We start from the raw sequence: 56230 nt of genomic DNA, 5'->3' as shown, positions 1-56230 counted from the left end.
AATAGCAAGCTGGCGTTATTGATGCCGTCGGAATAGTTCATGAAGCCCAACGCCATGAGCTCGCTGATCGTGGTGCCGGCGAAGTCCGCCGGGACCACCAGGCATAGCGGCTCCTGATGCCAAGGCTCGAAATTGAGATCGGGATGTTTGGTGATGTCAGTGACGATGCCTACGTCGAAACGCCCGGCGAGTACCGCGTCGACGATCTCGCCGTTGAAGGCAAAATCATACGTCACCGTCAGCCCCGGGTGCATCTGCTGATAGCCCAGAATGAACGGGTAGAACATCAGCCCCACGCTGCCCGGCGATGCCACGCGGCACTCTCCGGTGTCCGGCGAATCGTTGTCCAGCGAGTGACGAAACTGTTCATGCTCCGCAAACAGCTTGACGGAATAGTCATACGCACGTCGGCCCGCCTCGGTCAGCGTGAAACGACGCCCGTGCCGCTGCAGCAGAGACTTGTCCAGGTAGCGTTCCAGCTTGCGTATATGCTGACTGACCCCGGGCTGGGTCATTTCCAGCTTGCGTGCGGTATGCGTGAAGCTACCCGTTTCGACAAGCGTGATGAAAGTTCGGAAATATTGCGCGTTGAACATGAAGTGAGGGTCCACCGGCTGGCGTTTCGGGGCGGCTGCTCAGGGTACCAAAGCCATGACACGATCAACGAAGGTTAGCGTGGCAATAACCGTGGCTCCGGAGTTTTTGATAATGTCATCATAGCAAATTATGCACCGCCGCACACCGCTGCGTGACCGAGGATCGCGTGTTAGCATCGCATCCTGAATCAGCATCTGGACAGCGCCACGCACGGACCTCACGCATGACGCGTCAATGGCCGGCCGCCCGCCCCTCATGCTGAGATTTTCCTTCGGCCTCGGGCCGCCACCAGGATGCGTTAATGCCCCAGAAGCTTTCCACCATCATTTCTCCCGAAGGGAGCCTGGAAGTCCTTTCGCAGCAAGAGGTCAACCGCCTGCGGGGCACCTCCGCCAACGGCCTGCACGATCTGTTGAAACGCTGCTCGCTAGCCGTGCTCAATTGCGGAAACCCCACCGATGACAGCCGCGCGCTCATGCAGGCGCACCACGACTTCGAAATCGAAGTATTGCAGCAAGATCGTGGCATCCGCCTCAAACTCGACAACGCCCCGCACAGCGCCTTCGTCGATGGACAAATGATCCGCGGGATTCGCGAGCATCTTTCCGCCGTGCTGCGCGACATCGTCTATGTTCACAACGAAATCCAGCACACCCCCAAATTCGATCTCCAACGCGGCGAAGGCATCACCAATGCCGTTTTTCATATCCTGCGTAACGCCGGCACGCTGAAAGCGTCACGCGAACCCAGCCTCGTAGTGTGCTGGGGTGGGCATTCCATCACCCGCGAGGAGTACGATTACAGCAAGGACGTGGGTTATCACCTCGGGCTGCGCGATCTCGACATCTGCACGGGATGCGGCCCCGGTGCCATGAAAGGTCCCATGAAGGGCGCTAATGTCGCGCATGCCAAACAGCGCCGTCATGATGGTCGTTACCTGGGCATTTCCGAGCCTGGCATCATCGCCGCGGAATCGCCCAACCCCATCGTCAACGAGCTGGTCATCATGCCGGACATCGAGAAGCGTCTCGAGGCCTTCGTACGCGCCGGGCACGGCATCGTGATCTTTCCCGGCGGCGTGGGAACTGCCGAGGAAATCCTTTATTTGCTGGGCATTCTGCTGCATCCGGACAACGCCGATATCCCCTTCCCGATCGTCTTTACCGGCCCCAGCGACAGTGCCGATTACTTCAAGCGTATCGACGAATTCCTGGCCTTCACCCTGGGTGAGAAAGCCCGTGACCGTTATCGGATCATCATCGACAATCCCGCTGAGGTCGGGCGTGCCATGCGTCGAGGCGTGGACGATGTAGCCGCATTTCGACGCAGCCAGAACGACGCCTTCTATTTCAATTGGCGGCTCAATGTCGACACCGGATTTCAACTGCCTTTCGAGCCCACCCACGACAGCATGGCCGAGCTCGCCTTGCATCGCGAACAGCCGGTGCATGAACTCGCGGCAAACCTGCGGCGCGCTTTTTCGGGCATCGTCGCCGGCAACGTCAAGGAAGAAGGCATACGTGCCATCGAAGAGCACGGCCCCTTTCGTTTGCATGCCGAACCGGACTTGATGTCACGCCTCGATGCACTTTTGACGTCGTTCGTGGCCCAGGAGCGCATGAAACTCCCCGGCAGTGAATACGTCCCCTGTTATACGCTGGGCTGAGTCCGACACCAACGACGCCGCATGGCAACGATAGCGTCAGTCTCTATATATGTCGCTTATGAGGTTGATCGATTCACGCAATTGTTAAAATGCTAACAGAGTTCTAGACTATTCGGTGTTCGCGGGCCCCAGCGGTGGCCCGCGTTTTCTTTTATTTACCGCCTGCCTGCAAGGAGAGCGCCGCATGGCTTCACTTTTCGAACCTTTCGATCTCAATGGCACGCGTTTGAACAATCGCATCGTGATGGCGCCCATGACGCGCTCACGTGCGCCCGAGGACATCCCCACCGAGATGGGTGCCCTCTATTATCGTCAGCGGGCCAGCGCCGGCCTGATCATCTCCGAAGGCACGCCCATTTCTCGGCAAGGCCAAGGGTATCTCTTCAATCCAGGCATTTTTGGCCCCGATCAGTTGGCTGGGTGGGCCAAGGCCACGCGGGCCGTGCACGAACGTGGCGGGATCTTCTTCGCTCAGATCTGGCACGTGGGCCGCGTATCCCACACGACCGTGCAAGTAGCTGGCGCCTCCCCAGTTGGCCCCAGTGACCAACAGGGCGGCATGGCTTTCGGCTATAACGAGGATGACCAGCCGGACATGCTCAAGGCCAGCCAGCCGCGCCGTCTCGATACCCATGAAGTACACGATATCGTACGTGACTTCGTGCAGGCCGCGGTCAATTCCCGCGAAGTCGGCTTCGATGGCGTCGAAATTCACGGTGCCAACGGCTACCTCTTCGAGCAATTCCTCAACCCCGGCGTCAACGACCGTAACGACGAATACGGCGGGTCGCGCGAAAACCGCTGCCGCCTATTGCTCGAGGTCGTCGATGAAGTCAGCAAGATGATTGGCGCACGGCGCGTCGGGGTGCGCCTGTCACCGTTCGGCACGCTGTTCGACATGCCGGAATACGAAGACAACGGCGAAACCTATCTCCATCTGGCACGTGAGTTCAACAAGCGTGGCCTCGCCTACGTGCACTTGCATGACCAGGGTGGACAAGGCATGCCACCGATGCCGCGCGACTACCTGCGCCAGTTCCGTGATGTCTATCAGGGCAACCTGCTGCTTGCCGGCAACCTCGATCAGGCGGAAGCCGAAAAACTGGTGAATGAGGGCACCATCGACCTCCCGGTGTTTGGTCGTTATTTCACATCGAACCCAGATCTGGTCGAGCGGATGCAAAACGGCTGGCCCCTGGCGGATTTCGACCCCAGCACATTTTATGGAGGCGATGCGCGCGGCTATGTGGACTTTCCCACCTATCCCGAGGAACAGGCGCGCCTGGCGCGCGAAGAGATGATTCGCGAAAAATCCTGACAAGGGATGGAGCATACTCTCGAGACGAAAACCCCCGATCCTGTAGATCGGGGGTTTTGCGTTCAAACCAGGTTCGGCTCAAGATTCAGCACGCCGTGCAGAGAAGACTCACCGCCGAGCGCGCCAGCCTGTCGAGATCGCATGAAGCAGCAAGCCCGCTGTAGCACCATGCGACAGCACGGTTGCCCACTCAGTCCGGGCGCTTGCCAGGCCATAATGCCATAGGGCCATGATCAATCCCCCAGCCACGAACGCGACGACTAACCACTTGAGCCGTGCAGGTAACAGCTCACGCTGCTTTTTCGTCATGCGTCGCCAGTAGGCGATGATGACGACAGCCAAGCCCGCCGCCACCATGGCCAGCAAACCACTGTGAGTGTCATAGCCCCCCAGTTGATAGCGTGGCCATGAGCACAACGTCACGAGCAAAAGCCCGATCATGACGCTCAAGCGTGCAGCAGAAGGTGACGCCGCCGTGTCGCTCATCACGTAACCTGCAAGTCTTGCTCGTCGATCCATGACTCGACCCAGGGGATGGCGGCATCATCGGCCATGAACGTCTCCATGGCATCGACTTCCAAGCGCTCGCCCAAACGCTGGGCGCCCAAATCCTCCAACAAGGCATCCAGCGCACGCCCCGCACCGCAGAACGTCTCGCCATAGGAGCTATCGCCCAGCGCGATCAGCCCATAGCGACACTGATTCAGCGCAGGTGGCGATTCACGCAGATCGCGAGCGAAGGGCACGAAATTGCCGGGGAAGTCACCGCTACCGGTCGTGGAGACACAGAACAAGGCGAGATCAGGCAAGGGATCGAGGTCGTTCAGGGTCGGTTGCTCTACGATCGTCACGTCGTAGCCGACTTGCTCGAAAAGCGGCGCCACTTGTTCGGCAACGTCGAGGGCGCCACCGTACATGGTGCCTACGAAAATTTTGATGCTTGGCATGCAGTTCAGTCGTCGATTTCACTGTAAATGTGCGCGCCATGTTAGCACATGCATGGCACGTCGTTAGCGTTTGAAATGAAGATGAACGGCACAATCCCGGGCACTCGCCAGGACGCGAGATGACCCGAGACTGTGTCGGTGCATGAGCAAAACGCTGCAGCGTCAGTGAATGACGTCCGTGTCGTCGAAATCCTCGACCCGCGCCTTGAGCTTCTGTCCGGGACGAAAAGTCACCACACGACGCGCCGAAATAGGTATTTCTTCGCCGGTCTTGGGATTACGTCCCGGACGTTCACGCTTGTCGCGCAAATCGAAGTTCCCGAACCCGGACAGTTTGACCTGCTCGTTTTCGCGTAGGCAGCTGCGAATTTCTTCGAAAAAGGCTTCGACCATCGACTTTGCTTCGCGCTTGGAAAAACCCAGCTCGGCATGCAGATGTTCGGCCAAATCCGCCTTGGTCAGCGCCCCCATGCTTTCATCCTCGTAACGGCTGATGGGATTAACTCCTCAAGACCGCCGCGAAGCGCGTTTTCGCTTCGCTGACGATGGCATCGACTAACTGATTGATTTCATCGTCATTCAGCGTGCGCGAAGGATGCTGCCAGGTCAAGCCCAAGGCAAGACTCTTGTGGCCTTTTTCGATTCCTTCACCTTGGTAGACGTCGAAAAGCCGCATGTCGACCAGCCATTCCCCAGCCTGCTCACGAATGACGTCCATCAGCGCCATGACCGGCACATCGTCACTCACGACCAGGGCAAGATCGCGACGCACGTCCGGATGCCGCGACAGCGGTTTGAAAGACGGCAGTGTGCCTTGGGTCAGTGCTTCCAACTCGAGCTCGAAGACAACGGCATTCGTCTTGATGCCCAAACCGGCACGCACGCCGGGGTGCAAGGCCCCGACCCAGCCCACATGACGCCCGTGGCACAGGATGCGAGCCGTCTGCCCGGGATGAAGCCCCGGATGCTCGCCAACCTCGAAACGCCATGCGTCAGGCTGCTGGGTCAACGCCATCAAGCTTTCCAGGTCTCCTTTGAGGTCGAAGAAGTCGACGCCCTCACGAGAAGACGACCACCCTTCCGGCTGCCTCGGGCCACATACGATTCCCCCCAGCATCGCCACCTGTTCGAGTTCATCCAGCTCGCCACGAAACACGAGTCCCGTTTCGAACAAGCGGATACGCGATTGCTGGCGGTTGAGATTGTGACTCAACGCCTTGACCAATCCAGGCAACAGGCTCGCCCGCATGACCGACATATCGGCCGAAATGGGGTTGGCCAGATACGGAGCCGACGCACCGGGGATCAGCATTTCCTGCAGTTCGGGCGCGACGAAGCTATAGGTGATCGCTTCTTGATAACCGCGTGCCACCAAATGTCGGCGCAAACGCGCCAACGGCTGACGCGCTTCATTGGAGGCGCTGAGTTTCAGACGCGCGGAAGGACGTCGCACGGGGACCTGATCATAACCATGGATACGCGCCAATTCCTCGATGAGATCTTCCTCCAGCGAGATATCGAAACGCCAGCTGGGTACCGTCACCCGCCAACCGGCATCGATGGCGCTGACACGCATGCCCAGACGCGACAAAATATCCACGACATCGTCATCGGTCATGACCAGGGCCAGGCATTGATCGAGACGCTTGCGACGCAGGATCACCGCATGACCCAACGGTAAATAATCGGGGCTCGTGACGTCGGTCACGGGGCCCGGCTCGCCGCCGACGATATCCAGCAGCAACTGCGTGGCACGCTCGATGGCGACTTGCGCTAATTGTGGGTCGACGCCGCGCTCAAAACGATGCGATGCATCGGTATGCAGGCCATAGGAACGTGCCTGCCCCGCCACCGCCAGGGGAGAGAAAAACGCCGACTCCAGAAAGATATCGCGTGTCGAGGCATTGACGCCGGAGGATTCACCGCCCATGACACCGGCAATCGCCAACGGTTGCTTGGCGTCGGCGATCACCAGAGTGCCTTCGCGCAGGGCAATTTCCTGACCGTCGAGCAGCGTCAAGCGTTCGCCATCTTGCGCCTCGCGCACCACGATGCTGTCATGCAAACGCGCCAGGTCGAAGGCATGCATTGGCTGCCCGAGTTCGAGCATGACGTAATTGGTGACGTCGACGATCGGGTCGATGGCACGCACCCCGCTACGCCGCAGGCGCTCGGTCATCCATAACGGTGTAACCGCCGAGACGTCGACGCCCCGAATGACACGTCCCGCGTAACGCGGGCATTGCGCCGGTGAGTCGACGCGTACCGGAAACGTCGCTTGATGGGTCGCCGTGACGACATCGCTGTTCGGCGTCGTCACTGGCAGACGGCTCAGCACGCCAACCTCACGCGCCATCCCCTTGAGACTCAGGCAATCGCCACGATTGGGGGTCAAGTCCACTTCGATGGCATGATCATCCAGCGCCAACCAGTCGCGCAGAGACACGCCAATGGGCGCCTCATTGGACAACACCCAAATGCCTGCCGAGGTACCTTCTTCCAGTTCGAGTTCAGAAGCCGAGCAAATCATGCCGCGTGATTCCACGCCGCGGAGCTTGGCTTTCTTGATCTTGAAATCGCCAGGAAGCGTTGCGTTCACCCGAGCGAACGGCACTTTCTGTCCAACCGCAACATTGGGCGCGCCACACACCACTTGAACCGGCTCATCACTGCCGTCATGCACCTGGCAGACGTTCAGCTTGTCGGCACTCGGATGAGGCTCCTTGGCCACCACCTCGGCGACGACGACACCTTCGAAGTCGCCCGCTACGGCCTCGATAGCATCGACTTCCAGCCCCGCCATCGTGATCTGGTCAGCCAGCGCCTGCGTCGTGAGATCGGGCGACACCCAATCGCGCAACCATGTTTCGGAAAATCTCATGTTTCTTCCTGTGTCCTAGTCGCTGATCAGCCGAACTGGCGCAAGAAGCGCAAGTCGTTCTCGAAAAACAGCCGCAGGTCGTTGACACCGTAACGCAGCATGGTCAAGCGCTCGGCGCCCATGCCGAAGGCAAACCCCGTATAACGCTCGGTGTCGATACCCGAATGACGGAAAACTTCGGGGTGAACCATGCCACACCCCATGACTTCCAACCAGCCGCTATGGGAGCAGACACGGCAGCCTTCGCCACCACACATCACGCATTGGATGTCGACTTCGGCGGAGGGCTCGGTAAACGGAAAATAGGACGGCCGAAAGCGAACGGCCAACGTTTCACGCTCGAAGAATGCCTTGAGAAAGTCTTCGATGGTGCCCTTGAGGTCGGCGAAACTGACGTCTTCATCGACCAGCAGACCTTCCACCTGATGGAACATCGGCGTATGCGTGAGATCCGAGTCGCTACGATAAACGCGCCCCGGGCAGACGATACGGATCGGTGGCGCCTGTTCCTTCATGGTCCGCACCTGAACCGGCGAGGTATGCGTACGCAACAACCGCGAAGCATCGAAATAGAAGGTATCGGCCATCCCGCGCGCCGGATGCTGCGCAGGAATGTTGAGTGCTTCGAAGTTATGATAATCGTCCTCGATTTCGGGCCCCACGGCCACATCGAACCCGATATGCGCAAACAGCGACTCAATACGCTCGAGCGTGCGCGTCACAGGATGCAAACCGCCCGTCGGCTCGCCACGACCAGGCAAGGTCACATCGATGCGTTCCCGCGCCAGACGCGCTTCGAGCTCAGCATGTTGCAGCGTCTGCTTCCGCGTTTCGAGTTCGTCCGCCAATACCTGCTTGGCCTCGTTGATCCGCTCACCCGCTGTTGGGCGCTCGTCAGGGGGGAGCCGGCCAAGGCTTTTGAGAAGCGCGGTAATTTCACCCTTCTTGCCCAGAAAGCGTACTCGAACCTCGTCGAGCGCCTGGACATCCTGCGCGCCCTCGATGGCGGCGCGAGCCTCGGCGACCAGTTGTGGGAGATGGTCCATCCGTCTAGCTCCGATGCTAAGTGCCCATGATAAGCCACCGCATATAAAACGATGGCCCAGACAAAAAAACAGGGGAAGAGCGGCTGCTCTCCCCCTGCGGCTTCATGCGCATGATGAGACGCTCATGAAAGAACGTCTCACCCGCCCATTACTGAGCAGCCTTGGCCTTGTCGACGATCGCGGCAAAGGCAGCCTTCTCATGGACGGCGAGATCGGCCAGTACCTTGCGGTCGATCTCGATGCCGGACTTCTTCAGGCCGGCGATGAAGCGGCTATAGGACAGACCGTTGGCACGAGACGCCGCATTGATACGTGCAATCCATAGTGCACGAAACTGACGCTTGCGCTGACGACGGTCACGATAGGCGTACTGACCTGCCTTGATGACCGCCTGTTTGGCAACGCGAAATACGCGAGAACGCGCGCCATAATAGCCTTTGGCCTGCTTCAGAATCTTCTTGTGACGACGACGAGCGACGACACCACGCTTGACACGAGTCATGACTTACTCCTGACGTTTGAAATCGAGAACCCGTACTTTTACCTACAAGTACTTAGAGGTTCGGTAGCATGCGCTTGACCAACTGCTTATCGGCATCATGAATCTGCTTCATGCCGCGCAGCTGACGCTTACGCTTGGGCGACTTCTTGGTCAGGATGTGACTGCGGAAGGACTGCTTGTGCTTGAAGCCATGCGCAGTCTTCTTGAAGCGCTTCGCAGCGCCACTGTTACTCTTGATTTTAGGCATGAGGGAAAACTCCACTCGGTTTCTTCAGAAAACCCGGGGCCGGCAGCCGGCAAAACCAACTGCCCGTTAAACCGCCAACGGATCACTTCTTTTTGGGCGCCAAGATCATGATCATCTGACGACCTTCCATCTTGGGGAAGGACTCGACGGATGCCATGTCTTCGAGGTCAGACGCGATCCGTTCCATCAGCTTGCGGCCGATGTCCTGGTGCGCCATCTCACGACCGCGAAAACGCAGCGTGACCTTACCCTTGTCGCCCGCTTCGAGGAAACGAGTCAGGTTTTTCAACTTGACCTGATAATCGCCCTCGTCAGTACCCGGCCGGAATTTAACTTCCTTGACCTGGATCTGCTTGGTCTTCTTCTTCTGAGCGGCTTTCTGCTTTTTCTGCTCGAAGAGGAATTTGCCGTAATCCATGATCTTGCAAACGATCGGATCGGCATTTGAGATCTGCACGAGGTCCATACCCTCAGCTTCGGCACGCTCCAGGGCATCGCTGGTCGGCACGATACCAAGCTGTTCACCGTCGCTGGCGATCAGGCGAACCTGATCTTCGGTAATTCGCTCGTTCATTGGTGGGCGCTTTTCCTGTGGGCGCCCTCTTGGGTTGCTTCTCTTGATGGTTCCGTCTCCACTTTTGCCTTGGAAGATGTCGCTATTACCGCTCGGCCTGCACCTTATCGATGAAAGCGTCCACCGTCACACTGCCCAGGTCTTCGCCGCCGCGTGTCCGAACGGCTACCGAGTCGGCTTCGACTTCCTTATCTCCAACCACAAGGAGATAGGGGACCTTCTGCAACGTATGTTCGCGAATTTTAAAGCCGATCTTCTCATTCCTCAAGTCCGTCTTGACACGCAGACCGAGTTTCTGCAAACGCAGCGATACCGCTTCGGCATGATCGCGCTGTGCATCCGTGATATTCAACACCACTATTTGTAGCGGCGCTAGCCACAGCGGCATGGCTCCCGCGTAGTGTTCGATGAGAATGCCGATGAAGCGTTCCATGGAGCCCACGATGGCCCGGTGCAGCATGACGGGGGCCTGCCGCGACCCGTCTTCGGCCACGTACTGCGCTCCCAGCCGGGTCGGCATCATGAAGTCCACTTGCATGGTCCCCACCTGCCACTCGCGCCCCAGGCAATCACGCATGTGATATTCGATCTTGGGCCCGTAGAAGGCGCCTTCGCCCGGCAGCTCTTCCCATTCCACGTCACAGCGGCTCAGTGCGTTTCGCAACGCTTCTTCGGCGCGGTCCCAATTCTCGTCGCTCCCCAGGCGCTTCTCGGGGCGCAAGGCAATCTTGACGGCGATATCATCGAAGCCGAAGTCGCCATACACTGCCAACGCCTGACGATGGAACGCGGTCACTTCGGCTTCGACCTGCTCCTCGGTGCAAAAGACATGGCCGTCATCCTGAGTAAAGGCACGGACACGCATGATGCCATGCAGAGCACCCGAAGGCTCATTGCGATGGCAACCACCGAATTCGCCATAGCGCACCGGTAGCTCACGATAGCTGCGCAGACCGGAATTGAAGACTTGCACATGCCCGGGGCAATTCATCGGCTTGAGCGCGTACTCACGCTTTTCCGATTCGGTGAAGAACATGTTGTCGGCGTAATTGTCCCAATGGCCGGACTTCTGCCACAACGAGACGTCCATGATCTGTGGGCAGCGAATTTCCTGATAGCCGCTGTCCTTGTACACACCGCGCATGTATTGCTCGACGGTCTGCCACAGCGTCCAGCCACGCGGATGCCAGAATACCATGCCCGGCGCTTCTTCCTGCATGTGAAAGAAATCGAGCTTGCGGGCCAGCTTGCGATGATCGCGCTTCTCGGCTTCTTCCAGCCGCTGAAGGTAGGTCTTCAGAGCCTTCTTATCCGGCCACGCCGTGCCATAAATGCGTGTCAGCATCGGCTTGGAGGCATCCCCCCGCCAGTAGGCGCCCGCCAACTTGGTCAGTTTGAATGCCTTCAAGTGACGAGTGTTCGGCACATGAGGACCACGGCACATGTCGATGTATTCTTCGTGATGGTAGAGACGCACGCTATCGCCGTCGGCAATTCCCTCGACGATCTCCTGCTTATAAGGCTCATCACGCGCGACGAAGGTCGCCATGGCTTGCTCTTTGGTGACGTATTCACGCACGACGTCATACTCACGCTCGATCAGCACCCTCATACGCTTCTCGAGCGTCTCGAGATCATCCGGTGACACCGACTGGCCGAAATCGATATCGTAATAGAAGCCATCGTCCACCACCGGCCCGATCGCCATCTTGGCATCGGGATACAGCTGCTTGACGGCATGCCCCAGGAGGTGGGCGCATGAATGACGAATGATCTCCAAGCCGTCATGATCGCGTGCCGTCAGAATGCTGACCTCGGCATCACGCTCAATCAGGTCGGCTGCATCGACGGCAACGCCATCTATCTTTCCCGCCACGCACGCCTTGGCAAGGCCCGTGCCGATGGATTCGGCGAGCTGCATGACGGTTACGGGTGACTCGAATGTTTTCTGACTGCCATCCGGCAGGGTCACGATGGGCATGCAAGGTCCCTTATATTCAGTGGTGGCCCATACCAGGGACCACATGAAACGATGAAGATGAAAAACGACGGGGCTGCTATCGGCCACTTCCCCTTGCGTATCATACGCCTGAGACCGCACAGCGCTTGTCTAAAGGCACGACAGGCGTATGCAATGGTAAGTCGCGAACACTAGCAAGCCTGCGAAATCACGTCCAGTCGCCAGCAGCTAACGCACAAACAAAAGGGGCGCCCGAAGGCGCCCCCATTTCTGCTTTCTTCAATCATGAAGAGCGGTCGTTACTCTTGCTCGCCCAGCTCGACACGGCGATTCATGGCACGACCTTCAGGCGTCTCGTTGGTGGCAATCGGGTTCTGCTCACCATATCCGTAGGTCGTGATATTGCTGCGCTCCACACCATGAGCGACCAGGAAGTCCCGGACGGAATCTGCACGCCGCTGTGAAAGCTCCTTGTTATAGGCCGCACTACCGATGGAATCGGTATAGCCTTCCAAGCGAACATCGACGCCTTCATTAGCCTCCAGCTTCTCGGCGACATCCATCAAGACGTCTTCGGCACCACTGGTCAGCTTGGCTGAGTCGAACTCGAAGTGCACGTTCTCGAGCACCAGATCCGCCACGCAACCCAGCGCGTTGACGTCGGCACCGGCCGGAGTATCGGGGCACTGATCCTGATAGTTCGGAACGCCATCACCGTCGCTGTCAAGCGGGCAACCCTGAGCGTTGACTTCGACCCCTGCCGGTGTTCCCGGGCACTGGTCTTTATAGTCAGGAATGCCATCACCGTCGCTGTCAAGCGGGCAGCCTTGCGCATCGACCGCCACGCCAGCCGGTGTATTCGGGCACTGATCGCGATCGTCGGGAACGCCATCGCCATCGCTGTCCACTACCTTGTCGGAATAATCGGCGCAAAGCATGGCACCTGCGGTCGCGCCGCCAACGCCACCGAGTGCAGCGCCGGTATCTTCGTCCGAGTCACTGCTCGACGCGTACCCAATGCCACCGCCGATCAAACCACCGGCCAAGCCACACACGAAAGGTGAGTTGTACCATGCTTGGTCATCGGAATGAGACATGGATTGAGAGCCCGAAGTGGCACAGCCGGAAAGGCCGACAGCCAACGCAGAACCGAGCAGCAAGCCAGTCGTAGATTTTTTCATATGTAAGACTCCTTCTTAACACAGCGCTAGTCGTAACGGGACGTTACCCAGCGGGGTCCGAGTATAGAAGCGGTTCCCGGTGGGAGGAAGGGGTTTTCGCCCTTCTCTCATCAAAAAAGAAAGCACAAAGACGTCCGTACAGCCAGTGCTTCACCCACCCACCTATGCTTCTACTAATGAATGCCCCTTCATCATTATGCATTATCGGCATTGATGCAAACCCAAATAAAAGAATGCTCGGGGCCCGATTTTGTACAGCTAGCGCCCATCGCCTTGATGGCGCCTGATCAGACGTTCGAACAATTCAATGCCCGGTCCCAGCAGAGCATCCGGAAAATCATAACCGGGGTGATGCAAGGGGTGACATCGCTCGCCGCCCCCTAGCGTGAGCAAGGCGCCCTTGCCTTGCGCAGCAAGCCATCCGAAATCTTCCGACCAGCGATGCGCTGCGGTCAATTCACACAGCGGTAATGACAAGGCTTTCGCCTCTTCGCGAATCGCGTCGACAGCGTGCGGGTGATTTTGGGTCGCCTGAAAGACATCCCGCCAATCGATCTCGATGCCCAGGTCGTCCTCGTCGGCTTCGGCGCGCGCCAACGATACGGCCGCTTCCGCCAAGGCACGCATCATCGCATCGTTTTCGGTGCGCAACGTGGCCATCACCTCGGCCTGTCCTGGAGAAGTGCCGAACGCCACCTCGCCCAAACGCGCATGGATCAGGGTGACCATCACCAATCCCTGATCATCCGGTAACTGCTGAGGCAGACGCTTCAACCCCTGCAAGATCCGGCACATTGCCAAAGCCGGATTGCGTCCCTGCTCGGGATGGGCGGCATGCGCGCACAATCCGTTGAGCCGAATGATCAGCCCCCGCGAGGCACAGGTCATGGCGCCCTCCCTCACCGACACCTCACCCAGCGGCGCGCCGGGCAGATTGTGCAGCGCATACACATGATCGGGGGTGATTTCCTCGAAACGCGATGATTCCACCACCTCGCGGGCGCCACGGCCGGTTTCCTCGGAAGGCTGAAACAGCAGCACCGTTTCACCATGCGTCGGCGGCTGCTTCGCCAGGCGCTGCGCCAATCCGAGCAATACCGCCATGTGCCCGTCATGGCCGCAACTGTGCGCCACATGCTCACAGGTCGATTTCCAGGCAATTTCTGCGGTCTCGTCGATGGGCAAGCCATCGAGTTCGGCACGGAACATGACGCGTGGTCCCGGCAAGGCGCCCGCGAAAACCCCGGCCACACCATGGCCTCCCAGGCCGGTGACGATACGTGTTGCCCCCGCCTGCTCGAGCCAGTCCGCCACCCGGCGAGCCGTTTCGCTTTCCTGCCCCGACAGCTCCGGCGAGGCATGCAGTCGATGGCGAATTTCGGCCGGGGTCAGCGACAAAAATGCCTCATTCATTGCGTTCTCCTGCGACATGCTCTGCCTAGCCGTGGGGCCACTCACGTTTGAAGGTCAATACCTGACGTGCCGCCTCGTGGAGCGCCGTATAACGCTCTTCCTGCAACGCAATGCGCTCGCGATCCTCGGCGAAGCGCTGTTTGGCCGACAAGTCCTGGCGCGAGGAGTGCGTGTGCAGATGTGCCGTGCGCCGATGAATCTCGTCAAAAACCTTGAAACCTTCCCTATCGAGTAGCGCGGGATCGATGATATCAAGCATCACCTTGCAGCGGAGCGCCCCTTCCACCAGATCGACCTGGTCTCCCAGCATGGCCGTCGCGATCGCCTCAAGACTCTCGAGACAATTACGGTGAGCCCGCGCAAGTTCTTCTTCGCGTGCCGCCTCACGGCGCTGTACTTCTCGCCACAAGCGCCACGCGTACCCGATCAAACCAGCGACGACCAGTACCGCCAACGCCACTAAACTCCAGCCCATCTCTACGGACATGGTCGCACCTCAGACGCGTTCATTTAGTCAATCGACAACGTGCGCAGACGTTACCGAGCTTGTCGCACCACAACAAGCCATGCCTGACTCGAAGGATAAAGGTTTTTTCCCTGATGCATGATCGGTGAAATGGAGACAACGGTATAAGAACCATTAAAGACCAAACACATGCACGAGAGGAGGAAGAATGAAGGCAGTCAGCAACCCCGTCAGTCCCATCGCCAATCCCGCAAAGGCCCCCGCAACGGCCCCAATCGAAGAAAACGAATGCGCCGTTCCGAATCCATGCGCCGCCAACCCCATGGTAAAGCCTTGTACGCTGGGGTCGCGCACCTTGATCAGGCGAAAGATGAGCGGGCCCAGCGCGCACCCCAGAGACCCCGTCAACAGCACCAACCCCGCCGCCAGCGACGGGATCCCGCCCAGTTTCTCGGCAATCCCCATCGCAATGGGCGATGTCACCGATCTAGGAGCCAACGTGAGCACGGTCTCTCGGCTGGCCCCCATGAGCATGGCGACGCTTACGGTAGAAATCACCGCTGTCACGATACCTGCGACGCACCCCAGCATGATCGGCAACAACATGCGCCTGACCCGTTCTCTATAGTCATAGAGGGGAATCGCCAAGGCGACTGTCGCGGGACCGAGCAGAAAGTGGATGAATTGAGCACCATCGAAGTACGTAGCGTAATCGGTATGGGTGAGTTTCAGAAAAGCGATGAGCAACACGATGGCGATGATCACCGGATGCAAGAAGGGCGTACCGCCCAGGCAACGGTTCAGATAGGTCGCTGCCATGAACGCCAGTAGGGTTGCCAACAGGGACAACAAAGGGCTCGCCGAGAGATATACCCACAGCTGATCGAGTGCCGGCACGCTCATGACCGATCCTCTCGCAGCGCGTCACGCGGATCCTGCGGAGTCGACCGGGTAAGCCACTCCATCACTTTCGCGGTAACGGCAAGCGTCAGTGTCGTGGACACCACTAGCGTGATCACGATCGGCCAGAAATCGGTTTTGATAAGGCCGAAGTGCACCATAATGCCAACGCCTGCGGGAACGAACAGCAACGTCAGATAGCGCAGCAGCCCTTCTCCGCTTGCACGCAAACCGGACGGCACGCGCCCATTGAGCATCAACCCCACCAAAAGCACGACCATCCCCACTACAGGACCGGGAACGGGCAGGCTCAGGGCATGAACCAAGAGTTCGCCCAGGAATTGGCAGCCCAGCAATATGCTCATACCCAAAATAAGCGGCATTGTCGTCTTCTCCCCAAGGAACACCACTATTTTACATCTTTCGTCTAACGCCTATAGCGCCATCAAGGAAGATTGTGCGGCACAGGATTCAATCATGCGGCAAGCACTTGAAAAAAAAGCGCTAACGAGGGTTTTCATTTACAAGAACCCAAGGTAGTATACGCATCGTTCTCGGGCAGGGCCCACGGCCGTTGGCCTTGGAACACACTAGACGGAGCGTGGCGCAGCTTGGTAGCGCGCTGCAATGGGGTTGCAGAGGTCGCTGGTTCGAATCCAGTCGCTCCGACCAGGATTGTCAGAAAAAACCGCCGCTTATGGGTCAACCATAGCGGCGGTTTTTCGTTGGTATGTTACGCTCGGGGTAATAGATGCCAGGCTGCGCTCAGCGTGTGGCCATGGCAGTGGAACCCTCGTCGCCTTGACGAGTCACAACGCCACGACCCCCAACCTCAGCGAGATTGATTATCATGCTGCATGACGCCATTGAGATACGGAAAATCGCCGGCCCCGACGAGAACGACGTCCGCTATGAAGTCTACGACAGCGATACAGGGGTGAGTCTGGGGCTTTACCAGAGCATGGAACATGCCGAAGCCGAGCGTCAGCGAATGAAAGCGTCCGACAAAGAGCTCAAGTCAGGCGAAGCGGACGACGACCCCAGCGTGGAATGATTCCCCGAAACGGCTTGGCCATATTCACCAAGCCGTCTTGATCCGACACCGAACAAGCCCCTCTTCTAACGATGCCGCCATAAATCCCACCCGATACCTGCGGCAATCCCCGTGACGACGCCTGCCATCACGCTGCCCACCACCAGCCACGTAACCAACCCGACCATGATGCCGAATAGTGCTCCGGGGAGTTCTTTCAAGGCCATCTCCAAACAACAGCATTGAGCTACATAGGGCTGAACGCCATACCCCGCACACAGCCCCATGTATCCCAGCGCTTACGCCATCTGCTGCCACTCGATCAGCGCCGCGGCCACGGCATGCGGATCAAAGCCACTACGGTGCAGGCTCGACGACATGATCGCTGCCTGCGCGTCCTGACGGGTCACGAACAGACGATACCCAGTGTAATCGCCACGCTCACAGCGCACATTGACCTGACCACAAACGACCCGGTTGGCGGGCCCACCGACTCGCGGCGCTACGGCACGAATATCGCGAAACACGGCCGTGGCGGGGTACTTGAGCAACTTCCTGACATTCGCCTGCGCGAGATAGATTTCCGCATCCGTGGCTGACGCCCACTCCAGATGATCACGTGCGATCTGTGCCGTGATCGCCCCTGGCGTATCTGGTGGCTCCGCGGGCAACGACGATGAATCGTCGATCAAGCCGCCGCTGACCAGGAGCAAGATGCCCCACAATTTCATATTGTCTCCTTACTTTGGATAGCCTGGCGGTCACGCGAGGGACCGACACGCGCTGCGGATCGAACGCCACACCCCTTGAGAATGACATGGCACAGAAATTCGGTGACCGAACGGTACTCGCTTTCCCCAAGCGCTGTCTTGTCGGTAATGCCCAGTATCTGGGCTTCGAAATCCGCATAGTGCTGGGTGGCCGACCAGATCAAGAATATCAGCCATACCGGATCGACAGGGTCCATCAACCCCTTATCGGCCCAGTGCTCGAAGACACGCGCCCGCGCGCGCACCCATTCGCGCAACTCACCGTGCAAATATTCCTGCAAGAAAGGGGCGCCCTGAAGCACCTCGGCGGCGAACAAGCGAGAACCTTGGGGATGCCGTTGCGTGAGCCGCATCTTGCTACGAATGAAGCCTTCGAGCACCTCGCCCGGATCATCGTCTTCGCTGATATCGTCCAGCATGGCGTTCCAACGAGACATCATACGCTCGAGCAAGGCCACGTACAGCTTGCGTTTACTCCCCACATAATACAGCACGTTGGACTTGGGCAGCCCAGCCGCTTCGGCAATGGCCTGCACGCTCGCACCCCGATAACCATGACACGCGAACACGTGCTCGGCCGCCTCGAGAATCACGTTTTCATTGCGCGCCCGCGTTCCCAACTCGGGTGAGTTCATCGATGTCATGACCGCTCTCTTCGTCTGCCAATACGAAAGTCTGCCCCAGCGGGTGTCATCGGTGCAACGCACTGCAACGTCCCACTGCCTGGTTTCATGACGACCGATCATGCGCGTAACGGTGGCCGATGAACAAGCGCACGCGGGACTTGTCATGAGCGACATTTTGATTAAGGCTTAACGGAGTTGACCAAATGGTCATGTCGATACGTGCGTGCGCACCTCGGATCACAATGACAACCCGACGGACACTCCGATGATCGAGTTTTACCTCAATGGCGAAGCGCAACGCTGCGCCTCGCTGGCGCCAGACACCAGCGTTCTGGAACTCCTGCGCGCTGAGTTGCAGCGAACCGGCACCAAGGAAGGCTGCGCCTCGGGCGACTGCGGCGCATGCACCGTCGCCATCGGCGAACCCGATCGGGACGGTCGCCTGCACTATCACAGTATCAATGCCTGCATCACCCCGGCCCATCAGCTACAAGGGCGCCACCTCGTCACCGTCGAGGGGCTCGCGCGCGGCGACGCCTTGCATCCCGTCCAGGCTGCCATGGTCGAATGCCATGCCAGTCAGTGCGGCTTCTGCACCCCCGGTATCGTCATGTCGCTGTTCACGCTTCACGAGCGCCAGCGTCAGGCGCCGGTCGCGCTGGACGATGCATGCCTCGAAGCAACCCTGGGCGGTAACCTCTGTCGTTGTACGGGTTACCGGCCCATCCAGAAGGCCGCACGCCGCATGGCCGCTCAGCCCGACGTACGCCCGCCCTGGGGGGATTCCCCCGGGCTCGCCGACGACGTCGCCGCCTTGGGGAGCCTGCTCGATGCCACCGGCTATGCCATGCCGATCACCCTGACGGCCCTGCATGCGCTACGACGGCAATATCCGACGGCGCGCCTGGTGGCCGGCGCCACCGATCTATGGCTCGAGGCCACGCAACGACTCCAAGCCTTCGAGCATCTGATCGACGTCAGCCGCGTCACCGAATTGCAGACGATCGACGCGACACCCGACGGCTGGTGGATCGGCGCTAGCGTCACCTACACGCGCCTCGAACCGTTACTCGATGAGCATTATCCTGCGTTCGCTCGGCTATTACGGCGCCTGGGCTCCGCGCAGATCCGCAATCGCGGCACGCTGGGCGGCAATATCGCCAATGCCTCGCCCATCGGCGACACGCCACCGATATTGCTCGCGCTCGATGCCCACTTGGCGCTGGAAGGCCCCAACGGCGCTCGTCAACTGCCCCTGGACGACTTCTTTCTCGACTACAAGCGCACCGCCCTAGAGCCTGGCGAATTCATCCGCGCGATTTTCCTGCCTCGGCCCACCGGAAACCGGCACCTGGAAGTCTGGAAACTTTCCAAGCGCCGCGAGGACGATATTTCGGCGGTGCTCGGCGCCTTCGCCTGGCGCCAGGAGAACGGCTGTCTACACGACGTTCATCTGGCCTTCGGCGGCATGGATGCCACACCCCGACGTGCCCAGGCCACCGAAGCGGCCCTGGAGGGGCAACCGCCCGATATCACTGCTTTTGATGCGGCACGCCAGGCACTCGCACGTGACTTTCAGCCCCTCGATGACGTGCGGGGCTCCGCCGCCTACCGCCAGCTCGCGGCGGCCAATCTGCTCGAGCGCCTGCGCCTGACGATCGACCACGACGCTGCCCAGGAGGTCTGCCTCGATGCGTACGCTCACTGATCTCTCACATCCAGCGGCCGCCCCGCGAGCCTCCGACCGCTCCGCGACGCGGGCCGACACCCGGCACGCGCCGCCCCATGACAGCGCGACCCTGCATGTCACCGGCCGGGCACGTTATCTCGATGACCAGCCGGCGCCCGCGAATGCTCTGCACGTCGCGGTCGGCTTGAGTCGGGTGGCGCATGGCCGCCTGACCCGACTCGAGCTCGACGCCGTGCGTCGTGCCCCCGGCGTCGTCGATGTCATCACCGTGGTCGACATTCCCGGTCATACCGATGTGGGGCCGGTGTTTCCAGGCGACCCGCTGCTCGCCGACGCCGAGGTCCGCTATGCAGGACAGCCGCTGTTCGCGGTCGCTGCCATCGATCTAAAGACCGCCCGCCGCGCCGTGGCGCTGGCCGAGATCGAGATCGACGCGCTGCCCGCGCGCCTCGACCCCGTGGCCGCCGCCGAGGCCGAGGAATGGGTCCGCCCGCCGCACGTTCAGCAACGCGGTGACTGGCAACACGCCCTGGACGACGCCCCCCATCGGCTGGAGGCTCACCAGTTCGTCGGCGGGCAAGAGCACTTCTATCTCGAGGGGCAAGCCTGTCTGGCCCTGCCCAACGAGGACGATGGCGTGACCGTGCATACGTCCAGCCAGCATCCCAGTGAAGTGCAGAAGCTCGTCGCCGAGGTCCTGGCGATCCCGTTCCACGCCGTTACCGTCGAAGTCCGGCGCATGGGCGGCGGGTTCGGTGGCAAGGAGACCCAGGCGGCACCATGGGCCTGCCTGGCGGCGCTGCTGGCACGTCGTACCGGGCGCGCGGTGCGGCTGCGCCTGCCGCGCGGCGACGACATGCGCGCCACCGGCAAGCGTCATCCATTCCACAACCGCTACCGGCTGGGGTTCGACGACGCGGGCGTGCTGCAAGGCGGCGACATCACCGTCATCGGCGACTGCGGCCACTCGCCGGATTTGTCCGAGGCCATCGTCGACCGCGCCATGTTCCATGCCGACAACGCCTACTCGCTGGGCCAGGCCCGGGTCACCGGCATTCCTGCGCGCACCCACATGCCCTCCAACACGGCGTTCCGCGGCTTCGGCGGCCCGCAGGGCATGCTGATCGTCGAACGCGCCATGGACGATATCGCCCGCCATCTCGGCGAGGACCCGCTCACGATCCGCAAGCGCAACCTGTACCGTCCCGAACACGACGTCACCCATTACGGCCAGCGCGTCGAACAGGTCGGGCTGCTGCACGAGCTGATATCGCAACTGGAGGCGAGCAGCGACTACTGGGCACGACGGTCGGCGATTCGCGCATACAACGCCAGCAGCCCGGTCCTCAAGAAGGGCCTGGCGCTCACCCCGGTGAAATTCGGCATTTCGTTCACCGCCAAACACCTCAATCAGGCCGGAGCGTTGTTGCACGTCTATACCGATGGCAGCGTGATGATCAATCACGGCGGCACCGAAATGGGACAGGGCCTGCATACCAAGGTCGGACAAGTCGTGGCCCGCGAACTGGGGCTGGAAAACGCCGCCGTGCGCATTTCCGCCACGCGTACCGACAAGGTGCCCAACACCTCGCCGACCGCCGCCTCGAGCGGCGCCGACCTCAACGGCATGGCCGCACGCAATGCCGCGATGCAGATTCGCGAGCGGCTGTTCGATTTCGCCGCCGAGCATTATCGGCTCGACCGCGAGGCCATGCGCCTGGAGAACGGCGAGCTGGTGGCGGGTCACGGCGAGAGCGAGCGGCGCATCGCCTGGGGCGACCTGGTCCAGGCCGCCTATCTGGGCCGCATCTCGCTCTCGGCGACGGGCTTCTATGCCACCCCGCTGATCCATTACGACCGCGCCTCGGGCCAGGGCCGCCCCTTCTACTACTATGCGTATGGTGCGGCCGTCTCCGAGGTCGTCGTCGATACGCTGAGCGGTGAATATCGAGTCTCGCGCGTCGATATCCTGCATGACGTGGGTGATTCCCTGAACCCGGCGATCGATCTCGGCCAGATCGAGGGCGGCTTCATTCAGGGCATGGGCTGGCTGACCAGCGAGGAACTCAAGTGGGACGAGACCGGCCGCTTGACGAGCGATGGCCCGGCGACCTACAAGATCCCCACCATCGGCGACACGCCACCCGATTTCCGCGTGGCACTGCTCGAGGGGCACCCCAATTCCCAGGCCAGCCTGTATCGCTCAAAGGCCGTGGGCGAACCGCCCTTCATGCTGGCGATCTCGGTCTGGTCGGCACTGCGCGACGCGCTGGCCAGCCTCGCCGACTATCGACTGAGCCCGGCGCTGGATACGCCGGCCACGCCGGAACGCGTGCTCTTCGCCGCACAGGCACTGCGTCAGGCGACCGTGACGGAGACCTCGCATGCATGACGACACCTGGGACGCCGCCCTGCATCGCCTGCAACGCCAGGCACAGGCGCATGTCCTGATCAGCGTGGTGGGAGCCGAGGGCTCCACGCCCCGCGAGCCCGGCGCCAAGATGGTGGTGACCGCCGACGCCTGCCACGACACGCTCGGCGGTGGTCGTTTCGAATACCAGGCCATCGCTCGTGCCCGCGAGATGCTGGCGGCGGCGGCACGCGGCGAGTGCGTTGCCACGCCGTGCCTGGAAGCCTTTCCGCTGGGCGGGCGCAGCGGGCAATGCTGCGGCGGCCACGTCAGCGTCTTGTTCGAGCGCTTCGCAGGCGCCAGCATGCACGTGGCGCTGTTCGGTGCCGGGCATGTGGCACGGGCACTGGTCCCCTTGCTGGCGCCCTTGCCATGGCACGTACACTGGTTCGACAGCCGTCCCGACGCTTTCGACGCCGTCGAGCCCTCGCCACGGGTCGATTGCCGCCCCCTGGACGCCGAGGCCCCGGCCGAGGACATCGACGCGCTTCCCGCGGGCAGCCACGCCCTGGTCATGACCCACGATCACGATCAGGATCGCCGGCTCGTCGAGGCCCTGCTGGGCAGGCCGGACATCGCCTCCTTGGGCCTGATCGGCTCGCGAAGCAAATGGGCGAGCTTTCGACGCCGGCTGCGCGAAGCCGGGATCGACGATTCCGCGCTGGCACGGGTGCGGTGCCCCATCGGCATTCCCGGCGCCGACGGCAAGCGCCCCTACGAAATCGCCCTCGCCGTCGCCGCCGAACTGCTGACCTTCGCGAACGCGGCGCCGCACGCCACGCACCGGGGCGTCACGCCCCCTCAGTGGCGTGACGTGACCGGCCGACGTGCCACCTATTGATCCTTGGCCGGACGCCTTGAGCGTCTCGGCCAGCCACGCCAAGAGAGCATGCCCCATGACCGACTCCCGACTCCTGCGCGGTGCCGTGCTGACCTTCGACGACGATCCCGGCGAGTCCCCCGTGCCACGCCCGGATAGCCTGCGCTACTGGGAGGACGGCGCCGTCTGGCTGGAGAACGGCCATATCCACGCCGTCGATGACTACACCACGCTGGCACCGCACGTGCCGGCAGGGCTCGAGATCGTCGACTACCGTGGCAAACTGATCATGCCCGGCTTCATCGACAGCCATGTGCATTATTCGCAGCTCGACATCATCGCCTCGTTCGGACGCGAACTGCTCGACTGGCTCAACGACTACACCTTTCCCGCCGAATGTCGCTTCGCCGAACGGGCGCACGCCGAGGAGGTCGCCGAACGATTCCTCGATGAACTCCTGCGCGGCGGCACCACCACCGCCCAAGTGTTCTGCACCTCGCATCCCGGCTCGGTGGACAGTATCTTCTCCGCCGCCCGAGCCCGCCGGTTGCGCCTGCTGGCCGGCAAGGTACTGATGGATCGCCATGCCCCCGAGGCTCTGATCGACACCGCCGTCGGCGGCATCCGCGACAGCGAACGGCTGATCGCCGACTGGCACGGCAAGGACCGTCTGGCGTATTCGCTGACACCCCGCTTCGCGCCGACATCCAGCCGCGAGCAACTGGATGCCGTGGGCGGCGTGCTGCGCAACGATGCCAGCCTGTATCTGCAAAGCCACCTCTCGGAAAACCGTGGCGAACTGGCTTGGGTCGCCGAGCTGTTTCCCGAATGCCGCGACTATCTCGCCGTCTACGAGCGCCATGGTCTGGTCGGCCCACGCAGCACTTATGCCCACGGCATCCATCTCTCCGCCAACGAGCGCGCACGGCTCGCCGAGGCCGGCGCCAACATCGCCTTTTCGCCGACCTCCAACCTGTTTCTGGGCAGCGGGCTCTTCGACCGCCTCGCCACACGCGAAGCCGGCGTGGCCACCTCCCTGGCCAGCGACGTGGGCGCCGGCACCGGCCTGTGCGGCTTGACGACCCTGCAAGGCGCCTATCAGGTGGGCGCCTTGCTCGGCCAGCCGCTGACGGCATGGCAAGGGTTCTATCGGCTCACGCTGGGCAACGCCCGTGCCCTGCACCTGGCGGATTGCATCGGCCGTCTCAAAGCCGGCCATGAAGCCGACCTGGTCGTGCTGGACCTCACCGCCACCCCCCTCATGGCACGGCGAACCCAGGTCGCCGAAACGCTCGGCGAGCGTCTGTTCGCGCTGATGATGCTGGGTGACGACCGCAGCGTCCACGCCACCTGGGCCAGCGGCCGGCCAGTGCACCAACGTGATGCAAGCGGTACGCACGCCGCACCCTCGAGGCACATGGCACATTCCTCCACATGACCGCGTCGCGCCACGGTCGCGCTGTCATGGGGCCTGACCGCCACGTCAACTTGGCATTCCGCTTGCTTGGTCATTGCTACATGATTTTGTATACATAACGCCCGACGCAGAGACGCGGGCTCAAGGAGCCAAGCCATGTCAGCCGATAGCCCGGTTTACCGCCTCGAGGATCGCCCCGGCCCGCTGGCCTCGCTGCTGGCCGCTTTCCAGCATGTCCTGGCCAGCTTCGTGGGAATCATCGCCCCCAGTCTGATCGTGGGCGGCGCGCTGGGACTGGAGCAGTACCTGCCCTACCTGCTCAGCATGGCGCTGTTCGTCTCCGGCGTGGCCACCTGGATCCAGTCGCAGCGTCTCGGTCCGCTGGGCTCAGGCCTGTTGAGCATTCAAGGCACCAGCTTTTCATTCGTCGCGGCACTCATCGCCGCCGGCCAGGCAGCGCGCACCAGCGGCGCCAGCGACGAGGCCGTGATCGCCACGTTGATCGGCGTCTGCACGCTGGGCAGCTTCATCGAGATCGCCCTCGGCGGCATGCTGCATCGTCTCAAGCGCATCATCACGCCCACCGTCACCGGCGTGGTGGTGACGCTGATCGGACTCTCGCTGGTCAAGGTCGGCGTCACCGACATGGCAGGCGGCGTGGGCGCCGAGGATTTCGGCAGCCTCGCCAATCTGGGCCTGGCGGCCCTGGTCATCGTGGTGGTCCTGGCCTGCCAGATGTCCCGCCATCCCTGGCTGCGCATCGGCTCGGTCTTCTACGGCCTGGTCATCGGTTGCGTGGCCGCCGTGTTCACGGGGCACTTCAACGCCGAACTCGAGTCGCTGCGCTGGTTCGCGCTGCCGCAACCGCTGCGTTTCGGCATCGGCTTCGACTGGGCAGCCTTCGTGCCCGTGGCCTTCATCTTTCTGGTGACCGCCATCGAAACCGTCGGCGACCTGACCGGCACCGCGCGCGCCTCGGGCGAACCCATCAGCGGCCCCGTTCACCAACGTCGGTTGCGCGGCGGCGTGCTCGCCGACGGCGTCAACTCGCTGCTCGCCGCTCTTTTCAACACCTTCCCCAATACCACCTTCAGCCAGAACACCGGTGTGGTGCAGCTCACCGGCGTGGCCAGCCGCCACGTCGGCCGCTACGTGGCAGCGATCCTGTTGCTGCTGGGACTCATACCGGCGCTGGGCAGCGTGCTGCAGTACATCCCGCGTCCCGTGCTCGGCGCCGCCACGACCTTGATGTTCGGCCTGATCGCGGTATCGGGCATCCGTATCCTCAGCGACCAGGCGATGACCCGCAAGACGATCATGACCATCGCCGTCTCGCTGGGCATGGGTCTCGGCGTGCAGCTGGTGCCCGAGGCGCTGTCGGGGCTGCCGGACACGGCGCGGCAGATCTTCGCCTCGCCGATCACCACGGGCGGGCTGAGCGCCATCCTGTGTACGCTGCTGCTGCCCGGCGGTGCCCCGACGTCCGAAGAAGCGCATCAACCGCAGGCCGGCGTCACTCCGCGCCGGTCCACGTGACGGCGCGTCATCGACGCCATGATCCATCACTACGACAGTGCCCCATGCAACGCCCCATCCATACAACAAGCACAAGGAGTTCGCCATGTCTCGCCCCACGTCTCCCACTTCCACCACCGCCCTGGATGTGCTCGTCATCGGCGCGGGCATGGGCGGGCTGAGTGCCGCGCTCGCCTTTCAGCGCCAGGGACATCGGGTCACCGTGATCGAACGCGTCGAGGCGATACGCCCGGTCGGCGCGGCCATTTCGCTGTGGCCCAACGGCGTCAAGGTCATGCATCGCCTGGGGCTGGGCGAGACCATCGAGCACCTCAGCGGCAACATGACACGCATGCGCTATCTCACCCACACCGGCGAGCCCCTGACCGATTTCAGCCTCGCGCCGCTCTTCGACGAGGTCGGCCAACGCGCCTGCCCGATCGCTCGCGCGGCGCTCCAGCAGACCCTGTTCGACGCCGTGGGGGCCGAGCACATCCAGCTCGGGCGGCGCTGTCTCGACTATGCCCAGGACGATGAAGGCGTCACCGCCCACTTCGAGGACGGCGGCCAGCAGCGCGCCGACCTGCTGGTGATTGCCGACGGTACGCACTCTCGGCTGCGCAGCAAGCTGGTCGGCCACCCCGTAGAGCGTCAATACGTGGGCTACGTCAACTGGAACGTGCGCGTCAGCGCCGACGAGGCACTGGCCCCGCTCCACAATTGGGACCAATACGTCGGCGACGCCAAGCGGGTGTCCTTGATGCCGATGGGGACCGGCGGCAATACGGCGGGCACCCAGGAATACTACTGCTTCTTCGACGTGCCCTTACCCGCCGGCACACCGAACGATCCGCAGCACTATCGAGACGAACTCCGCGAGCATTTCGCCGGTTGGGCAGCGCCGGTACAAGCCTTGATCGAGCGCTTCGACCCCGAGCGTATGGCTCGGGTCGAGATCCACGATATACCACCGCTCGACTCGCTCACCGCGCCTCGGGTAGCCTTGCTCGGCGATGCCGCCCACGGCATGGCCCCGGACCTTGGCCAAGGGGGCTGCCAGGCCATGGAAGATGCCTGGGTGCTCGCCCGGGCCGTGCAGGACGCACTCGAGGTAGATGACGGCGCGGCGCCTGCGGCGGCCATCGCCACGGCACTGGAACACTACGACGCAGCCAGAGTCGACCGTGTCGGCGACATCGTCTCCCGCGCACGCAAGCGCGCCGCGACGATCCATGGCCGGGATCCCGTGCAGACGCATGCCTGGTACGACGAACTCGCCCATGAAGACGGCAGCGAGATCCTCGCCGGGCTCAGAAAGACCATCGTCGGTGGCCCCCTGGGCTGAAATCAGCGGCCCTGCATGGCGACCGCCAGCCTCGATCGTCGGACAGAGCATAAGAAAGCGTTAAGCTTTTCGGTGCATCCTGCGCGAATGACACTTCGGGGGAGGTTCCATGCGCATACTTCTGGTCGAGGACGATCCGCTGCTCGGGGACGGCATCAAGACGGCCCTCGTGCGCGAGGCCTATACCGTGGACTGGTTCACCGAGGGGCACCACGCCCTCGAAGCGGCGCACAACGAAACCTTCAGCGCCATGATCCTCGACCTGGGACTCCCCGACATGGATGGCATGACGGTACTCAAGCGCCTGCGCGAGTCGTCCGCCTTGCCCATTCTCATACTGACGGCACGCGACGCCGTCGAGGAACGCATAAGCGGACTCGACGCCGGCGCCGACGACTACGTGCTCAAGCCGTTCGACCTGAAGGAGTTGCTGGCGCGCCTGCGTGTCGTCACTCGGCGGGCCGAGGGGCGCGCGTCTCGCAGCCTGACCCTCGGCGCCCTGAGCATCGACGAAGCCAGTCACAGCGTCAGCTGGCATGGACGCGACGTTGCCCTGGGACGCCGCGAATATGCTCTGCTGCTCGAGCTGGCGCGCCATCCCGACAAGGTGCTGTCCCGCCCGCGTCTGGAAAGCCTGCTTTATGGCTGGGGGGAGGAGGTCGCCTCCAACGCCGTGGAGGTCCATGTCCACCATCTGCGCAAGAAGCTCGACAAATCCCTGATCATGACCGTGCGCGGCATCGGTTATCGCCTGGACTCCCGCACGGCATGACCTCCATTCGCTATTACCTGCTGCGCACGCTGGCCCTGGTGCTCGTCGTGGCCGGCGGCGTGGCGGTGCTCGCCGCGTACCTGATTACCGATCACGAACTGGAAGAAGTCCTCGACACCCAGCTCAGCCTGCATAGCCGGATCGTCGCCGGCCAGCTTCCCGATGATGTCCAGGATGCCGACCTGACCCGGCTGTCGCAGACCCTGAGCATTCCCGGTTATCCCGCCAGGGCTTACTCAAACGGACGCGCCATGCCTGCGCAGGATGACACGACACCCTCACGGCTCTATCACGAAGAAGAACGCAAGCTGGCGCTGGGGATCTGGAACGCCGATCAAACGCCACGCCTGCTGCAGGGCAAGTGGACCCAGGGCACGCCCTTCCCCGCCCCCGAAGAAGAAGGCTTTCGCTGGGTCGACTATGCCGGCCAGCGCTGGCGTGTCTTCAGCATGTACGACGACCGGCACGACCTGTGGCTCAGCATGGGCCAGCGCAGCGACTTCCAGCACGAGATCGTGGCACGCATCACCTGGAACAATCTGATTCCCATGCTGGTGCTGCTGCCCCTCATGCTGTGGCTGATGAACCGCATCATCCGGCGTGGCCTGCACCCCATTCGACGCCTGTCGAACCAGGTACAAGGACGACATGCCCGCGATCTTCGACACATCGAGCTCGACGTGCCCCGCGAGCTGGCGGACCTGCACCGATCGCTGAACGACTTCATCGACCGGCTGGGCGACACCCTGGAGCGCGAGCGCCGCTTCACCGCTGACGCCGCACACGAACTGCGCACCCCGCTGGCCGCGCTGCGCATCCACCTGGATAACGCCAAGGCCGGTGAGACCGCGTCGCTGCAAAAGGCCTATACCGGCATCGAACGCCTGCAGCGGGTCGTCGAACAGTTGCTGGTCCTGGCGCGCCTGGATCGCACGCCGGACACACAAGCGACCTCGATCGACCTTTACCCCATCGTCATCGATCTCATGGCCGACCTGTGGCCGCTCGCGCACGACCGCGGGCAACGGCTGACCCTCGAAGGGCTCCACCAACTACGCATCCAGGCCGATGAAACCGAAGTCGGCATACTGTTTCGCAACCTGCTCGACAACGCCCTGCGCTACACGCCGGAAGGCGGCCATGTGGAGGTCGAGCTCGGCGAGACCGCGCAAGGGGGTGCGCACATCCGCGTCCGTGACAGCGGTCCCGGCATCCCCGAAGACCTGCTCGAAGAGGTCACGGAACGCTTTCGGCGCGCCACCGATCAGCGCACCACCGGCAGCGGGCTCGGCCTGTCCATCGTCGTCGAACTGGCTCAGCGACAACAGGCGACGCTCCAGCTTCGCAACCGTCCCGAACACGGCCTGGAAGCCACGATCACCTGGCAGGCCCCATGAGATCCACGAGGTTCGTCAAGGCGCGTCCTTTCACCCCAAAGAAACGCTGAGTTTCCCTAACGACCACCGCCTATACGGCAAGGTAACTCGCCTTGTCACGTTGCTGATCATGAAAGACAGCATTGGTGCACACCTGCTCAGCGACCTCGGACGGAGTGGGCTGAAAAAGTATCGAATCCGAGGGACCCCGAGGCGAAAACTTGCGTGACTTCTCCACTTGCAATAGCGCCAATACGGGAACGTCCAAAGCGGCCGCCATGTGCATGGGTCCCGTATCCGGCGTGATCAGACACTCCAGGTTGGCCAGCACGCCAAGGAAATCTCGCAATGGCATGTGCGGCAGCACGCGCCCGAACTCGCCGCAGCCGCTCTCCAGCGGCGTACGCATCGCGGATTCCTCCGGCCCCAGCAGCACGAGGTAAGGCGTCTTCCGTCGTTCGAGTTCGCGCAGCAGGTCTTGCCAGAACTCGAGCGGCAGGCGCTTGTCGAGATGGCCGCCAACGAAGATGCCAATGGACGCCTGTCGTCCCGAGAGGCCGGTCATCCTGACCGCTGCGGCACGACGCTCATGTTCGGATACCACCAGCCATGGACGGGCAGCGCATGCCAGCCCCAGGCTGGCCGCCAGCGAGCTTGCGCGTTCGTGAGCATGCGATGGCGACACATGACACACCCAGTCATAGCTCGTCTCCAGCCGGCCACGCTGTCCCAAGCGTTGTCGGGCACCGCACGTCTTCATGAGCAGCCAGCTTGTCAGTGAGTTCTCGCCGGCCTGAATGGCCAGATCGAATTGTCTCCGCCTGAGCCGAACCAGCAACCGGGCCAATCTCCATGGGCGGACCAGCATGCTGCGACTCAAGGCGTGGTAGCGGGACAATGGCATGCCAGCAAAGAGCGTGCGCGTGGTGTCGGTGCCCAGATAATCGACCTCGATGTCCGCTCGCCCCTCGACAAAGGCCTGGATCAGACGAGCACCGATGACGGCATTGCCGATACGGAAGTTGGGACGTATCAGAAGGACGCGCCGAACGCCATGCAGCGCCTCGGACGTCGCTGGCCGAGCAGGACGAGAGCCCCGCGCAACCGCTCGATAGATCCAACGCTTGGCCGTTTTTTCGAGACGTCGGCCCAAGCGCCGCATGGCCGTATGTCGGCGCAGGTAGGTAAGGGGAAACATGCGGGCACTCCTATATGGATAGCCCTGTCAGTATTCCCGCGTTGGCTTATGACACCCTTAACGGCGTATGGCTGCTGTCTCGTATCACCGCCTAAAGAGGCTGATCACGTTTTGCCGCTTGCTCGTGAGGCCGGCGTAGAAGGTGACGCACAAGGCGCGGCACCAGCATGATGATGCCCAGTGGCACGGCGATCAAACCGACCGCCAGGTAGCCCAAGGCCAAGAGGATTTCCATGAGATAGCAAGCGTCCACCCACGCCGCGAGTCGCGCCCCGACCCGGCGTGACCGGGTTACAGCAGCAAGAGGCATCATGACAGACTCCGATTGCCAGCAAGATTAGCCGTCAGACTGCCAATGTTCGATGACACCGCGATGTCAGGAGAACAGACGCAACGATGACACCGCCCCCTTGTTACTCGTCGTTCGTATCGCGTCGATAATCGTCATCGAGGCGGATGATATCGTCCTCGCCGAGATAGGCGCCACTTTGAATTTCGATCATCTCCAGGTCGATGCGCCCCGGATTTTCGAGGCGATGCTCGACCCCCAGCGGGATATACACGGATTGGTTCTCGCTGAGCAGAAAGTGCTCTTCGCCCCGGGTCACCCGCGCGGTGCCGGACACCACCACCCAATGCTCGGCACGATGATGGTGGCGTTGCAGCGACAGGCGCGCGCCGGGACGCACGCGGATATGCTTGACTTGAAAGCGCGGCCCGTTTTCCAGGCTTTCGTAACTGCCCCACGGGCGATAGACGCAGCGATGTGCCGCGCTTTCGCGACGCCCCTGGGCGTCGAGCCGCGCCACCAGGGTCTTGATATCCTGAGCGCGGCGCCGATCGGCCACCAACACACTGTCGGCGGTCTCCACGACGACCAACCCCTCGATGCCCAGCGTCGCCACCAGGCGCGATTGACTCTGTACCCAGGTATCGCGCGTCGCCTCGACCACCGTATCGCCGCGTAGCACATTGCCGTCGGCATCTTTCTCGGCGATGTCCCACAATGCCTGGAACGACCCCACGTCCGACCAGCCGGCATCGAGCGTGACCGCCACCGCCTTATCGATATGCTCCATGACCGCGTAGTCCACCGACTCGCGTTCGCAGGCGGCGAACGTCGGCGCATCGGGGCGCAGGAAATCGAGATCCGTGCGTCGCGCCGCCCAGGCCGCGGTCACTGCATCATGCATCTCGGGCCGCAGGCCCGCCAGCACTTGCAGATAACGCTCGCCTTGCATCAGGAACATCCCACTGTTCCACAGATAACGCCCCGCCTCGAGGAATGCCCTGGCCCGCATGGCATCGGGCTTTTCCACGAAACGTCTGAGCGGCTGCAGGCCTGCGCTGATGTCGTCCACTTGCAGGTAGCCGTAGCCGGTCTCGGGATGGCGCGGCACGATACCGAAGGTGACGAATGCGCCTTGCATCGCCGCCGATTGTGCCCGCTCGAGCGCCTCGTGAAACGCCGCTACATCCGCGATGTAGTGATCGGCGGGCAGTACCAATAACGCCCCACCGTCACCGCTGTCGTCTACGCAGCGTGCCTGCTGGCACAGGGCCGCCAGGGCAATGGCAGGCGCCGTGTCGCGCCCCTCGGGCTCCAGCACGATCTCCGCCTCGCGCCCCATCTCGCGCAGTTGCTCGGCCACCAAAAACCGCTGGGCATCGGCGCACACCACGATGGGCATCGCGGTCGTCAGGCCATCGAGACGCGCCAACGTCGCCTGCAGCATGCTGCGTCGTTCCAGCAAGGGAAGAAACTGCTTGGGCGTATCCCGTCGCGACAGCGGCCACAGGCGTGTGCCGTTACCTCCGGCGAGAATCACGGGCGTCAACATGCGAGGGCTCCTCGTGCAAAATGATCTGTCGCACGGCTATCACGTTACGCAGTGCTCACGTGGATCGCCAGTCCCATTGTGTCATTACCTTGACAAGCGTCTAGCGCTTATAGAGCATTAGCGCCCTACCTATTACGTAAGGCCGTTATCTCAGCATGCCCCTGTATCGAGTCTCGCTGAACGGTGTGCCGCGCTGGTATTACCTGCGCACACGCTTTCCGTTTCCCAGCCACATCGCGCTGCAGCAGCCCGAGACCACTCGATACATGGAGGCCGTCGGCAGTAGTCGGTTCTTCCTCGAGCCGCGCTCGAATACCCTGTTCAAGCTGATCGCCGACAAATTCACGGCACATCGTCAGCCGCTCAACTGGTGGCTGCGCGATATCCTCGAAAAACGGCTGCTGGGCGGCTTCGATGCGCTCAAGGAATGGCGCTCGAATCGTCTCATCAGCAGAGCGGGACTCAAGACCGTGGCCTGCCGGGGCGTGGGGCTGGCACTCAATCCGCTCAACCCCCTGGGCTCGCTGCTCGCCATGGAATACCTGACCAGCGGCGAATCCGGCGAGACCTATTTCCTGCGCCTCGATGAAGCGGCTCGCCTGGCGTTCATACGCCGGTTATGCGATGACGCGGCCGTCTTGATACACCACGGCTACTGTCATCGCGATTTTCACTATGGCAATGTCTGGGTCGATGCCAAAGGCGACATCGTGTGGATCGACACCCATGTCAAGCGCCTGCCTCGCCACTGCGAACGGCGACGCCAGGCCATCGATGCCATGCTGAGTCCCAGCAAACTGAAAGGCGATCGCTACCGCCGTTTCGCTCACGGCTACCTTCACGAGCGACTCGGTCAGCCTGCGTGAGCCTTCTTCCCTCGATTCAAGGATGATGCCATGACGCCCAAACGCTTCGCCTTCGTCATCGCCGATCTCTACGGCGGCGGCGCGGAAAAATCGCTGCTGTACACGGCCGCCGGCCTCCATCAACGCGGTCACACGGTCAAGGTGTTCATCCTGCGCGACAGAATCGAGCAACCGATTCCGGATGGCGTCACGGTGGAGAATCTCGCGCTCATCAACCGGTTCAGCAAGATGTTCTCGACGCCGCTGGTGGAGAAATGGCAGGCCGCGCGCATCGCCAGGACCCTCGACGCCTTCGCCGCCGACGTGGTGCTCTCCTGCTCGTGCGACAAGATCACGCGCCACCTGCGCCATCCCAACCTGTGGTTCTGGATCAAGAGCGACATCTCGGCGAAATTCAGCGATCCCGACCAGCGCGCCAAGGCCTTCGCCAAGGTGCACCGCTTCTATACCGGGCGCAATGTCGTCGCCGTCTCCCAGGGCGTCAAGGACAATCTGCTCGACGTCATCGGCCTCCGGCCCGCCGAGATTCGCGCCATCTACAACCCCTACGAGCGAGCCCCCTTCCTGCGCCTGGCCGAGGCGCCGGCGCCGGTACCGGAGGGCGAGTACCTGATCAATGTCGGGACCTACGAGCCCCGCAAGCGTCATGACCGCCTGCTGCGCGCCTACAAGGCCAGCGGCGTGACGACTCCGCTGGTCCTGCTGGGCAAGGGCAAGGGCGACGAAGAAGCCAGGCTGCGCACGATGATCGAGGACATGGGCCTCGCCGAGCGCGTCCTTCTGCCCGGCTACCAGACCAACCCCTATCCGTTCATTCGCCGTGCCAAGGCCTTGATCCTGACCTCGGACGCCGAAGGGTTGCCCCGCGCGCTCATCGAATCGCTGCTGCTGGGAACCCCCGTGGTCAGCGTCGACTGCCCCTCCGGCCCCCGCGAGATACTCGCCGGCGAACTTGCCGACTTCCTCGTGCCCCGCGAGGACGAAGCGGCCCTGGCCGATGCCATCGCCCGCATGGATGCCGCGCCCGTCACTGTCACCGAAGCGCATTACCGCCCCTTCCTCAAGGAGACCGTGCTACCCCAGTTCGAGGCGCTGGCCCGTTCAGCCTGAGACCATGCGACCCGGAGGCCCGTTACACGCGGGACGCGGCATAGGCACGCAGCTCGTCGACCACGGCCTCAGGCAACTCTAGCGACTCGCCGCGTTCGCGGCGCAAGACATGGCGCCGGGTGCCGGGCAGCCGCACGCCTTCCTGCTCGAGCATGGCCTGGAACAGTGCCTCGATGTGCTCGAGGTAACCATCGGAGAAGTGGGCCGGATCGAAGGCCAGCATCAGGTGGCCGACACTCGGCGCCTCGCCGTCGGGCTCGAAGAAGGAGCTCGCCTGGAAGCCGAAGTGGCTACCGGTGAGTCCGGCGGTCAGCAATTCCACCATCAACGCCAGCGAGGCCCCCTTGGCATCACCGGCTGGAACCATGCTGCCCGCGATCGCCGCGTCCGGGTCGGTCGTAGGCCGTCCCTCGATGTCGAGCGCCCAGCCTTCGGGAATCGGCTCGCCGGCCTTCTTGGCCAGCATCACCTTGCCCCGGGCGACCTTCGACAAGGACAGGTCGATGACCAGCGGATCGGTCCCCCGTCGTGGCGTCGCGAACGCGATCGGGTTGGTGCCGTAGAGCGGACGCTTCCCCCCCCACGGCGCCATGGCCGAAGGCGCATTGCTGAAGGCCATCGCCACCAGTCCCTCGCGGGCCAGGCGTTCGACCGGCGCGCCGGCGACCCCGAAATGGTGCGAACCACCGATCGCCACGGCGACCAGTCCCAGCTCGCGGGCCAGCGGAATGGCGCGCTCCACGCCCCGGGCGATGGCCGGAAACGCCAGGCCGTGTCGGGCATCGACCCGAATCACCGAACCGGCGACCTCGACCCGCGCCTGCGCATCGGCGACGACCTTGCCACTGCGCGCCTGGGCGAGATAGAACGGCAACCGTGACAAGCCGTGGGACGCCAGCCCGTCACGTTCGGCGTCGATCAGTGCCCGGGCCGTGACCTCGGCCTCCCAGCGCGGCACACCGACCGCCTCGAGTGCCGCGACCGCCAGCGTTTCGGCCTCGATCAGCGATACCATGCGGCTCATGCCCTCCCCCCCAGCGCACGGCGCACGTTGTCGACGGTGATCCAGCTGATCCGCTCGTTGGACTCGTGTGTTACGCCGGCGATGTGCGGCGTGGCGATCAAGCCCTCGACACCGCTCAACACCGAGTCGGCAGTCAACGGCTCTTCCTCGAAGACATCCAGCATCGCCCCGCCCAGATGCCTGTCACGCAGGCTGGCAGCCAATGCCCTTTCATCGACGATGCCACCCCGCGCGGTATTGATCAGCAGGCTTCCGGGCTTCATCGTCGCCAGTGCTTCGGCATCGATCAGATTCCGGGTCCCCTCGCTCAACGGCACGTGCAGACTGACCGCATCCGCCTTCTCCAGCAGCGTCGCCAACCGCTCGGCACGCTCGACCGTCTGCCAGGCGGCGTCATCCGCGGGCACGAAAGGATCATGGGCCATCACCTGCATGCCCAGGCATTGGGCGCGCCGGGCCAGATCGCGGGCGATGCCGCCGAACCCAACGAGCCCCAGGGTCGCCCCTTGCGTCTCGTGTCCCATCAGCGCCTGACGCGGCCATTCGCCCGCCAGCACCCGCGGCGTCGACAGATAGGCGCCGCGGCGCAGCATGAAGATCCCGGTCAGCACGTACTCCGCCACCGACACGGTATTGCCCCCAGTCGCCGGCAGGACGGTGATACCGGACTCACGACAGGCATCCACGTCGATGTTGTCGAGCCCCACGCCCAGCCGGCCTACCGCTCTCAGGTCGGGGAAGCGCGCCAGGAGCTCGCGGTCGACGCGGGTACGATTGCGCACGATCAGGGCACGCACCCCGGTCCCGGATGACAGCAAGCGGGCGCGATCATCGACCAGCGTGGCATCGAAGGTCACCGAGCAGTCCTTTTCGAGATCGGCGACGGCCGCCTCGTCCATGAATTCACTGATGAGTACGTCAGACATGTCAGAAGTCTCGTTCGGTTAGAAATGGCGCCACAGGAGTCCCGCCGGGAGCGGTACGTTGAGGACGATGGCGAACAGGATGTAGAAGCCGCCGATGATCAAGGCCAGGGCTAGCGAATAGCCGATCAGCCGCCGGCGTGTCCAGGCATGGTAGTGAGCGAGACCAGCCAGCAGTGCCGCACTCGCGACACTGGCGAACAGAAACCCCAACCACTTGAGCGCGAAGCTCCAGACGAGCATCACGGCGATCAGTCCGAGTCGACGCCCAACGCTGCCTGGCTCGGGACGGACCCGCCGGGGATGCGCCACGAAGCTCTTGGCCAGCAGTGCCACGCTGAATACCAGCAACAGTACGGCGATGGTGCGTGGAAAGACACTGGCCATGATCGACATGTCACGACTGAACGTGAGCGCCCCGCTGGCGATGACGATCATCACCAATGCCAGAATGCGATCCGACGGTCGTGCATCGAGCAGCGGCGTATCGTTGTCAGTGGCCATGAGCCGTCTCCTTGGATGAACGCTGGCGCCAGCCACGCCATAACGGGAACAGCACCGACAGCAGCACCATCGCGATGATCGCCAGCGATAGCGGCTGCCCGAAGAAAGCACCGAACACCGAGCCTGAGGCATTGCCGATCAGATATCCTTGAACGAACCCCTGCTCGGCGATCGGCCCGAGGATCAGCCCCAGCACGATAGGTGACGGTTTCACCCCATAGCGCGACAGCACCCAGCCGACGATGCCCAGCACCACCATCACCACCACATCGAAGGGATTGTTACGGATCGCATAGGTGCCGATGATCGTCATGAAGGCGATGCTGGGTACCAGCAGTGCCTTGGGAATGGTGACGATCGACTTGAAGGCGTAACGCCCGATCAGCAGGCCGATCGGCAGCATCAGCAGCGTGGCGATGAACAGTCCGCCGATGAAGGTGTAGGTGACGCTCACGTTGGTGGTGAACATTTCCGGTCCGGTGCGAAACCCCTGGACCAGCAGCGCACCGAGGATCACCGCGTCCGGCGGCGTACCGGGAATGCCCAGTACGAAGGTAGGAATGAAGCCGCCGCCAACGGTGGCGTTGTTGGCGGTCTCGGTGGCGATCACGCCGTCCGGCTCGCCTTTGCCGAAGTTGTCGCTGCGTGTCGAGGTGCGTCGCGCCTCCGAGTAGGAGACCAGGCTGGCGATCGACCCGCCCGCACCGGGCAGGATGGCCACCGCGGTTCCGATGACGGCACTGCGCAGGGCATTGAACTTGCCACGCCACATCAGCGAGAGCCCTTCGCCGAGACGAATGCCTCTGCCTTTCTCGGGTGGCTTGAGATGCGCGCTCGGCGTGGCCACCAGATCGATCAGCACCGGCACGCAATAAAGCCCGATCAATGCCGAGATGGTTTCCACCCCACCGAGCAGGAACTGGGAGCCGAACGCATAGCGTATGTCGGCACCGATCACCGACACGCCGACCGTGGACAGCAACAGCCCAAGCCCCGCGCCGATGAAGCCCTTGAGGGTCGAGCCCTCAGAAAGTGCCGAAATCAAAGTCAGGCCGAAGATCGCCAGCCAGAAGTACTCCACCGGACCGAACTTCAAGGCGATCTGTGCCAGCAGCGGCGCCAGCGTCAGCAAGGCCAGCGCTCCCATGAGGCCGCCGACCATCGACGAGAGCGTGGAGAGCGTGACCGCCAGATCACCATCCCCGCGCTTGGCCATGGGGTAGCCGTCGAAGGTGGTGGCGATGGCCGAGGGGGTCCCGGGTGTATTGACCAGAATCGCCGCATACGATCCACCATAGATGGCACCGGTATAGATCGCTCCCAGCATGATCAGCGCGCTCTCGGGCGACATGCCGAAGGTCACCGGCACCAGGACCGCCACGGCCATGGTGGCCGAAAGCCCGGGCAACGCACCGATGAGAATACCGGCGGCGACACCGACGACCGCCAGCATCAGGTTGACCGGAGACAGGGCTGCGGCCATGAAACTCAAGGTATCCATGCACTTCTCCCTACCGAAAGGGGCCCGTCAGGGCCCCGATGAACATCGGTCAACTCAGTCGATGATGCCCATTTCACGTGCCACCTTCTCGTATTCGGCACGTCGCTTGGCCATGAAGTCGGCCATCTTCATGTACGGCACGTCGATCAGCACGAACCCGAGGTCCTGCATCTTCTTGCGGAACTCCGGGTTCTGATTGATCTGCTGAAAGATGCCAGAGAGTTTGAGAGTCACGTCTTCCGGGGTTCCCTTGGGTACCGCCATGCCGCGATAGGCCCCACCGGTCATGTTGTAACCCAGCTCCTTGAAGGTCGGCACGTCGGGAAACAGCGGGTGGCGTTGCTCGGCGGCCACCGCCAGCATACGCACCTTGTCATCGTGGTTGGCGGCGGTAGTGGTGTAGCCCCACTCGGCCTGTACCTGGCCGCCCAGCAGGGCCGTGACCGCCGCCCCGGTTCCCTTGAACGGGATGTAGGTGGTCTTGACGTCGGCAAGCGACTCAAAGCGCCGGTTGGCGATGTCATTGGCGGACTGGGTTCCGCTGCCTGACACGGTCACGCTGCCCGGGGCCTTCTTGGCGGCGGCGATCAAGTCATCGAGGGTCTTGTAAGGGCTGTCGTTTCTGACGATCAGCGCATCCGGCGAATAGTGGAAGTAATAGAAGTTCTTGAGATCTTCCGTCTTGAAGCCCGGATCCTTGCCCATTGGCTTGAGAATGATGTGCGGCAGGTTGGTGCCCATGATGGTGTAGCCATCGCCATCCATTTCGTTGAGCTGGGACCAGCCGACCGCCCCACCGCCGCCGGCCATGTACTGGATGATCAATTGCTGGCCGGTGATTTCCTGGAAATACTTCTGCTGCAATCGAGCGCTAATATCCGACTCACCGCCGGGACCAAAGGGAATGATGTATTGGATGTTACGGTCGGGGAAATCCTCGACACCGGCCGCCGTGGCGAGACCGGCGAACGTGGTCGCACTTAGCAGACCGCCGAGGAGAGCGGCCGTTTTCAGGGTCTTGAAGCGAATCTGGCGCATGGTTGACTCCGATATTGCTGTTATTGTGTGTCGGTTACCGGGAGCCTACAGGCTCCCGACATGCCGCGTATCCGCCCTGCAGCGAATACGCCTTGCTGTCTTGCTGCTGCCGTGACCGGCATGCCGGAACGCAGCATCGATTGTATTAGCACCAACCGAATATCCGGCGACACTCTTCTTTCGCCTCATGCACTTTCGTAGAGCCGCGTCAGTACGAACTCCCGATGTCCCAACGCCTCGGCGTTGGTGTGGCGCCCGTTGGCCGTACGCAGCAGCATCTCGAGCAGTTGGTCCCCCGCCTGCGGCAGGTTGATCTCCCGACGCAGTACCCCCGAGACATCGACGTCGATGTGCTCGCTCATCGTGCGCACCGTGCGCGGATTGGCGCAGAGCTTGATCACCGGCAGGATCGGATTGCCAATCACGTTGCCCTGGCCTGTCGGAAAGAAATGCGCCACGTACCCCGAGGCCGCGCACAACGTGACCATCTCGGCCGCCGCCGAGGAGGAGTCCATGAACCACAATCCCGGTCCGGTGGGAATTTCCGCCTTGTCGAGAACGCCATCGACCCGACATTTCTTGCCGATCTTCTGAATGTTGCCCAGCGCCTTTTCCTCGATGGTGGTCAGCCCGCCTTCGATGTTGCCCTTGGTGGGCTGCGATTCGGAGAGATCGCTGGTCTTGTGGCGGTCGATCATCGCGCTGTAGCGGTCGAACATCGCCTGGAACCGTTCGCGCACGTCATCGTTGGCACAGCGCGCCGCGACCAGGTGCTCGCCGCCGGTCAGCTCGGAGGTCTCGCCGAACACCAGCGTGCAGCCCTGGGCGTAGAGCTTGTCGAAGGCTTCGCCGACGGTGGGATTGGCGCCGCATCCGGAGGTAGTGTCGGATTCGCCGCACTTGGTGGAGACCCATAGCTCGCTGACGTCACACGGCTCGCGCTGCAACTCGCTGGCGTACTGCACGAACTCGCGGGCCTTGCGCGAGGCGTTGGCAATGGTGGTGTGGTCGCCGTTCTGCTCGATCCAGAAGCCTTCGACCGGCTTGCCGGTGGCGCGAATGCCGTCGACTACCTTGCCGGTCCAGCCGGGCTCGATGCCGATCACGATCACCGCGGCGACGTTAGGGTTGCAGCCGGTACCGATCAGCGTACGGAAATGCAAATCCAGGTCGGCGCCGAACTGCAACCGGCCATAGGGGTGCGGCAATGCCAGCGTGCCCTTGATGTTGTTGGCCACCGCTTCCGCCGCGGCATTCGAAATGTCGTCCACCGGCAGCACGATGACGTGATTGCGGATGCCGACACGGCCGTTGTCGCGCCGATAGCCGAGGAAAGTGCGTCCTTTGAGTTCCATGCTTACCACCTCTTGGTCTTGACGTTGTGAACGTGAACGTGCTCGCCCTGGCGAATCGACTGCACCACCCGGCCGATATCGACGCTGTACTTGATGACCGCCTCGTCTTCGGCGAGATCGCGTGTCGCCAGCTTGTGGCCGATCGGAATCGCATCCTTGACCTCGAACTGCAGGGTCCTGTCCTGATCCATCACCCAGCCAGTCAGCATCTGACCGGCCTCCACCCCTTCCACCACCACCACGCCAACCGCGTCGTCGGCATCGTGGACCACGAAATCGATGCTCATGCTCCTCTCCTTCATTGGTCTCGTTGTCGTGACGGCGTTGATGATCTCGCCGTCAACTCATGTATATGACATAGTATATAAAACAGTCAAGGAGATGCCGACATGGCGATCGCCAGGTACAATTCCCAGAATGACACTTTCGCATCGCCACCCATTCACAAGGACGTCGACTCAATGACCGCGCCGAAAGGCCCGACATTTCAGCCGCTTTACAAGCAGATCAAGGACTTGCTTCTGGAAAGGATCGCCTCGGGGGAGTGGCCGCCGGGTACCTTCATTCCCAGCGAGGCAGCGCTGGCCGCCAGCTACAACGTCAGCGTCGGCACCCTGCGCAAGGCACTCGACGAACTGGTCAGCGACAGCGTCGTGGTCCGTCGTCAGGGCAAGGGCACGGCCGTCGCCACCCACGATGCCGATCGCGCCCTGTTTCGCTTCTTCAACGTGGTACGCCGCGACGGCGAGCGCAGCCTGCCCGTGTCACGCGTTCTGAGCCGGCAGCGACGCAGGGCGACTACCGTCGAGCGTGACGCCCTGGAACTGAGCGACAGAGCCGACGTGATCCACATCCGTCGGGTCCGCGAACTGGCCGGCAGTCCGACGCTGCTCGAGGATATCGTGCTCGATGCCGCCACCTTCGCCGATCTCGCGTCGCAGCCGGAGATACTGCCCAACACGCTCTATCAGCTCTACCAGCATCAATACGGCGCCACTGTCGCGCATGCCGACGAACGGCTCGTGGCGGTGAAGGCAGGCGAACAGGACGCCGCCCACCTGGGTGTGGAACTCGGCGAGCCTTTGATCGAGATTCGTCGCGTGGCACGGGACTATCAGGACACGCCCATCGAGCTACGCGTTTCGAGGCTGACCACCCGGGAATATTGCTACACCAGTCGCCTGTAACGATGGCCAGCGTTGTGTGGCGGAAAGGACCGGCGGCCACCCAGGATTTACCGGACGACCGCCGGAGGATCAGGGAGTGAGCACGATCTTGGCCGCGGCGGTCTGCCCGGCGACCAGATCGGCGAAGGCATCGGCGCCGTTGACAGTCAAGGACGAAGACGTCATTTGCCGAGCCGCGACATGACGAAATCGCACGACAAACCCGTCAGCGTGAGAACGGATCAAGGAGTCACGGATCGCTGGCGACTCGCGGAGGGAGGGGAAACGAAGTGGACGACGGCCGACACCGCAAGTGACGCTAGCCGGACTCGCGCAAGAAGACCTTGAACGCCTGCCACAGCGGGCTGCGGTAGCGCTCGGGATGCCAGACCAGCGAAAAGGAGCGGGTCAGTTGCAGCGGGCTTTTCAACGCTACCAGTTCGCCGCGCTCGAGTTCGCTCGCCACGCTCAGCCGTGACAGGCAGCCCAACCCGAAGCCGGCGCGCACCGCCTGCTTGATCGCTTCGTGCTGATCGAGCTCCATGCGCACGCGGATGCGCTCGACGTGGGGGTGGATGGCCGCTTCGAAGATCGCCCGCGTCCCCGAGCCCGGTTCACGCAGGATCCATTGCGCCGCCTGCAGTTCCTCAACCCCGAGGCCATCGTGTGTCACCAGCGGGTGCTGGGGCGCGGCCACCACCACCATCTCGTCCTGACACCAGAGTTCGCTGACCAGCCGTGATTCGCTGCACTGCCCCTCGATCAATCCCAGGTCGGCGTCGAAGCGCTGAATGTCGCGCATCACGTCCTCGGTGTTGCGCAGCCGCAGTTGCAGATCGACGGCGGGATGCCGCTCGCTGAACCGTCCGGCCAGCATCGGCAGCAGATAGGTGCCGATCGTGGCGCTGGCCGCGACGTGCAGCGTGCCCCGCAGTTCGCCGTCGGGCTCACGCACCGCATCGACCAGCTCATCGAGCCCGTTGAGCACTTTCTCGGCGTACGGGAGCAATCGACGGCCGGCATCGTTGAGCTCTAGACGACGCCCCAGCCGTTCGAAGAGCACCACGCCGAGCTGACGTTCCAGATCGGCCAGTGCCTGGCTGGTCGCCGACTGGGAAAGACGCAAGTGACGCGCGGCCGCATTGACGGCGCCGCCACGAATCACGGCAACGAATACCTGGAGTTGGCGAAAGGTCACATGGGTCGACATATCGGTTTTACTTAACTGTCATTTCGTTATTACCACATAACACATAAGTCTATTCCTGATTAGCCTAAAGGGACACATCCATGGCGGTACCGCCCATCATCGGAGAATGTCTCATGTGGCAGGGATTGATACTGTGCGCCGGCCTGACCCTGGGGGGCTTCACCCTGGCTCACCTGCCCGGCATCCGCGAAAGCGGCATCAGTCCACTGGTCTTCTCGCTACTCTTGGGTCTCGTGGTCGGCAACCTGCCTGTCGGCGGGCGCCTGCCCCAGGCAAGCCGCGGGCTACAGTTCGCGACTCGCTGGCTGCTGCGCGGCGGCATCGTGCTGTTCGGCCTGTCGTTGACGTTACAGCAGATTCTCGGCCTCGGTCCCAAGGTCATCATGCTCGATGCCCTGGTAATCTGCACCATCCTGACCGCCGGGTACTGGATCGGCACACGCCTGCTGGGGCTCGATCGCGAGACCGCTCTGCTCACGAGTGCCGGCAGTGCCATCTGCGGCGCCGCCGCCGTACTCGCCACCGAGACCACCATCCGTTCGAAGCCGGCCGCCACCTCGATGGCCGTGGCCACCGTCGTGCTGTTCGGCTCGCTGGCGATGCTGGTATACCCCTTGCTCTATCCTCTCACCGGCATGGACGAGGGCTTGTTCGGCATCTACATCGGCGCCACCGTGCATGAGGTGGCCCAGGTGGTCGCCGCCGGCGACGCGGTCGGTCCCCAGGCGCTGGCCAATGCGGTCATCGTCAAGCTCGTCCGGGTGATGCTGCTCGTGCCCTTTCTGCTGGTGGTCGGCCAGTGGTGGCTCCGTCACCGGCAGGCGGAAGGCGGCTCGGAAGTCGGCCGTGGTGGCCTGGTGATTCCCTGGTTCGCCTTCGGCTTTCTGGCCATGGTGATCTTCAACAGCGTCGTTACTCTGCCGGAAGCGCTGCATCAGTCGCTGGTGGTGGCCGGTCAGATCGCGCTGGCCATGGCGATGGCGGCACTGGGCTTCGAGACGCGTCTGGAAAAGCTCAAGGCGCTGGGCGTCAAGCCGTTCCTGCTGGCCCTGATCCTGTTCCTGCTGCTGCTGATCGGTGGTGGCTGGGTGACGCCCTGGCTCATGCACTGAGCCACCAACGCAAAACGGCGCCCTCGGCTCGGGCGCCGTTTCATCGTGAGCAGGGCTCATCATGGCGTACGCAAGGAATCCCCGCGTCCCACAGCGAAGTACAACAACCCCGCGCGCTTGACCGACCGCGGATCGAATAGATTACGCCCATCGACCACTACCGGCATGCGCAGCGTCTCCTTGAGCCAGGCGAAATCGATACTGCGGAATGTCTTCCATTCGGTGCAGATCACGAGCGCATCGGCACCTTCCACGGCTTGCTCGCGATTCTCGACCAGCGCGAGATCGTCGCGCGTGCCGTAGATCCGCCGGCACTCGTCCATGGCTTCCGGATCGAAGGCCTGCACGCGTGCTCCTGCGGCCCAAAGCCCCTCCATCAAGGCGCGACTCGGCGCCTCGCGCATGTCGTCGGTATTGGGCTTGAAGGCCAGGCCCCACACCGCGACCGTCTTGCCGGCGAGATCACCATCGAAGGCCTGGGAGAGCTTGGTAAAGAGCGTGGCCTTCTGGCGTCGATTGACACCTTCGACGGCTTCGAGCAGCTCGGCGCGATACCCGATCTCACCGGCGGTGCGCGCCAGCGCCTGCACGTCCTTGGGGAAGCAGGACCCCCCGTAACCGCAGCCTGGGTAAATGAAGTGATAGCCGATGCGCGGATCACTGCCGATGCCATGTCGGATCTGCTCGACATCGGCCCCCAGGCGCTCGGCGAGATTGGCGATCTCGTTCATGAAGCTGATCTTGGTGGCCAACATGGCATTGGCGGCATACTTGGTCAGCTCGGCGCTACGGGTATCCATGAACATCAACTTTTCATGGTGACGGTTATAAGGACCGTAGCACTCGCGCATCGTCTCGCGCACACGTTCTGCATCGGTGCCCACGATGATCCGTGCGCCGTGGGTAAAGTCCTCGATGGCGGCGCCTTCCTTGAGGAATTCGGGATTGGAGCAGACATCGACGGTAAGAGAAGACCTTCGTGCGTCGAGCTCCCCCTGCACGGCGTCGCGTACCTTGTCCGCCGTGCCCACCGGTACGGTCGACTTGTCGACGACGACCTTGTCATCCTGCATGTGCCGACCGATGCTGCGCGCCACGGCGAGGACATACTGCAGATCCGCGCTGCCGTCCTCGTCGGGGGGCGTGCCCACGGCGATGAACTGCAGCGGCGCGAAATCGACGGCAAACGCCGCATCGGTGGTGAAACGCAGACGCCCCTCCTCGACGTTGCGACACACCATCGCTTCCAGCCCCGGCTCGTAGATCGGGATCTCGCCGCGCTCGAGCCGCGCGATCTTGTCGGCATCGACGTCCATGCACATGACATCGTGCCCCACATCCGCCAGGCAGGTGCCGGTGACCAGACCCACGTATCCCGTGCCGAAGATGCTGATTCTCATCGTGTGTCGTCCTTTGCGTGTCATCAAAAAAGCGTGGGCATCGAGCCCGCGTGGATATCAAACTCGATAGAACCCGCGATACCAGTCGACGAAGCGGGCCACGCCTTCCTCGACGCCGACCGTTGGGCGGTATCCGGTCGCGTCGAAAAGGGCCTCGGTATCCGCCCAGGTGCGTGGTACATCACCCGGCTGCATGGGCTTGAAGTCGCAATGCGCCGTGCGCCCCGTGGCGCGTTCCAGTGCCTGCACGAAGTCCATCAACGCCACCGGGCTGCCATGGCCGATATTGTACAACGCGAAGGGGGCGGTGCTCTGGTCGGGACGTGCCGCCGGACCATTGGAGTCGGCTCGCGGGATCACGTCCTGGATGCGTACCACCCCCTCGACGATATCGTCGATATAGGTGAAATCCCGTGACAGCTCGCCATGATTGAAGATCGGCAGCGGTTCGCCGGCAAGAATCGCCCGAGTGAACTTGAACATCGCCATGTCCGGGCGTCCCCAAGGCCCATAGACGGTGAAGAAGCGCAACCCCGTGCAAGGAATGCCATACAAGTGGGCATAGCTATGGGTCATCAGTTCATTGGACTTCTTGGTCGCGGCGTAGAGGCTGATGGGATGATCCACGGCGTCGGCCGTCGAGAACGGCACATGGGCATTCTGGCCATAGACCGAGCTCGATGAGGCATAGATCAGGTGCGGCACCTGCTGGTGGCGACAGCCTTCCAGCACGTTGAGATGCCCGACGAGATTGGACTGCGCGTAGACATGCGGGTTGTCCAGCGAGTAGCGCACGCCAGCCTGCGCGCCGAGATGAATGACGCGGTCGAAGCGCTCACCGGCAAAAAGCGTCTGCATGGCCGCCTGATCGGCGAGGTCGATGCACTCGAAACGCACGTTGGCGTGCACGGCCAGGTCGTCGAGACGTGCTTGCTTGAGCGCGACGTCATAGTAATCGTTGAGATTGTCGATGCCGACGATGGTGTGGCCATCGGTCGCCAGGCGCTTGGCCACGCCATGACCGATGAAGCCGGCCATGCCGGTTATCAAAATATTCATGAGGTTAGCGTCATCTGGGTGTGATGGCGGGGACTATAGCACGGCGTTCGAGACGCGCCGATCCATGCCTCATGCTTCATTGACGAGGCGCAAGCCAGGCGACCATCCCCACGAACAAGAGCACCAGGGCGAGCAGCGAAATACCGTCGAGCACGTTTGCCAACGAGAGCAGGCGTGGATCATCCGCGGCCATTTGATGCGCATTGTGCATGCCCTGCAACGCCAACTGCCCCACGGCCGCGATCAGCGTCAGCATCATGCCCAACGGCAGGCTGGCACGCAGCCATGTCGGCAAACGTGGAAACGACAATCCAGACCGCGAGGATGATGGCTTCTGCGTCTTGGCACTAGCCCGAGAAGAACGTTTGCGCGAGGCAGCATTGCCACGCTTGGGCGCACTCTTGCCACGTGACTTGCGGGATGGCTGGCCAGAGGACGCTGCACGCCGCCCCACCCAGCGATAGACCAGCATAGTCAACGCAGCCGTCAACGCTACCGCAGAAATCAGGATGGAAAGGAACAAAGAAAGCGAGGCCATGGAATCCCGTCATCGTGCGAAAAGGAATGACGACAAGGATACCAGCGTTGGCCCATCGATTCAGGCGTTCCGCCGCTGGCGACCACGACGACCCGGGCCGCACAACCGCTCATGCCTACGGCCACGAGCAGTCCGTCGTCTAGGCTTCCTGTCGCGGGCCGTCGGCCTCGGTGGCCAGCCGACGCAAGTGGGCGATCAGCTCGTCTGCGGCGGCGGCGTGTGGTTCCTGGCGGCGCGTGATGATGCCGTAGTAGTCCAGCGGCTTGCCGATCACGCGCTCGAGCACGACGTATTGCCCGCCCGCCAGCGGTCGTCGCATGACCGAACGCGGCAGCACCGCCAGCATGTCCGACGACTGCAGCAACTGCAGGGTTGCCTGAATCGAGGTGGTTTCGACCACATTCGCGGGCGTGGCGATGCCTTCTTCCGCCAGGGCTGACTCGAACACGCCACGCATGGGGCTCGAGAGCGGATGCAGTATCCATGGCCACCGGCTCAGCTCGTCCAATCCCGGAGCACGGTCCAGGTGTGCCAACGGATGATCGTGGCGCACCACGACCCGTAGCGGTTCATCGAGTAGCGGCTCGAAGTCGAAAACATTGTGCTGGCTGACGTGCGTCAAGCGCCCGATGACCAGGTCCAGGCGTTTATGCTCGAGTTCGAGGAGCAGACGGTCGCTGGTCTGCTCCTGCAGGCTCACCGAGAGGCGTGGCCGATCCTGCTTGAGACGTGCGATGGCCGCCGGCAGTATCTCCGGCGCAGCGGCGGCGATCGCGCCGATCAGCAATTGGCCATATCCCCCTTCACGCAGGTCATTGATGTCATCCACCAAGCGCTCCATGTCGTTGAGCAGTATCCACGCATGACGTATGACCTGTTCGCCCAACTCGGTGGGCTGCATGGCGCGCGGCAAACGCTCGAATAGCGCAAACCCGAAATACGCCTCCAGATCGCGCAACATCTTGCTCGCCGCCGGCTGACTCAGATGCATGGCGCGCGCCGTCGCATGCATGTTGCGGCTCTCGGCCAAGGTAGTCAGCAACATTAAATGCTTGAATCGCAACCAGGCACACAGATGTGCATGAGAAAGCTTGCCCGATGTCATGATCACCCTTCTTGATAACCTGAGCGAATCACAATGCCACAAACTTCGATTGGATTGTGATCCCACTATGGCCATAGCTTGAACGCAACGGCATCACGCGTTGCACGAGCCAACAACAAACACGGCCCTGACCGTCCCAGGGCAGCTAAGGAGCGCGGTATGAGTGCGATCATCAACTACCTCACCAAGATACGCTTCGGCGACGATGCCGTGGACGACCTCGCCGAGGAACTCATGTTGCTCGGCGTCTCACGCCCGCTGGTCATTACCGATGCCGGCCTCACCGCCAGCGGACTGGTGGATCGCGTGCAGGCCGCCATCGGCGGCGAGCGTCCGGCACCGGTCTACGACGGGACACCGGCCAATCCCACCGAGGTCGCCATCGAAGACGCCGTGGCCTGTTTCCGCGAGCAGGCCTGCGACGGCATCGTCGCACTGGGCGGCGGCTCCAGCATCGACTTGGCCAAGGGAGTCGCCCTGCTGGCCAGCCATCCCGCGCCGTTGCGGCAATACGCAGTGATCGAAGGCGGTGCCCCCCGTATCGGCAGCGACGTACTGCCGCTGGTGGCCATTCCCACCACGGCAGGCACCGGCAGCGAGGTGGGTCGCGCCGCCCTGATCAGCATGCGCGACGAACGCAAGCTCGGCTTTCTCTCGCCGCATCTAATCCCCGACGTGGCCATCTGCGACCCGCTGCTGACGCTCTCGCTGCCGCCGCACCTGACCGCCGCCACCGGCATGGACGCCATCGCGCATTGTGTCGAAACGTTTCTCAGCCCGCGCTTCAATCCACCCGCCGATGCCATCGCCCTGGATGGGCTGCAACGCGCCACGCGTCATATTCGCACTGCCGTCGGCGATGGCAGCAACCTCGACGCACGCCGCGAGATGCTGATGGCCGCCACACAAGGCGCCCTGGCGTTTCAGAAAGGGCTTGGCGCGGTGCACTCTCTGTCTCATGCCCTGGGCGGTTTTCACGATCTCAAGCTTCACCATGGCACGCTCAATGCCCTGCTGATGCCCATCGTGCTGCGCTTCAACCAGGATCATTGCCGCGACAAGTTCGCACGGCTGCGCGATGCAATGGGCTTGGCGCCCGGGACGGATGTCGCCGAGGCGTTCATTCAGCTCAATATCGACCTGGGCCTGCCCATGCGCTTGAGCGATCTGGGGGTGACACGCGAGCGTCTGACCCCTGTCGCCCAATGGGCGCTGGAAGATCACTCCACCGCGACCAATCCGCGTGCTCCGACGCATGACGATTTTCAGCGCATGCTCTTGGAAGCGCTATGAAAATCACTTTGCAAAACCTTTAACCCACTGAAAAAAAGAGGAGGTTCGAGCAGCGCTCTAGACCAAAGTCTAGATAAATGAATATTGCGCGCAATGTACATTAAAAACTAGCTTGAAAGGCACATCCCGTGCACGACCAGGCCTCATGACACGCCAATAACAAGGATCGATCATGCTCAAACGACACAACAAAGCGCTCCTCGCCGGCACCGCCGTTCTGCTCACCACCCTCGCCGGTCCGGCGCTCGCCGACTATCCCGAGAAACCCATTACCATCATCGTGCCATGGGCCGCCGGCGGCGGTACCGACGCCACCGCACGCACCATCGCCAAGGCAATGGAAGAACAACTGGGCGAGACGGTCAACGTCGTCAATCGTACCGGTGGCAGCGGTGTGGTAGGCCATAGCGCCATCGCTCGCGCCACGCCGGACGGTTACACGCTCGGGCTCGTCACCGGCGAGATCAACATGATGCACTGGCAAGGTCTCACCGACCTCACCTACCGCGATTACACGCCCATCGCCCAGATCAACTACGACTACGCGGGCGTCCAAGTCGCCGCCGACGGCCCCTTCGACGACCTCAAGGACTTGGTCAAGACCGTTCGCGAACAACCCAAGGGGACCTATAACGCCTCCGGCACCGGCCAGGGCGGCGTCTGGCATCTGGCCTTCGCTGGCTTCCTGATGGATCAGGGCATGGAGCCCGACCGCGTCACCTGGATCCCCAGCCAGGGCGCAGCGCCCGCCATGACCGAGCTCGCCGCCGGCGGCATCGACATCGTGCCAAGCTCAGTGCCCGAGGGCCGCTCGATGATCGAGGCCGGCCGTGCCGACAGCCTTGCCATCATGGCGCCCGAACGACTCGATAGCTTCCCCAACGTTCCCACGGTCCAGGAAGCCATCGGCAGTGACTATCAGATCGGCGAATGGCGCGGCATCGCCGGGCCCAAGGGGATGGACCCCGAAGTCGTCGCAACGCTCGAAGACGCGCTGAAGGCTGCTTACAACAGCGACACCTATCAGGGCTTCATGGCCAAGCAAGGATTCGGCACCGAATGGCGCAATGCCGAGGACTTTGCCCAGTTGATGGCGGACATGGACGAGCGTTTCGGCAAGATCGTCGAACAAGTCGGCCTAGCCAAATAACCCGGGGGCCACGATGAAAGACTTTCTGCTTGGCCTCGCGTTCATAGTGGCAGGCGCCATCGTCTATGTCGTGGCCCAAGGGTTCCCCACCATGCCGAGTCTGCAATACGGGCCTTCACTGTTTCCCTCCCTCATCGGGGGAGGGTTCATGATCGGAGGACTGGTGCTCACAATCGGCCATGTCGGGGCGCTCAAGGGCATCGCACACGGTCTCACTTGGCGTCCGGCCCCGGAGCACATCCGCAACATGTTGCTCTCGCTGCTTCCCGCGCTGGCCATCGTTTTTTACATCCTGACAAGCGAGTGGCTGGGGACCACGGTGTGCCTGGCATCAATCATGTTCGTGTTGATGCTGATACGGCGTACCTCTCCCATCCTCGCGTTCGGGGTCTCCATCGTCGCGGCACTGGTCATCAACCAGGTGTTCTCTCACTACCTGCTCATTCCCCTCCCCGAGGGATTGCTGAGTGTCTGGGGGTAAGTAAGCCATGGATGCATTTCTGCAAGGCCTGGCGCTGGTCTTCAATTTTCAGACGCTACTCGTCATCGCCGCCGCGGCCGTTTTCGGGGTCTTCGTGGGTGCCGTGCCCGGGTTGACCGCGACCATGGCCGTCGCGTTACTGGTGCCCATCACCTTCTACATGGACCCGACGCCCGCCATCGCCGCTATCGTGACCACCTCGGCCATGGCGATATTCGCCGGCGACATTCCCGGTACTTATCTCAACATTCCCGGTACGCCCGCGTCGGCCGCCTACGTCGGCGAGTCACACCAACTGGCGCGTCAAGGACGTGCGCGGGAAACGCTGGGCACCAATTTGATATGCTCGATGTTCGGCGGTTTGTTCGGCACTCTGATACTGGTATTCGTGTCCCCATCACTGGCCGAGGTCGCCCTGCAATTCAGCTCTTACGAATATTTCTGGCTGGCCTTGCTGGGGCTGAGTTGCTCGATTTTCATCTCCATCGGCTCCAAGACCAAGGCCTTCCTGTCCTTGCTGGTGGGCTTGCTGCTGTCCACCGTCGGCCTCGACATGATGAGCGGCGCGCCACGTTTCACCTTCGGCATTCCGGATTTGATGGCCGGCGTCAACTTCATTCCGGTGATGATCGGGATGTTCGCGCTCAACGAGCTGATGGGATTCTACGGCTCTCGCAATGAAGGGCGTCAGGTGACCGCCATGCACAAGGACAAGGTGTTCACCCAGGTTCCTCGGCATCTCCGGCGTTACTGGCGCAATCTCTTGCGGGGAAGCTCGATCGGCACCCTGATCGGCGCGCTCCCCGGGGCGGGCGCCGATATCGCCGCCTGGATCTCCTATGCCATGGGCAAAAGCCGGTCGAAAAACCGCGACGCCTACGGCACCGGCCACATCGAAGGCATCGTCGATGCCAGTTCCGCCAACAATTCCGGCATCAGCGGTGCCTGGGTCCCGGCCCTCGTCTTCGGTATTCCAGGCGACTCGATCACCGCCATCGTCATCGGCGTACTGTACATGAAGGGCATGAACCCCGGGCCGACCATCTTCATGGAGGGCGGCGGTCTCATTTACGCGCTCTTCATCGTGTTCTTCATCGCCAACCTGATCATGCTGCCCATCGGCTATGTTGCCATTCGCTCGGCCAAGGTCTTCATCCTGACGCCACGCAAGATACTCATGCCAATCATCCTATGCTTCTGCATCGTCGGTGCTTTTGCCATCAACAACACCATCACGGATGTCTGGATCATGCTGATCACCGGCTTCGGGGCCTTTATCCTCGCGCGCAACGACTTCCCCATGGCGCCTGCCATCCTGGGCCTGGTGCTGGGCACCACGCTCGAGAACAACTTCATGAGTTCAATGCTCAAGAGCAACGGCGATCTACTGAGTTTCTTCTCGCGTCCGATCAGCGCCGGCCTGGGCATCATGGTCATCCTGATCTGGCTGCTGCCGCTGTTACTTCGCCTTTACCGCCATTATCGCGGCACCTCCCGCGACCACTCCGCGAGGACGCCATGACGACCTATGCTGCCACGCCATTGACCGAGCTTTTGACGGCGCTCTTTCAGGAAGCCGGTGCCACCGCGGAAGTTGCCGCGACCACCGCCGACGTACTGGTCGAAGGCGACCTGCTCGGTCACCATACGCATGGCATCAAGCTTGCGCATGGCTATCTCCAGGACCTCAAGGCCGGCAAGGCGAACGGCGATCCCGAGACGCTCGAGATGACGGAAAGCAGCCCCGTGGCCGCGGTGATCGATGGGCACTACGTGCTGGGCCCTTACCTGGTCAGACACGCGCTGGAACATGCCGCGCAAGCGGCCGAAGGATTCGGCATCGGCATCGTCACGCTCAAGCGTTCCCATCACATTGCCTGCCTGGCCGCCTATCTGCGACCCCTCGTCGAACGCCATCTCGTCCCCGTCATCCTCAGTTCGGATCCCGCGGTGGCCTCGGTGGCGCCCTATGGCGGCACCACGCCGGTGTACACGCCGAACCCGCTAGCGATCGGTATTCCCGGTCGCGACAACCCCATGCTGATCGATGTCAGCATGTCGAGCATCACCAACGGCACCGTCAACAAGACTCGCGCCGAAGGCGGCAAGCTCGCGCACCCGGCCATCCTCACCCACCGAGGCACGGTCAGCGACGCCCCGGAGGACTTCTTCACCACGCCGCCCGGCAGCATTCTGCCGCTCGGCGGTCAGGCCTTCGGTCATAAGGGATTCGCCCTGGGACTGATGGTCGAGGCATTGACCTCGGCACTCGGCGGTTTCGGTCGCAAGGACGCGCCTACGCAGTGGGGCGCCTCGGCCACGGTGATGGTCATCGATCCGGCGCGCTTCGGCGGCATCGATGCCTTCGTCGAGGAAACCGATTTCCTCACCCAGCGCTGTCTCGAGTCCGAGCGCGTCGACCCCGAGGTCGCGGTACGTCTACCCGGCCAATCCGGTCTTGCCAAGCGTCAGCGGTATCTACGCGATGGCATTCCCCTGCCGGAAGACGTCGTCGTGTCACTACGCAAGGCCATCGCCGACTCGGCACTCGCCGATGGGCCATTGAGTCGCGCACTGGGGTTATGAAATGAAGCAAGGCAAGTGCATGCACACCATCAAGACCATCGGCGTTATCGGTACCGGCCTCATGGGTGCACCGATGGCACGCCGCCTCGCCGAGGCAGGGCATCGCGTCCGTGCCTGGAACCGTACCCCGGACAAGGCAGCGGCCTTGCGCGCGCAAGGTATCGAGAGCGCTCATTCGGCGAACGATGCCGCGACCGACGCCGATATCGTCGTGGTCATGCTCAGCTCCGGCCCGGTGTGCGATGCCATCTTGCTGGGCGACGACGGCGTCATCGCCCACATGGCACCCGGCGCCGTCCTGGTGGTCATGAGCTCGATTCCGGTCGACACCGCCAGGGGCCAGGCCCAGGCTGCCGCGGCAGCGGGCATCGGCTATCTGGATGCGCCGGTCTCCGGCGGCGAGAAAGGCGCCATCGACGGTACGCTGGCCATCATGATCGGTGGCGAGGACGCCACCTACGCCCAAGCGCGCCCCTTGTTCACGCCCCTCGGACGCGCCGTGCACGTGGGCCCTGCCGGCAGCGGGCAACTCGCCAAGCTGGCCAATCAGACCATCGTCGCCAACACCATCGCCACCGTCGCCGAGGCCTTGCTGCTCGCCGAACGCGGCGGCGCCGACCCCGGCAAGGTACGCGACGCCCTGATGGGCGGGTTCGCCGACTCGACGATCCTCAAGGTTCACGGCGAACGCATGCTCAACGACGATTTTTGCCCCGGGGGCCCGGCCAAGTGGCAATGCAAGGATACGCAAACCGCGCAGGCACTGGCCGACGACCTGGCGCTGGAAATGCCGGTGTCGCGTCTGGTGAATGGCTTGTTCGAGGACCTGGTCGCGCACGGCGACGGCGACCTGGACCACAGCGCGCTGATCCGCGAGCTGCGCCGGCGCAACGGCGAGCGCCCGAGCTGATCGACACCGAGCCCTCACGCCGGGAGCACTCAGGAAGACGCGACCTCGCGCAAATAATCCGGCACGGCGATTTCGCCAGCATCGCGAAAATCGGCAAGACGCGCCTGCACCTGGGATTCCGAGCGTGCCAGGTGGTCGTCGAGGGCGCGTCCCGCTGCCTTGCCATGGCGTGCGCGGGCCTGCTCGAACACATGACGGTGCTCGTCGAAGAAAGGCGCCACGCTGGGCAAGTCGATCGACGAGCCCAAGAGGTGCTTGCTGATCAATAGAATCGGCCGTGTGCGCTGCAACATGGTCATGATTTCGGCGTTGCCGCCCTGCATTAGCGCCTCATGGTGAAGGTCATTCTCCAGGGTATCGAGCAACGCGCTGGGCACGTCAGGATAATCGCGCGCGGCATCGTCCAAACGCGCCAGATAGCGTTGTATGTCCGCGTCGCTCAAACGCTCGGCGGCGCGGGTCATCATGAACGGCTCCAGTTGACGTCGCGCCTGGTAAAGATCATGCAGGCGAGCATCGTCCAGCGGGACCACCGTCCAACTGCTGTACTTGACCTTATCGACCACGCCGATGCTCTGTAGGTACAACAGGATACGGTGCGTCAGGGTCCTGCTCACCGACAGCGAACGCGCCAGTTGCAGTTCATTGAGCTCGAAGCGGCCTTTCATCGAGCACAGCACCACGTCGCGCTCCACACCTTCGGCATGCGTGCGCCAGGTATCGGTGCGCTCGATATGCGACGCGCTGAAGTCACGCTTTCCCAGCGAGCGGCGTACTATGTCGCCGGGCTGCGCACCCACTTGGTAGCCACGCCCTTCGAAGCGACAGATCAGGCCTTCTTCATGAAGGCGCGCCAGCGTCTGGCGTACCGGCGAACGGCTCATCGCGAAATGCTCGGCCAGGTGCCCTTCCAGCAACACCAGCCCCGGCTCGAGACGTTCGTCCTCGATGGCCTGCCGGACGACCCTATAAAGTTGATCCTTCAGCGCTCTGGGCATGCGGTTGTCTTGTCTTCCTTGTTTAGCCTTCAGGGCACGTGCCGCGGCTCAGGTAATCGCACCGACCATCCAGGGCACGAATTCATTGCTGCCATAACCCAACGATTCGCTGGCACTGGCATCGCCGGATGCGACGGCGATGATTCGCTCGAAAATCGCCTCGCCCATCTCCTCCACGGAGACGTCACCGTCGATGATGGCCCCGCAGTTGAGGTCCATGTCTTCACGCATGGTCTCATACATGTGGGTATTGGTGGCCAGCTTGAGACATGGCGCCGGCTTGAAGCCGGATACCGAGCCGCGCCCGGTGGTAAAGCACACCACGCTCGCTCCCGAAGCAATCTGGCCGGTAACCGAGACCGGGTCATAGCCAGGGCTGTCCATGAAGTT

At 62.5% G+C, this 56230-nt stretch carries 56 protein-coding genes and 1 tRNA gene (2 of these 57 only partly in view); 22 read left to right on the top strand and 35 right to left on the bottom strand.

Going from position 1 to position 56230, the window contains the following annotated elements; translation table 11 throughout:
- Positions 1-596, bottom strand: the 5' portion of a protein-coding gene (locus C8E00_RS03255) for a LysR family transcriptional regulator (RefSeq protein ID WP_133694412.1). Its footprint begins 328 nt before the window's first position; the window shows 596 of its 924 coding nt (coding positions 1-596); the start codon lies at positions 594-596; its stop codon lies beyond the left edge, outside the window.
- Positions 597-898: 302 nt separating this feature from the next.
- Here C8E00_RS03255 and ppnN point away from each other — a divergent pair, with 302 nt between their 5' ends.
- Both ppnN and C8E00_RS03245 read left to right on the top strand, forming a co-directional pair.
- Positions 899-2263 (top strand): nucleotide 5'-monophosphate nucleosidase PpnN, encoded by a 1365-nt coding sequence (gene ppnN, locus C8E00_RS03250; protein ID WP_133694410.1) that lies wholly within the window; start codon positions 899-901, stop codon positions 2261-2263.
- Positions 2264-2447: 184 nt separating this feature from the next.
- Complete coding sequence (locus C8E00_RS03245; protein WP_133694407.1) at positions 2448-3581, top strand: alkene reductase; 1134 nt, start codon at positions 2448-2450, stop codon at positions 3579-3581.
- 108 nt (positions 3582-3689) lie between these two features.
- Here C8E00_RS03245 and C8E00_RS03240 read toward each other — a convergent pair whose 3' ends face one another.
- The 14 genes from C8E00_RS03240 to C8E00_RS03175 all read right to left on the bottom strand — a co-directional run bounded on the left by C8E00_RS03240 (position 3690) and on the right by C8E00_RS03175 (position 16081).
- The gene (locus tag C8E00_RS03240; protein ID WP_133694405.1) at positions 3690-4067 is read right to left on the bottom strand and encodes a hypothetical protein; all 378 of its coding nucleotides are present in this window, start codon (positions 4065-4067) and stop codon (positions 3690-3692) included.
- Positions 4067-4528 carry a flavodoxin domain-containing protein gene (locus C8E00_RS03235; RefSeq protein WP_133694403.1) on the bottom strand — a complete coding sequence of 154 codons (462 nt, stop codon included), beginning with the start codon at positions 4526-4528 and terminating at the stop codon, positions 4067-4069. The genes C8E00_RS03240 and C8E00_RS03235 overlap by 1 nt, the downstream gene beginning before the upstream one ends.
- Before the next feature lie 162 nt (positions 4529-4690).
- A complete protein-coding gene (gene ihfA / locus C8E00_RS03230) occupies positions 4691-4999 on the bottom strand; it encodes an integration host factor subunit alpha (protein WP_133694401.1) in 309 nt (102 codons plus the stop codon).
- A 28-nt stretch (positions 5000-5027) separates the two neighbouring features.
- Positions 5028-7409 (bottom strand): phenylalanine--tRNA ligase subunit beta, encoded by a 2382-nt coding sequence (gene pheT / locus C8E00_RS03225; protein ID WP_133694398.1) that lies wholly within the window; start codon positions 7407-7409, stop codon positions 5028-5030.
- A 26-nt stretch (positions 7410-7435) separates the two neighbouring features.
- The gene (gene pheS, locus C8E00_RS03220) at positions 7436-8455 is read right to left on the bottom strand and encodes a phenylalanine--tRNA ligase subunit alpha (RefSeq protein WP_133694396.1); all 1020 of its coding nucleotides are present in this window, start codon (positions 8453-8455) and stop codon (positions 7436-7438) included.
- A 148-nt stretch (positions 8456-8603) separates the two neighbouring features.
- The gene (gene rplT, locus C8E00_RS03215; protein ID WP_133694393.1) at positions 8604-8957 is read right to left on the bottom strand and encodes a 50S ribosomal protein L20; all 354 of its coding nucleotides are present in this window, start codon (positions 8955-8957) and stop codon (positions 8604-8606) included.
- Positions 8958-9009: 52 nt separating this feature from the next.
- Positions 9010-9204 carry a 50S ribosomal protein L35 gene (gene rpmI, locus C8E00_RS03210; RefSeq protein ID WP_133694391.1) on the bottom strand — a complete coding sequence of 65 codons (195 nt, stop codon included), beginning with the start codon at positions 9202-9204 and terminating at the stop codon, positions 9010-9012.
- Between the two features lie 82 nt (positions 9205-9286).
- On the bottom strand, positions 9287-9826 hold the full coding sequence (gene infC, locus C8E00_RS03205) for a translation initiation factor IF-3 (RefSeq protein WP_279586103.1): 540 nt from the start codon (positions 9824-9826) through the stop codon (positions 9287-9289).
- Between the two features lie 37 nt (positions 9827-9863).
- On the bottom strand, positions 9864-11759 hold the full coding sequence (gene thrS, locus C8E00_RS03200; RefSeq protein WP_133694386.1) for a threonine--tRNA ligase: 1896 nt from the start codon (positions 11757-11759) through the stop codon (positions 9864-9866).
- Positions 11760-12037: 278 nt separating this feature from the next.
- Positions 12038-12919, bottom strand: coding sequence for an OmpA family protein (locus C8E00_RS03195; RefSeq protein WP_133694384.1), 882 nt, complete (start codon positions 12917-12919; stop codon positions 12038-12040).
- A gap of 258 nt (positions 12920-13177) precedes the next feature.
- Positions 13178-14332 carry an amidohydrolase gene (locus tag C8E00_RS03190; protein WP_133694381.1) on the bottom strand — a complete coding sequence of 385 codons (1155 nt, stop codon included), beginning with the start codon at positions 14330-14332 and terminating at the stop codon, positions 13178-13180.
- Between the two features lie 25 nt (positions 14333-14357).
- Positions 14358-14819: a DUF2489 domain-containing protein gene (locus C8E00_RS03185; protein WP_133694378.1), complete on the bottom strand. Its 462-nt coding sequence runs from the start codon at positions 14817-14819 to the stop codon at positions 14358-14360.
- A 153-nt stretch (positions 14820-14972) separates the two neighbouring features.
- Positions 14973-15701 carry an LrgB family protein gene (locus C8E00_RS03180; protein ID WP_133694376.1) on the bottom strand — a complete coding sequence of 243 codons (729 nt, stop codon included), beginning with the start codon at positions 15699-15701 and terminating at the stop codon, positions 14973-14975.
- A complete protein-coding gene (locus tag C8E00_RS03175; RefSeq protein ID WP_133694374.1) occupies positions 15698-16081 on the bottom strand; it encodes a CidA/LrgA family protein in 384 nt (127 codons plus the stop codon). The genes C8E00_RS03180 and C8E00_RS03175 overlap by 4 nt, the downstream gene beginning before the upstream one ends.
- 212 nt (positions 16082-16293) lie before the next feature.
- Between C8E00_RS03175 and C8E00_RS03170 the strand changes: the two genes are divergently transcribed.
- Both C8E00_RS03170 and C8E00_RS03165 read left to right on the top strand, forming a co-directional pair.
- Positions 16294-16370, top strand: a tRNA-Pro gene (locus C8E00_RS03170).
- A 178-nt stretch (positions 16371-16548) separates the two neighbouring features.
- Positions 16549-16752 carry a hypothetical protein gene (locus C8E00_RS03165; protein WP_133694372.1) on the top strand — a complete coding sequence of 68 codons (204 nt, stop codon included), beginning with the start codon at positions 16549-16551 and terminating at the stop codon, positions 16750-16752.
- Positions 16753-16817: 65 nt separating this feature from the next.
- Here C8E00_RS03165 and C8E00_RS16780 read toward each other — a convergent pair whose 3' ends face one another.
- From C8E00_RS16780 to C8E00_RS03155, 3 genes are all read right to left on the bottom strand, one after another.
- Positions 16818-16952, bottom strand: a complete 135-nt coding sequence (locus C8E00_RS16780; RefSeq protein WP_279586101.1) for a hypothetical protein — start codon at positions 16950-16952, stop codon at positions 16818-16820.
- Between the two features lie 78 nt (positions 16953-17030).
- Positions 17031-17462 (bottom strand): hypothetical protein, encoded by a 432-nt coding sequence (locus C8E00_RS03160; RefSeq protein ID WP_133694370.1) that lies wholly within the window; start codon positions 17460-17462, stop codon positions 17031-17033.
- Positions 17459-18145, bottom strand: coding sequence for a TetR/AcrR family transcriptional regulator (locus C8E00_RS03155; protein ID WP_166638228.1), 687 nt, complete (start codon positions 18143-18145; stop codon positions 17459-17461). The genes C8E00_RS03160 and C8E00_RS03155 overlap by 4 nt, the downstream gene beginning before the upstream one ends.
- 247 nt (positions 18146-18392) lie before the next feature.
- Between C8E00_RS03155 and xdhA the strand changes: the two genes are divergently transcribed.
- The 8 genes from xdhA to C8E00_RS03115 all read left to right on the top strand — a co-directional run bounded on the left by xdhA (position 18393) and on the right by C8E00_RS03115 (position 29493).
- On the top strand, positions 18393-19835 hold the full coding sequence (gene xdhA / locus C8E00_RS03150) for a xanthine dehydrogenase small subunit (RefSeq protein WP_133694365.1): 1443 nt from the start codon (positions 18393-18395) through the stop codon (positions 19833-19835).
- A complete protein-coding gene (gene xdhB / locus C8E00_RS03145; protein WP_133694363.1) occupies positions 19819-22209 on the top strand; it encodes a xanthine dehydrogenase molybdopterin binding subunit in 2391 nt (796 codons plus the stop codon). The genes xdhA and xdhB overlap by 17 nt, the downstream gene beginning before the upstream one ends.
- Positions 22202-23068, top strand: coding sequence for a xanthine dehydrogenase accessory protein XdhC (gene xdhC, locus C8E00_RS03140; protein WP_133694360.1), 867 nt, complete (start codon positions 22202-22204; stop codon positions 23066-23068). The genes xdhB and xdhC overlap by 8 nt, the downstream gene beginning before the upstream one ends.
- A gap of 55 nt (positions 23069-23123) precedes the next feature.
- Positions 23124-24485: a guanine deaminase gene (gene guaD, locus C8E00_RS03135; protein ID WP_133694358.1), complete on the top strand. Its 1362-nt coding sequence runs from the start codon at positions 23124-23126 to the stop codon at positions 24483-24485.
- Positions 24486-24620: 135 nt separating this feature from the next.
- Positions 24621-26000, top strand: coding sequence for a uracil-xanthine permease family protein (locus C8E00_RS03130; RefSeq protein ID WP_133694355.1), 1380 nt, complete (start codon positions 24621-24623; stop codon positions 25998-26000).
- An 85-nt stretch (positions 26001-26085) separates the two neighbouring features.
- Positions 26086-27324 (top strand): FAD-dependent urate hydroxylase HpxO, encoded by a 1239-nt coding sequence (hpxO, locus tag C8E00_RS03125; protein ID WP_133694353.1) that lies wholly within the window; start codon positions 26086-26088, stop codon positions 27322-27324.
- A gap of 109 nt (positions 27325-27433) precedes the next feature.
- Complete coding sequence (locus C8E00_RS03120) at positions 27434-28096, top strand: response regulator (RefSeq protein ID WP_133694351.1); 663 nt, start codon at positions 27434-27436, stop codon at positions 28094-28096.
- Positions 28093-29493: an ATP-binding protein gene (locus C8E00_RS03115; protein ID WP_133694348.1), complete on the top strand. Its 1401-nt coding sequence runs from the start codon at positions 28093-28095 to the stop codon at positions 29491-29493. Before C8E00_RS03120 ends, C8E00_RS03115 begins: the two co-directional genes overlap by 4 nt.
- A gap of 70 nt (positions 29494-29563) precedes the next feature.
- Here the strand turns inward: C8E00_RS03115 and C8E00_RS03110 are convergent, their stop codons facing one another.
- The 3 genes from C8E00_RS03110 to C8E00_RS03100 all read right to left on the bottom strand — a co-directional run bounded on the left by C8E00_RS03110 (position 29564) and on the right by C8E00_RS03100 (position 32511).
- Positions 29564-30670: a glycosyltransferase family 9 protein gene (locus tag C8E00_RS03110; protein ID WP_133694346.1), complete on the bottom strand. Its 1107-nt coding sequence runs from the start codon at positions 30668-30670 to the stop codon at positions 29564-29566.
- 91 nt (positions 30671-30761) lie between these two features.
- Positions 30762-30983, bottom strand: a complete 222-nt coding sequence (locus C8E00_RS03105; protein WP_133694343.1) for a hypothetical protein — start codon at positions 30981-30983, stop codon at positions 30762-30764.
- Positions 30984-31083: 100 nt separating this feature from the next.
- The gene (locus C8E00_RS03100) at positions 31084-32511 is read right to left on the bottom strand and encodes a mannose-1-phosphate guanylyltransferase/mannose-6-phosphate isomerase (RefSeq protein ID WP_133694341.1); all 1428 of its coding nucleotides are present in this window, start codon (positions 32509-32511) and stop codon (positions 31084-31086) included.
- A gap of 155 nt (positions 32512-32666) precedes the next feature.
- On the opposite strand from C8E00_RS03100, the gene C8E00_RS03095 reads away from it, so the two are divergent.
- Both C8E00_RS03095 and C8E00_RS03090 read left to right on the top strand, forming a co-directional pair.
- Positions 32667-33377 carry a protein kinase family protein gene (locus C8E00_RS03095; RefSeq protein ID WP_133694338.1) on the top strand — a complete coding sequence of 237 codons (711 nt, stop codon included), beginning with the start codon at positions 32667-32669 and terminating at the stop codon, positions 33375-33377.
- Between the two features lie 30 nt (positions 33378-33407).
- A complete protein-coding gene (locus C8E00_RS03090; protein ID WP_133694336.1) occupies positions 33408-34487 on the top strand; it encodes a glycosyltransferase in 1080 nt (359 codons plus the stop codon).
- 22 nt (positions 34488-34509) lie between these two features.
- Here C8E00_RS03090 and C8E00_RS03085 read toward each other — a convergent pair whose 3' ends face one another.
- From C8E00_RS03085 to suyA, 7 genes are all read right to left on the bottom strand, one after another.
- The gene (locus C8E00_RS03085) at positions 34510-35511 is read right to left on the bottom strand and encodes an Ldh family oxidoreductase (protein WP_133694333.1); all 1002 of its coding nucleotides are present in this window, start codon (positions 35509-35511) and stop codon (positions 34510-34512) included.
- Complete coding sequence (locus C8E00_RS03080; RefSeq protein WP_133694330.1) at positions 35508-36437, bottom strand: hydroxyacid dehydrogenase; 930 nt, start codon at positions 36435-36437, stop codon at positions 35508-35510. The genes C8E00_RS03085 and C8E00_RS03080 overlap by 4 nt, the downstream gene beginning before the upstream one ends.
- 18 nt (positions 36438-36455) lie before the next feature.
- Positions 36456-36938 carry a tripartite tricarboxylate transporter TctB family protein gene (locus tag C8E00_RS03075; RefSeq protein ID WP_133694328.1) on the bottom strand — a complete coding sequence of 161 codons (483 nt, stop codon included), beginning with the start codon at positions 36936-36938 and terminating at the stop codon, positions 36456-36458.
- Positions 36928-38439 carry a tripartite tricarboxylate transporter permease gene (locus C8E00_RS03070; protein ID WP_133694325.1) on the bottom strand — a complete coding sequence of 504 codons (1512 nt, stop codon included), beginning with the start codon at positions 38437-38439 and terminating at the stop codon, positions 36928-36930. Before C8E00_RS03070 ends, C8E00_RS03075 begins: the two co-directional genes overlap by 11 nt.
- A 54-nt stretch (positions 38440-38493) precedes the next feature.
- The gene (locus tag C8E00_RS03065; RefSeq protein WP_133694323.1) at positions 38494-39477 is read right to left on the bottom strand and encodes a tripartite tricarboxylate transporter substrate binding protein; all 984 of its coding nucleotides are present in this window, start codon (positions 39475-39477) and stop codon (positions 38494-38496) included.
- A 185-nt stretch (positions 39478-39662) separates the two neighbouring features.
- Positions 39663-40832 (bottom strand): (2R)-sulfolactate sulfo-lyase subunit beta, encoded by a 1170-nt coding sequence (gene suyB, locus C8E00_RS03060; protein ID WP_133694320.1) that lies wholly within the window; start codon positions 40830-40832, stop codon positions 39663-39665.
- A gap of 2 nt (positions 40833-40834) precedes the next feature.
- Positions 40835-41119 carry a (2R)-sulfolactate sulfo-lyase subunit alpha gene (gene suyA / locus C8E00_RS03055; protein ID WP_133694318.1) on the bottom strand — a complete coding sequence of 95 codons (285 nt, stop codon included), beginning with the start codon at positions 41117-41119 and terminating at the stop codon, positions 40835-40837.
- A gap of 174 nt (positions 41120-41293) precedes the next feature.
- Between suyA and C8E00_RS03050 the strand changes: the two genes are divergently transcribed.
- Complete coding sequence (locus C8E00_RS03050; protein ID WP_166638227.1) at positions 41294-42019, top strand: GntR family transcriptional regulator; 726 nt, start codon at positions 41294-41296, stop codon at positions 42017-42019.
- A 298-nt stretch (positions 42020-42317) separates the two neighbouring features.
- Here the strand turns inward: C8E00_RS03050 and C8E00_RS03045 are convergent, their stop codons facing one another.
- The gene (locus C8E00_RS03045) at positions 42318-43208 is read right to left on the bottom strand and encodes a LysR substrate-binding domain-containing protein (protein WP_133694313.1); all 891 of its coding nucleotides are present in this window, start codon (positions 43206-43208) and stop codon (positions 42318-42320) included.
- Between the two features lie 80 nt (positions 43209-43288).
- Here C8E00_RS03045 and C8E00_RS03040 point away from each other — a divergent pair, with 80 nt between their 5' ends.
- Positions 43289-44320 carry a YeiH family protein gene (locus tag C8E00_RS03040; protein WP_243833092.1) on the top strand — a complete coding sequence of 344 codons (1032 nt, stop codon included), beginning with the start codon at positions 43289-43291 and terminating at the stop codon, positions 44318-44320.
- A gap of 59 nt (positions 44321-44379) precedes the next feature.
- Here C8E00_RS03040 and C8E00_RS03035 read toward each other — a convergent pair whose 3' ends face one another.
- From C8E00_RS03035 to C8E00_RS03020, 4 genes are all read right to left on the bottom strand, one after another.
- Complete coding sequence (locus tag C8E00_RS03035) at positions 44380-45720, bottom strand: UDP-glucose dehydrogenase family protein (RefSeq protein WP_133694311.1); 1341 nt, start codon at positions 45718-45720, stop codon at positions 44380-44382.
- Between the two features lie 57 nt (positions 45721-45777).
- Positions 45778-46779 (bottom strand): NAD-dependent epimerase, encoded by a 1002-nt coding sequence (locus C8E00_RS03030; protein ID WP_133694308.1) that lies wholly within the window; start codon positions 46777-46779, stop codon positions 45778-45780.
- 76 nt (positions 46780-46855) lie between these two features.
- On the bottom strand, positions 46856-47317 hold the full coding sequence (locus tag C8E00_RS03025) for a hypothetical protein (protein WP_133694306.1): 462 nt from the start codon (positions 47315-47317) through the stop codon (positions 46856-46858).
- Positions 47318-47456: 139 nt separating this feature from the next.
- Positions 47457-48422 carry a LysR family transcriptional regulator gene (locus C8E00_RS03020; RefSeq protein ID WP_133694304.1) on the bottom strand — a complete coding sequence of 322 codons (966 nt, stop codon included), beginning with the start codon at positions 48420-48422 and terminating at the stop codon, positions 47457-47459.
- Between the two features lie 159 nt (positions 48423-48581).
- On the opposite strand from C8E00_RS03020, the gene C8E00_RS03015 reads away from it, so the two are divergent.
- From C8E00_RS03015 to C8E00_RS02990, 6 genes are all read left to right on the top strand, one after another.
- Positions 48582-49715 carry an iron-containing alcohol dehydrogenase gene (locus C8E00_RS03015; protein ID WP_133694301.1) on the top strand — a complete coding sequence of 378 codons (1134 nt, stop codon included), beginning with the start codon at positions 48582-48584 and terminating at the stop codon, positions 49713-49715.
- A 172-nt stretch (positions 49716-49887) separates the two neighbouring features.
- The gene (locus C8E00_RS03010) at positions 49888-50865 is read left to right on the top strand and encodes a Bug family tripartite tricarboxylate transporter substrate binding protein (RefSeq protein ID WP_133694299.1); all 978 of its coding nucleotides are present in this window, start codon (positions 49888-49890) and stop codon (positions 50863-50865) included.
- Between the two features lie 13 nt (positions 50866-50878).
- Entirely contained in the window at positions 50879-51346 is a 468-nt protein-coding gene (locus C8E00_RS03005; RefSeq protein WP_133694297.1) for a tripartite tricarboxylate transporter TctB family protein, read from the top strand.
- Between the two features lie 7 nt (positions 51347-51353).
- Positions 51354-52868, top strand: coding sequence for a tripartite tricarboxylate transporter permease (locus C8E00_RS03000; RefSeq protein ID WP_133694295.1), 1515 nt, complete (start codon positions 51354-51356; stop codon positions 52866-52868).
- A complete protein-coding gene (locus C8E00_RS02995) occupies positions 52865-53932 on the top strand; it encodes an Ldh family oxidoreductase (RefSeq protein ID WP_133694293.1) in 1068 nt (355 codons plus the stop codon). The genes C8E00_RS03000 and C8E00_RS02995 overlap by 4 nt, the downstream gene beginning before the upstream one ends.
- Positions 53933-53951: 19 nt before the next feature.
- Positions 53952-54842 carry an NAD(P)-dependent oxidoreductase gene (locus C8E00_RS02990; protein WP_133694290.1) on the top strand — a complete coding sequence of 297 codons (891 nt, stop codon included), beginning with the start codon at positions 53952-53954 and terminating at the stop codon, positions 54840-54842.
- A gap of 29 nt (positions 54843-54871) precedes the next feature.
- On the opposite strand, the gene C8E00_RS02985 is transcribed toward C8E00_RS02990, so the two are convergent.
- Together C8E00_RS02985 and C8E00_RS02980 are read right to left on the bottom strand one after the other, a co-directional pair.
- Positions 54872-55840, bottom strand: a complete 969-nt coding sequence (locus C8E00_RS02985; protein WP_133694288.1) for a GntR family transcriptional regulator — start codon at positions 55838-55840, stop codon at positions 54872-54874.
- Positions 55841-55888: 48 nt separating this feature from the next.
- Positions 55889-56230, bottom strand: partial view of a UxaA family hydrolase gene (locus C8E00_RS02980; RefSeq protein WP_133694286.1) — the end only. The gene runs 1188 nt beyond the window's last position; 342 of the gene's 1530 nt are visible here — the last part of the coding sequence; its start codon lies beyond the right edge, outside the window; the stop codon is at positions 55889-55891.

Origin of the sequence: Chromohalobacter marismortui, assembly GCF_004364315.1 — a bacterium.
Lineage (GTDB): Bacteria > Pseudomonadota > Gammaproteobacteria > Pseudomonadales > Halomonadaceae > Chromohalobacter > Chromohalobacter marismortui.
This window is presented reverse-complemented; position numbering and strand designations above follow the sequence as displayed.

Excerpts from the sequence above, each read along its gene's own strand:
- rpmI (WP_133694391.1), bottom strand. The coding sequence starts at position 9,204 with ATGCCTAAAATCAAGAGTAACAGTGGCGCTGCGAAGCGCTTCAAGAAG.
- C8E00_RS03010 (WP_133694299.1), top strand. The coding sequence starts at position 49,888 with ATGCTCAAACGACACAACAAAGCGCTCCTCGCCGGCACCGCCGTTCTG.
- C8E00_RS03090 (WP_133694336.1), top strand. The coding sequence starts at position 33,408 with ATGACGCCCAAACGCTTCGCCTTCGTCATCGCCGATCTCTACGGCGGC.
- C8E00_RS03100 (WP_133694341.1), bottom strand. The coding sequence starts at position 32,511 with ATGTTGACGCCCGTGATTCTCGCCGGAGGTAACGGCACACGCCTGTGG.
- C8E00_RS03050 (WP_166638227.1), top strand. The coding sequence starts at position 41,294 with ATGACCGCGCCGAAAGGCCCGACATTTCAGCCGCTTTACAAGCAGATC.
- C8E00_RS03115 (WP_133694348.1), top strand. The coding sequence starts at position 28,093 with ATGACCTCCATTCGCTATTACCTGCTGCGCACGCTGGCCCTGGTGCTC.
- C8E00_RS03020 (WP_133694304.1), bottom strand. The coding sequence starts at position 48,422 with ATGACATCGGGCAAGCTTTCTCATGCACATCTGTGTGCCTGGTTGCGA.
- C8E00_RS03040 (WP_243833092.1), top strand. The coding sequence starts at position 43,289 with ATGGCGGTACCGCCCATCATCGGAGAATGTCTCATGTGGCAGGGATTG.
- C8E00_RS03045 (WP_133694313.1), bottom strand. The coding sequence starts at position 43,208 with ATGTCGACCCATGTGACCTTTCGCCAACTCCAGGTATTCGTTGCCGTG.
- C8E00_RS03240 (WP_133694405.1), bottom strand. The coding sequence starts at position 4,067 with ATGAGCGACACGGCGGCGTCACCTTCTGCTGCACGCTTGAGCGTCATG.
- C8E00_RS03015 (WP_133694301.1), top strand. The coding sequence starts at position 48,582 with ATGAGTGCGATCATCAACTACCTCACCAAGATACGCTTCGGCGACGAT.
- C8E00_RS03120 (WP_133694351.1), top strand. The coding sequence starts at position 27,434 with ATGCGCATACTTCTGGTCGAGGACGATCCGCTGCTCGGGGACGGCATC.
- rplT (WP_133694393.1), bottom strand. The coding sequence starts at position 8,957 with ATGACTCGTGTCAAGCGTGGTGTCGTCGCTCGTCGTCGTCACAAGAAG.
- xdhB (WP_133694363.1), top strand. The coding sequence starts at position 19,819 with ATGCGTACGCTCACTGATCTCTCACATCCAGCGGCCGCCCCGCGAGCC.
- C8E00_RS03095 (WP_133694338.1), top strand. The coding sequence starts at position 32,667 with ATGCCCCTGTATCGAGTCTCGCTGAACGGTGTGCCGCGCTGGTATTAC.
- C8E00_RS03175 (WP_133694374.1), bottom strand. The coding sequence starts at position 16,081 with ATGCCGCTTATTTTGGGTATGAGCATATTGCTGGGCTGCCAATTCCTG.
- guaD (WP_133694358.1), top strand. The coding sequence starts at position 23,124 with ATGACCGACTCCCGACTCCTGCGCGGTGCCGTGCTGACCTTCGACGAC.
- C8E00_RS03185 (WP_133694378.1), bottom strand. The coding sequence starts at position 14,819 with ATGTCCGTAGAGATGGGCTGGAGTTTAGTGGCGTTGGCGGTACTGGTC.
- suyB (WP_133694320.1), bottom strand. The coding sequence starts at position 40,832 with ATGGAACTCAAAGGACGCACTTTCCTCGGCTATCGGCGCGACAACGGC.
- C8E00_RS03245 (WP_133694407.1), top strand. The coding sequence starts at position 2,448 with ATGGCTTCACTTTTCGAACCTTTCGATCTCAATGGCACGCGTTTGAAC.
- suyA (WP_133694318.1), bottom strand. The coding sequence starts at position 41,119 with ATGAGCATCGATTTCGTGGTCCACGATGCCGACGACGCGGTTGGCGTG.
- pheS (WP_133694396.1), bottom strand. The coding sequence starts at position 8,455 with ATGGACCATCTCCCACAACTGGTCGCCGAGGCTCGCGCCGCCATCGAG.
- C8E00_RS03190 (WP_133694381.1), bottom strand. The coding sequence starts at position 14,332 with ATGAATGAGGCATTTTTGTCGCTGACCCCGGCCGAAATTCGCCATCGA.
- C8E00_RS03005 (WP_133694297.1), top strand. The coding sequence starts at position 50,879 with ATGAAAGACTTTCTGCTTGGCCTCGCGTTCATAGTGGCAGGCGCCATC.
- xdhC (WP_133694360.1), top strand. The coding sequence starts at position 22,202 with ATGCATGACGACACCTGGGACGCCGCCCTGCATCGCCTGCAACGCCAG.
- pheT (WP_133694398.1), bottom strand. The coding sequence starts at position 7,409 with ATGAGATTTTCCGAAACATGGTTGCGCGATTGGGTGTCGCCCGATCTC.
- C8E00_RS03110 (WP_133694346.1), bottom strand. The coding sequence starts at position 30,670 with ATGTTTCCCCTTACCTACCTGCGCCGACATACGGCCATGCGGCGCTTG.
- C8E00_RS03030 (WP_133694308.1), bottom strand. The coding sequence starts at position 46,779 with ATGAATATTTTGATAACCGGCATGGCCGGCTTCATCGGTCATGGCGTG.
- C8E00_RS03000 (WP_133694295.1), top strand. The coding sequence starts at position 51,354 with ATGGATGCATTTCTGCAAGGCCTGGCGCTGGTCTTCAATTTTCAGACG.
- C8E00_RS03035 (WP_133694311.1), bottom strand. The coding sequence starts at position 45,720 with ATGAGAATCAGCATCTTCGGCACGGGATACGTGGGTCTGGTCACCGGC.
- C8E00_RS03085 (WP_133694333.1), bottom strand. The coding sequence starts at position 35,511 with ATGAGCCGCATGGTATCGCTGATCGAGGCCGAAACGCTGGCGGTCGCG.
- C8E00_RS02990 (WP_133694290.1), top strand. The coding sequence starts at position 53,952 with ATGCACACCATCAAGACCATCGGCGTTATCGGTACCGGCCTCATGGGT.
- C8E00_RS03235 (WP_133694403.1), bottom strand. The coding sequence starts at position 4,528 with ATGCCAAGCATCAAAATTTTCGTAGGCACCATGTACGGTGGCGCCCTC.
- C8E00_RS03165 (WP_133694372.1), top strand. The coding sequence starts at position 16,549 with ATGCTGCATGACGCCATTGAGATACGGAAAATCGCCGGCCCCGACGAG.
- C8E00_RS03105 (WP_133694343.1), bottom strand. The coding sequence starts at position 30,983 with ATGATGCCTCTTGCTGCTGTAACCCGGTCACGCCGGGTCGGGGCGCGA.
- C8E00_RS03065 (WP_133694323.1), bottom strand. The coding sequence starts at position 39,477 with ATGCGCCAGATTCGCTTCAAGACCCTGAAAACGGCCGCTCTCCTCGGC.
- ppnN (WP_133694410.1), top strand. The coding sequence starts at position 899 with ATGCCCCAGAAGCTTTCCACCATCATTTCTCCCGAAGGGAGCCTGGAA.
- C8E00_RS02995 (WP_133694293.1), top strand. The coding sequence starts at position 52,865 with ATGACGACCTATGCTGCCACGCCATTGACCGAGCTTTTGACGGCGCTC.
- C8E00_RS03195 (WP_133694384.1), bottom strand. The coding sequence starts at position 12,919 with ATGAAAAAATCTACGACTGGCTTGCTGCTCGGTTCTGCGTTGGCTGTC.
- C8E00_RS03075 (WP_133694328.1), bottom strand. The coding sequence starts at position 36,938 with ATGGCCACTGACAACGATACGCCGCTGCTCGATGCACGACCGTCGGAT.
- C8E00_RS03025 (WP_133694306.1), bottom strand. The coding sequence starts at position 47,317 with ATGGCCTCGCTTTCTTTGTTCCTTTCCATCCTGATTTCTGCGGTAGCG.
- C8E00_RS03160 (WP_133694370.1), bottom strand. The coding sequence starts at position 17,462 with ATGAAATTGTGGGGCATCTTGCTCCTGGTCAGCGGCGGCTTGATCGAC.
- C8E00_RS02985 (WP_133694288.1), bottom strand. The coding sequence starts at position 55,840 with ATGCCCAGAGCGCTGAAGGATCAACTTTATAGGGTCGTCCGGCAGGCC.
- C8E00_RS03155 (WP_166638228.1), bottom strand. The coding sequence starts at position 18,145 with ATGACATCGATGAACTCACCCGAGTTGGGAACGCGGGCGCGCAATGAA.
- C8E00_RS03080 (WP_133694330.1), bottom strand. The coding sequence starts at position 36,437 with ATGTCTGACGTACTCATCAGTGAATTCATGGACGAGGCGGCCGTCGCC.
- ihfA (WP_133694401.1), bottom strand. The coding sequence starts at position 4,999 with ATGGGGGCGCTGACCAAGGCGGATTTGGCCGAACATCTGCATGCCGAG.
- thrS (WP_133694386.1), bottom strand. The coding sequence starts at position 11,759 with ATGCCCATCGTGACCCTGCCGGATGGCAGTCAGAAAACATTCGAGTCA.
- C8E00_RS03070 (WP_133694325.1), bottom strand. The coding sequence starts at position 38,439 with ATGGATACCTTGAGTTTCATGGCCGCAGCCCTGTCTCCGGTCAACCTG.
- xdhA (WP_133694365.1), top strand. The coding sequence starts at position 18,393 with ATGATCGAGTTTTACCTCAATGGCGAAGCGCAACGCTGCGCCTCGCTG.
- C8E00_RS03130 (WP_133694355.1), top strand. The coding sequence starts at position 24,621 with ATGTCAGCCGATAGCCCGGTTTACCGCCTCGAGGATCGCCCCGGCCCG.
- hpxO (WP_133694353.1), top strand. The coding sequence starts at position 26,086 with ATGTCTCGCCCCACGTCTCCCACTTCCACCACCGCCCTGGATGTGCTC.
- C8E00_RS03180 (WP_133694376.1), bottom strand. The coding sequence starts at position 15,701 with ATGAGCGTGCCGGCACTCGATCAGCTGTGGGTATATCTCTCGGCGAGC.